The sequence below is a fragment of the Aeromonas enterica genome, assembly GCF_054052465.1.
The window spans coordinates 1-54362 of record NZ_JBSTYL010000008.1 but is presented as its reverse complement, the minus strand read 5'-3'; the positions used below and the strand labels follow the sequence as shown (position 1 = coordinate 54362).

Here is a 54362-nt window from a genome sequence, read left to right as displayed (position 1 = left end):
GGATGTGGATATGGAGAAGGTGAACCAGATCCGCCAAGCCATCAGCGACGGCAAGCTCGAACTCGATATGGATGCGCTGAGCCAAGCCATTCTGGATATGCATCGTCGATGAGCCTGGATCCCAAGCTGCGGGTCAAGCAACTGATCATCGCTATCCAGCAAGATTGTGGTCACTACGCCGAGCTGCAACAGGTTCTGCTGCGCCAACACAGCCTGCTGGCCGCTCACGATGTTGACGGGCTGGCTGAACACAATCAGCTGCAGACCCAACTGATGGTTGTGGTTCAACAACAGGCACAACAACGCTGTCAACATCTGCTCGCGTTGGGATTGAAACCGGACGAAAAAGGGATGGCGACACTGATCGCAAAACTGCCAGCCAGTTTGCAAAAAAACGTTGCCAGCCAATGGCAGCAGCTTGAACAATTGTTACAGCAATGCTTGCGCCAAAACGAACTCAATGGACGCCTGCTGGCAGGGCAGATCGAAACAATCAACACGCTATTGGGACAAGAACAGCCCTATGGCCAACTGGAACGCTTCCCGGACTAACCCCTATCCCTCTCTCAACGCGCGATGACGCAAACTGGATAACTCATCCAGCTGTCGCTGATCCCGTGTCTCCTGTTGCTGACGCAGGGTCAGGTCACGCTTATCCAGCAGCAACTCCAATCCTTTGACCCGACCAAATTGTTTAAGCACCTGGCCTTCGTGGCGCTCCAAATCCAATTTGGCCAAGGCCGACTGTTGTACCTGATGAACCAGCAGATGGCGCAGTTGTCCCTCCATCTGCTGCTTGTTCTGCCACAGCAGGGGATGAAATGTTGCCGAGCCGGGGCTCAGAGAGCTGATCACATCCTGCAACCTCAACGCCCTATGCTCTTCTCGCATGGCCTCTTCTCGCAAACGCTGGCGCTCCTTGCCCATCACCTCCAACACATCCTGCTGCAAACCAAGATAGGATTTCAACATGATGGATCCTTAAGACTTCCCGAGCACTTGCTTCAGCCCTGTCATCACCTGAGCAAAAGGCGTCTCCTCATGGATACCCTGTTGCAGGAAGGCCGCGATGGCAGGGTAACGCTGTACAGCCTCATCCATCTGGGGGTCGGCTCCCGGCTGATAACCGCCCAATGGCAACAACTCGCGCACCTGTTGATAACGCCCCCACAACTGCCGCAGCGTCACCGCCAGCGTCTGCCATTCAGCAGGGACAACCTGTGGCATGACTCGGCTTACGGAGGCACCTATGTCGATCGCGGGGTAATGTCCCTCCTCCGCCAATCGGCGCGTCAGAACAATATGACCATCCAGAATGGCGCGGGCCGCATCCACCACAGGATCCTGCTGGTCGTCCCCTTCCGCCAAGACTGTATAGAAAGCACTCAGAGAACCATCTGGGTGTGTGCCATTACCGGCCCGTTCAACCAGCTGGGTCAACATGCTGAACACCGAAGGTGGGTAGCCCCGGGTCGCGGGCGGCTCCCCTATAGCCAGTGCGATCTCCCGCTGAGCCTGGGCATAACGGGTCAAGGAATCCATGAGCAGCAGCACATCCCGTCCCTGCTCGCGGAAATACTCGGCAATACGGTGACACAATTGTGCCGCGCGCAGACGCATCAGCGGAGATTGATCAGCAGGGGCCGCCACGACGACCGCGCGCGCCAACCCTTCCGGGCCCAAGCTGTGCTCGATAAATTCGCGCACCTCTCGCCCCCGCTCACCAATCAGTCCCACCACCACTATCTGCGCGGTCGTATTGCGGGTCATCATGCCCAGCAGCATACTCTTACCGACCCCGGAACCCGCAAACAGGCCCAGGCGCTGTCCCTTGCCAACCGTCAACAGACCATTGATGGCACGAATGCCCACATCGAGCGGCTCGCGCACTGGCGTGCGCAGCAGGGGGTTGGGGGGGGAGGCAAACAGAGCAACACGCTCACCTTCGTCGCGCAACGGACGACCATCCAGGGGTTGCAACAGGCCATCGACCACCCGTCCCAGCAGATGCTCACCGACCTGTATTGTCTCTTCACCATCAATGGGAAGCACACGTGCACCGGCATAGAGCCCACTCATGGGTTGCAACGGCATCAGGTAGGAAATATCCCGGTTGAACCCGACCACTTCGGCCAGCAGCGGAGCCCCTGTCGCCGTATCAACCCGGCAACGCTGACCCATTATCAACTGGCAACCAACCACTTCCAGCGTCAACCCGGTAACCCGTACTAGCCGGCCATAACGGCGAAAACCGGGCACATCCTCAAAACTGTCCAGCGCGGAAGTGAGCGCCTGTTGCAGCGCTTCATGCATCCTGTGGCAATTCCAGCGTACTATTTAGCTGCTCGATACAAGAGGCGAGGCGCTCACCGGTATTGACTTCGATCACCGCAGCCCGCGTTTCTATGCGGGCATCACCCACACTCAGGGTGCCATCCACCTGCAATGGCCACCCCTCACAACGGGTAACGCCTTGCTCGGCCAGACGCTGGCGATCCCCCTCACTGAGATAAATCACCAGCTCTTCCGATGCCGCTGGCAGACTTGCCAAGGCCTGCTCCACCTGATTGAGTACCTGCTGGGGATTGAGGGTAAATTCAGCCTGGATCACTCGCTTCGCAACCTGCGCCACCAGCTGGGCAACCAGCTCTTTTTGTTCCTGCATACGAGAACGGGTCAAAGACTCCCATTGCGCCTGCAGCTTGGCAAAGGGAACCAGAGCCTGATCGAACGAGGCACGCCCTTCTGCCAGTCCCTGTGAAAAACCACGAGTTTGCCCCTGCTGCAGTCCCTTGGCCTCCCCGTCAACGAGACCGCTGGTCAACCCTTGCTGATAGCCGGCCTGATACCCTTCATCATGGCCTTGCTCCAGACCCTGTTGATAGCCACATTCGAACTGCTCCTGCTGGCTCTGCACCTCTGCTCCGCTTTGCCCCAACGAAGGGAAACGGTAAAGACGAGTGGCGCCCGTCGCCAACTTGCGAACATTGTGACTCATGAACGCCTCCTGTTAATTGACGGTGGGCTCTTCGAACAGCTGGAATTCGACCTCGCCCTGCTCCACCAATTCGCGGACCAGTTGCATGACCTCTTCCCTTGCCTGCTCGACCTTGCGCAAAGAGACACTGCCCTGCCCCTGAATCTGGGCATCCAGAGCCTGAGCCATCCGTTTCGGCATGGCTCCTAGCACCACTTTGCGGAAGCTGGCTTCGGTATTTTTCAGCGCCAATGCCAGCAGATCGCTTGGCAGTTCCTGTACCAGACGTTGCAGGGTTTCATCCGATTGACGACGCAAGGCCATGAAGTCGAACATGTTCTTCTCGATTTCCAGCGCCATGTCGCCATCGTGTTCCCGCAACAGGGAAAGCATCTGCTCCTTGTCGCCTTGATAACGGTTCAAGATGTCGGCTACCTGTCGTACGCCATTGACCTTGGCTCCGGACTGATCCGCCACGTAGGCGAGGCAGCGGTCCAATGTCAGACGCAGCTCTCCCAACACGTGTTCACTGACACTATTAAGGCTGGCAACTCGTACCAGCAGATCATCGTGGACGGAACCAGGCAGAGCATCCAGTACGGCAGATGCCGTCTGGGGTGGCAAGAACGCCAGCAGAACCGCCTGCATTTGCGGATGCTCGTTACGGAAGAAGCGGGCCAGCACATCGGCAGGAACCCATTGCAAACGCTGGATATCCTGGCTCATGACATCGCCATACAGGCTGTCGAGCAGACTGCGGGAGAGCCGTTGCCCTAGTGCGAGATCCAGCGTCTGTTCCAGATATTCCCGCGAAGCGCTGCCAATCCCGCTCTGCTCACGGTACTGGTTGAAGAACTGCTGCAAAGTCCACTTTGCCTCCATAGAGCTGACGCCAGACAGACCCGCCATCTTGGAGATGAGTCGCTGTACTTCGTCACGGGAGAGTTTCTGCATGACCTTGGCTGCCGCCTCTGTGCCCATGCTCAACAACAAAATCGCTGCCTTTTCCAGATTATCGATGTCGATATCGACGGCATTTTGGTTCAGATTAACGTTGTTCATTGCCACCCACCCATGCTCTGACCACTTCCGCTACCCGAGCGGTGTCCTTCTCGACCAGCAACTGCAGATGCTGAAGCTGTACTTCCAGTTCGGAACCCGGCTCTGGCAATGCCTCCAGATTCAAGGAGGAGAACTGAGGTTCCATCTGATTATCTGCACGGATCAGCCCATTATTCATCATCGGAGCCGTCAGGGCGGCATCGTCATCCCGTCGCATGGAGAGACCCACAGTTGGTTCTTGCTGCTCGTCCTGCTCTTCGGCTGGTTCCTCTTCGGGTAGCTGCTGGGTACGTACCAGATGCTTCACCAACGGACGAATCCCGAAGAACACCAGCGTCAAGCCAAGCAGGCCTCCGACCAGATAACGCAATGAATCTTGCCAATAAGGCGTTTCCCACCAACCAGATTCAGGAGGAACAATCGGCACCGCACCGGTAAAGTCGAAGACTTGCAGACTAATCTGATCGCCCCGCGCATCATCAAATCCGACCGAGCGCTCCACCATCTGGCGGATTTGCTCCAGTTGTTCTGCACTCCAGCCATTTTTGGGGGCACTTTGCTGATTTAGCAAAATGGAGACATTCATCTTCTCCAGCCGGCCCTGCTGATAGCGGGTATGCACTATGGTTCGGCTATTTTCGTACTGTTTGTTGATCTCTTGGCGCTCGGTACGAGAGTCGTTCTTCTGGGCTTCCGAGCTGGTAGCCCCCTGATTCGGAGCTGGCTGCTCACTTTTGGACGTCGTTTCGGGAGGACGATTGGACAAGGCTCCGGGGATCCCCAGCGCCAACGCGTCTATGGTTTTATCCGACTTGCTGGACTCCTTGGTGACCACGCCCTGTGGATCCAGCTGCTGCTGAGTCTCCTCCACCGCATTGAAGTTCACATCGGCAGCGATCTGCACCCTGAAATTGCCCGTGCCCAACATGGGATAGAGCATGTCGCTGGCCCGCTGGCGGATGTACTGCTCAAGCTTGCGCACATATTCCATCTGCTGCACGCTCTGCTTGCCGAAACCAGCCTTGTCACCCAGCTCGGCGCTGAGCAGCTGACCAGCCTGATCCACTATGGTCACAGCACCCGGCTTCATGCCGGAGATGCTGCCAGCAACCAGATTGGCGATCGCCTCCACCTGTCCTGGCTCCATTGCCTGACCCGGTTGCAGATCCAGCATCACAGAGGCACTGGGTTTTTCCTCATCACGACCGACAAACAGGGTCCGCTTGGGAATAGCCAGATGGACACGTGCACTGCGCACCGCATCCAGCGAGATAATGGTTCTCGCCAGCTCACCTTCCAAGGCATGCCGATAGCGGGCGCCCTCCATGAATTCGCTGGTGCCAAGGCCTGTGACATTATCCAACCCTTCCAGACCGGCAGGCATGGCCGCTCTGACCCCTCTGGCCGCCAGCGCCATGCGAACATGGGCAAGCTGACTCTCGGGGACCAGAATTTGACCCGTGCTCTTTTCCAAACGGAATGGCACTTGCTCCTTCTCCAGCATCTCCATGATGTTGGCGGTATCGTAAAGCTCCTGCTTGCCATACAGGGGCACGTAATTTTTGCTGGAGGTCCACAGGATCACGACGATCGTGCCAGCCACAATGGCCGCCAATAGTGCGATTGTCAGAATGGATTTGTTGTCTCGAGAAAGGCTACGCCAGTTGCGCAACCCTTCCTGGACTCGTGTTCTGAAGGAATCCGAAGCCCCTTGCGGGGACGTTACCAGTTCAGTCATCACTTACCTCAGAGTGGCATGCGCATAATGTCGTCAAAGCCTGTCATCAGCTTGTTTCGCACCTGCATCAGGGCGGAAAAACTGAGACCGGCTTTCTGGCTGGCCACCATGGCCCCCACCAAGTCATCGCTCTGACCCGCATCGACAGCGGTCATCAGTTTTGAGGCGGTATTTTGCTGCTCGTTGACTCGCCCGACGACATCGCGCATGGCATCGGTGAATGACACATTCGATGCATCATTTAATTCGATGGAAGGGGTTTGGTTGGCGACTCGCTGCATCTCCTGCATCTGCTGCAAGAGCGTCACCTGTGATGACATCATTTCAATCTTCACTCGGTTATCCCTTAGTTTTGAAGCTGCTGCTCAATATCTATGCCCTGCTCACGCATGGCCGCCAGCTTGTATCTCAGTGCCCGGGTCGTCATACCAAGGGCCTCTGCCGTGCGGGTCCGATGGCCGCGAAAGCGGCGCAGGGTCTCTAGTACAAATTGAAATTCGGCATACCGACGCGTCTCGCTAAGCCCTTCCGGGGCGGAAAACGCTTCCGGTAACGCATTGTCGGATTCAATGGTGTAAGTGGGCAGCATCAAATCGACTGCTTGAATATGCAATCCGCGAGCCATGATTAATGAACGCTGCATGACGTTATCCAGCTCCCGGACATTGCCAGGCCAGCCATACGCCAACAGCTGCTGACGGGCGCTTTCACTCAGACGATAGCCTTGCTGAGGAGCATGTCGCTCGATGAAATATTCGGCCAATGGCAGTATGTCATCTGGGCGCTCCCGTAGCGCTGGCCAACTCATGGGAAGCACGTCGAGACGATAAAACAGATCTTCCCGAAACTGGCCCACGGCAACAAGCGTCCGTATATCTTTGTTGCTGGCAGCAATAATCCGGACATCCAGTGCGATGGTTTGGTGACTGCCGAGCCGCTCGACTTCCTTCTCTTGCAAAACACGCAGCAGCTTGGCCTGCAGCGACAATGGCAACTCAGAAATCTCATCAAGTAGCAACGTCCCACCCTGTGCCAGCTCAAATTTCCCCGGTTGTGTACCTGTCGCCCCGGTGAATGCCCCCTTGTTATGGCCAAATAAGATAGATTCGAGCATGGATTCAGGAATTGCAGCGCAGTTGATGGCGATAAAAGGTTTGCCGGCACGGTTGGACATGTCGTGGATATAGCGAGCCAGTCGCTCCTTACCCGTTCCCGACTCACCACCAATGAGGATGGTGGCAGACGTTTTGGCTGCACGACGAGCAAGTTGCAGTACCTGCAGGCTCATGGTAGAGGTAGCGATCAGATTGGGAATGGTTTGGCGCAGACGCAACGCCCCCTTCACCGCATCGAGCATTTGTTGATAGCCAAAGGGTTTGATGATGTAGTCAATCGCCCCCGCCCGCATGGCTTCTGCCGCAAGATAAGCCTGCTGTTCATTAACCAGAATAATGCAATCGACACCGCAGAATTCATGCACTAATTGAGGACCAGCCTCGGTCATGAGATCCATATCGAGCAAGACCAGAGCAACTGAGTTATTGGCGAGAATTAATTTAGACTTATTGATCGAATCAACACAGGAAACAGCGTACCCCTGCGCCAACAACCTCCCCTCAATATCATTTCCATTTGAAAACACTGGTCTAACCAATAACAAATGAGGTGCTGACTCAATACCAATCGATCTTGAGTTTTTCTTGATAGAAATATCCGAAAGCATATGAACCCGAACCCGTGATGGTGGACAAACCAATCAACAGAACTGATGTGTCAAAAATAAAAACGCACCATACAGAAAATGGCGCCTCTAACGGGCGTCTCATTTATACAAAGAATGGTATCAAGGCAGTAACAATAGCCTTGGTAACCCCGCTATCATTAGCATTGCTGCTATAAGACCGGAGGCTTTGCGTCCTGACTTTTCAGTTCAGTTTGCCTTTATCATGCGACTGTCCATAGTGGGACAAGACAACTCCACTTCTCCAGTGATAGCTGTGTGACACATGTGAATTGTTATATTTGTTATATGCTTTTAACATCTTGTGCGTCAAAAACCGTCACATCATAGCGGCTTCCAATGACAATTCAAGTAGATATGCGGAATATAACCTTCCCATCTGTTCACAACATGGCAGTTCAGTTTCAGCCCAGAGTCCCAATAACTTCCACCCTCAGATCTTCTGGTATTTCATTATAAGAAAGCACTTTGAGACCTTTTGAAAAGGAACGAGCATATCTTGCCATCAAGGGCCTGAGCTGAGGCATGACAACCAATACCGGAGCATGACCTTGCTGTTGCAACTGCTCTTTCACCAATGGCATATTTTGCTGCAACTGCGCCAGCAGCTGAGGATCAACCGGGAAGCTGTCCAGCTGAATTTTTCCCTGTTGCTGGGATTGGGTCATTGCAGCCAACAGCGTCTGCTCAAGACGATCCTCCAAGGTAAACGCGGCTAAAATATCGCGCGACCCAATCGCCTGTCTGATAATCTGGCGTTTCAAGGCACACCGGACATCGGACGCCAGCAAGACAGGATCCTTGGTCAGCTCGCTTGCATCCAGCAAGGTGGTGGCAATGGTTCGAATATCGGTGAGGCTGATCTGCTCCTTGAGCAACTGTCGGAAAACCCTCAGTTGCTGCATTTGAGTCAGCGCCAGATTAAGTTCTTCTGCCAGACGGGGTGACTGGGTAGCCAGATATTGGCCCAACTTGCCTACTTCATCATGGCCAAATAGAGAATCAAGCTGCTCTCTCAACAATTTGCTGGCATGAGTGGCGATAACTGTTGCGGAATCGACTACGGAATAACCCAGGTTCAAGGCCTTAGCCTTGTTCTCCGGCGAGATCCAGACTGCATTCATGCCATAGGCTGGATCCTGCGTCAGCTCACCATCCAGGGCACCATATGTCTCCCCGCTGCTAATCGCCATCAGTCGCTGACAGTCGACGTTACCAGCCGCAAGTGCCACACCGGACAACTTGATCCGGTATTGATCGGGTTGCAACTGCAAGTTGTCACGCACCCGGATCTCGGGCAGCAGGAAGCCATATTGCTCGGACAGGGTTTTGCGAATACCCCGTACCCGGGCAAGCAGTTCGGCTCCCTTGTCCGCTTCTGCCAAGGGCACCAGCCGATAGCCCAGCTCAATGGCGACCGCATCGACAGGAGGCAGGTCCTGCCACTCCAGTCCCTGTGGCTCGGACTGCACCATCTGGCGCGTCAGCTCCTGGGCTGCATCGAGATCAGGATCATTGACCCGACGCTTGCTGACACTCCAACCTGCCCATGCCAGCACGGCGGCAAAGCTGAGAAAAGCCAGCATGGGCATACCTGGCACCAGACCCAGGATCAACATGATGGCAGCGGCGGTGTAGATAACCCGCGGCGATGCCAGGATCTGCTGACCCACTTGATCCGACATCTCGCCTTCATCGCTGACCCGAGTCACTATGATGGCCGCAGCGGTAGACATCAGCAAAGAAGGGATCTGGGCGACCAGACCATCACCTATGGTGAGCAGTGCATAACTCTGGAACGCTTCCGCAACCGGTAGCGAGTGCTGGAATATACCGATCGCCAAGCCACCGACCAGATTGATGATCAACACCAGCAAACCGGCGATGGCATCCCCTCGCACGAACTTGGACGCCCCGTCCATCGCACCGTAAAAATCAGCCTCTCTGGCAATCTCGTCACGCCGCGCGCGGGCCTGATACTGATCCATGGTACCGGCGTTGAGATCGGCATCAATCGCCATCTGTTTACCAGGCATCGCATCCAGAGTGAAGCGAGCAGATACCTCGGATATCCGCTCTCCACCTTTGGTGATCACCACGAAGTTAATGATCATCAGGATTACGAAGACCACCAAACCGACGACATAGTTACCGCCGATGACCACTTCCCCAAAGGCCTGAATGACCTTACCGGCAGCCTCATGCCCCTCGTGACCGTGCAACAAGACGACGCGAGTAGAGGCAACGTTGAGCGACAACCGCATCAGGGTTGCCACCAGCAACACGGTGGGGAAGACGGAGAAATCGAGCGGACGGCGGGCCGAGACAGAAACCAGCAGTACCAGAACCGCCAACACTATGTTGAACGTGAACAGGACATCCAGCAGCCAACCGGGCAGAGGCAAGATCATCATGGCCAGAATGGCCAGGAGTAGCATGGGGATCGCGGTATAGGATTGGGTCAATACACGCCAGTTCACAACTTACCTCTCAGGTTGACGTAACTCGGGCGGCACATGCAAAGGGGCAAGAGAAGTTGGTTTCTTCCCCTTGCCAGCCGCATAGGCCCGTAACTGCAATACATGGTTCAGCACATAGGCCACAGCGGTGTAAAGACCCGCTGGCACTTCCTGGTCTACCCGGGTGGAGTAATAGATGGCCCGAGTCAGATCCGGCAGACTCATGACCATCTTGTCGTGCTGCTTTGCGACCTGGCGGATCCGCTCCGCCATGCCGTCAACCCCTTTAGCAATCACGTAAGGAGCATTTGCCCGCTCAGGATCATATTTAATGGCCACCGCATAGTGGGTCGGGTTGACGATGATCACATCCGCCTGTGGTACACGCTGCTCGATGCGAGCTCGGGCAAGCATCCCTTGTACCTGGCGGATCTTGGCCTTTATCTCGGGCCGCCCTTCACTGTTTTTGTGTTCATCCTTGACCTCTTGCTTGGTCATTCGCAGTTGCTTGTTCAGGGACCAACGCTGATACGGCACGTCCAGTACGGCAATCAGCATCTGCACACTGCCAAGCAAAATAAATGCCTGAGAGAGGATCCGCAGTGCCTGCTCCATCGCAGCTTGGGGCGGCATGCGGTTCATCATCATCAGCAAGGGCCATTGGTGCTGCAGCATCAGTGCCAACGTTGAGCCAATCAGCAGGATCTTGAGCACTGACTTCAGCAGTTCCATTAGGCTGTGAGTCGAAAACATCCGCTTGAGCCCCTTGAACGGATTCAACTTCTCTGCGCTGGGCAGTAATTTCTTCCAGGTCAGCACCATGCCACCTGGCACTACGCTGAGCAGTACCAGCAACAACGCCAGAAAACCGAACAGAGGTAGCAGCACCCACAACATGCTGAGCAGTGCTTCAGCCGTCCAGTGAATCATCATTTGCGGATCACGGGCACCTTGCCAGTCAAAGCGTTGAGGACGTTTCATCAACTCGGCAAAGAAGTGGCCAAAGCTGGGCACCATCCATTGCATGGCTAAGCCCCCCAGCAGCAACAGCCCAGCGGAGCTCAACTCCTTGGAGCGCGCTATTTGTCCCTCTTCCCGAGCCTTGCGCAGTTTCTGGGAAGAAGCCTCTTCGGTTTTATCCTGGGCGCTATTCTGGCTCATGATGGGGTTAGCGCCCTGAGTTGCTCCAGCACATGCGTCACCAGATCAAGGTAGCGGGCCGGGACTCCACTGATGGAAATAGCCAGAGTCACCAACCCGAGCAACAACGTCATGGGGAAACCCAGCGAAAAAATGTTCAGGGATGGCGCAGTGCGGTTCATCACCCCGAAGGTAAGGTTAACCATCAACATGGCCACCACCGCAGGCAAGGTAAGGATCAATGCGGCACCGATACACCAGCCAAACAAACCTATGACCCCTTTCATATCCAGCAAGTCGAGCGAAGATCCGGGTGGCCAGCTACGCAGACTCTGCACCAGCACATCCAGGACGACCAGATGACCATTGAGCCCAAGAAACAAAAGTGAGCAGAAAATCAGCATCAGCTGGCTGACGATAGGTGCAGAATCCCCGTTGCTGGGATCATTCATCACTGCCATCGCAAGACCCATCTGCATGGAGAGGATCTGCCCAGCCATGGTCATGATCATGAACAACATCTGGACACAGAGCCCGAACAACAACCCGAACAACAGTTGCTCCACAGTCAGCACCAGAGCACCAGTGCTGAAAGGATCGACCACTGGCATCTCTTTTAACATGGGAGCGATCAACAGGCTGACAATGAAGGCAAGAAGCAAACGCACTTGTGGCGGGATCCGGCCATCACCAAATACCGGCATCACCCAAAATGCGGTGGCGATCCGGATGAATGGCCACCACCACTGCCCCAACCAGACCGTCAGGTCGGCAGCACTGAGGGACAGCAGGGAATTCATCCAATAAGCCCGGGTATCTTCAAAAACAGATCGTGGAACAGGGTGGTAATTTGAGAGAGCAGCCAATTTCCTGTAAAAATGAGGGTCATCAGGGTTACCAGAAAACGTGGCAAAAAGCTGAGCGTCTGCTCCTGGATCTGTGTTGCGGCCTGAAACACGCTGACAATGAGCCCGATGATGAGGCCTGGAACAATCAGCACCGATACCATTACCACGACCAGATTGACGGCACCACCAACCAGCGCAACGCTCTGCTCCGGCGTCATGTCAGCCCCCACTACCAAAGCTAGCTGCGAGGGTGCCGACCGTCATCGACCAGCCATCCACCAGCACGAACACCATCAGCTTGAACGGTAACGAGATGATCAGGGGCGAGAGCATCATCATCCCCATCGCCATCAGCACGCTGGCAACGACCAGATCTATCACCAGAAAGGGGATAAACAACATAAATCCTATCTGGAAGGCTGTATTCAGTTCACTCAGCACAAAAGCAGGCAACAAAACCCCGAACGGGACCTCGGCTTTAGTGAGGGAAGTGGGTTCACCGGAGATCCGCAGCATCTGTTCCAGATCCGGTTCGCGGGTCTGCGCCAACATAAAATGACGCAAGGGTTTTTCAGCCCGAGCAATCCCCTCCGGCAGGCTAATTTCATTCTGGTCGTAAGGGATGAATGCATGCTGATACATGTCAGTCCACACAGGGCGCATGATCACTATCGTCAGTATCAAGCTGATGCCTATCAGTACGCGGTTGGGAGGGCTCTGCTGCAAGCCCATCGCCTGGCGCAGAATCGCCAACACTATGATGATTCGGGTAAAACTGGTCATCATGAGCAAGAGCGTCGGAAGTAGCCCCAAAAGGGTCATGAAGAACAGGATCTGCAACTTGATGTTGTAGTCCTCCCCACCTTCAGCACCCGGTAAAACCGAGAACAATGTCATGTCTGCTCCCCAACTGGGTAGCGAACACAACAGCAGAGCAAACAGCAGATGGCGCATCAGTCGTCCATGCCACCCAGCAGATTGGTGTCGATCACATCCACCAAACGCAGACCATATTTACCATTGACCACAACGACTTCCCCCTTGGCCAGCAAGCGGCCATTGACCCGGACGTCAAGCGGCTCACCAGCCAATTTGTCGAGCTCGATAACAGCCCCTTCTTCTACTCGCATCAATTCCCCCAGCGAGACCTCGGTACTGGCCACTTCCAGCGTTACCTTGACCGGGATCTGGCGAAAGAAGGAGAGATCCCGCTGCTTGCTGCTACTGGTGGGAGCCATATAGTCTGCCGCACTGGGCATGCTGATATCATCACCAAACAGTTGATCCAGGCCATCCAAATCCAGCGGGTCATTCATATTGTGCTCGTTCATGATTCGATTATTCCTCTACGACCGTCGCGACCTGGTAAACCAGGCTGCCTTTATGTTCAGCGATACGTCCACTAAAGCAGGGACGGCTACCAATCAGGGCTGGCACCACTTCCGGTAAATCCAGCGAGAGCACATCGCCCACCTTGAGACACTCCAGATCGGCCAGCGTCATGGACAACTGCCCCATCACCACGCGTAAACGTGTGTGAATGTGTGTCAATGCCTGCTCCAAGGCGCCATCTTGCAGGGTGTACCCTGCCGCAGGGCTTGTTCTCTCAGCGGGTGGAACCAGCCACAACTGCCAACCATGAGAAAAGCTCCCCACCGTCAGGGTGGCGGCGGCCATCCAAAGTCGTGACACCGGGAGTGCATCACGTGTAATCAAGGTCAATTGCCATTCGAGATCACCCAGCCCCAGGCAGGAGGACCAGATATCGACCTGATATTGGCAAAGACGCAACACCAAGCGTTGCTCGGTATCCGTCAATCCTTTGCTATTAGAGACGGTTTCTCCCTGATTGCGTAAAGAGCCGCCGAAGAAGAGCACCGCCAAGCGATAGATAACTGAAGAGGATATGGAGAAATAAGCGATCCGTTGGGTATCAAGTGGACTACGGGCCTCAACCCAGATCAAGCCATCATCATGTTCCGGGGATGAAACGGCGATGAACTCCTGATAAGTCAGCTCGCAGTCAGCGCTATTGAACAACTGAGCCATGCAGCCAGCTGCCTGCAGGGAAAAAGTTCCCAACTGGGCATTTACTTGTTTGAGCCGCTCCCGGTCTGCTCGTTCGACACCCAGAAGATCATAATGAGGAAGGGTTTTTCCCCGCTCAGCACAAAGCAACCGAGAAGGTGTGAGCATTACGCCGCTTGATGACATTAAGAATCCACCTTAGCCATTTTTATCTCGCCTTACTGCCACAGAGACATCTATCAGGCCAGCCATGTGATCGGTACAAATAGTCCAGCCGACATAGAGCGGCCAGAATGGGCGAGAACTTTATTACAAAACCCGAAAAGGCGCCATGAGACTGTCTGGCAACCCAAAAATAAAAATCCCGGCACCAGAAGGTGCCGGGATTTTAAGGTGCTTGCACACCTTGAATAGGTCGGAGTCGGCCTGTAAGCCGGGTTCTGTTCCGGGTTGCCCCGGTAGCAATCATTCCTCTAGGCCAGCAATCGCTCACTGGCTCAAGCAACCTACCCGCCCCCAACGCGGGCCGCGCCAATAGGGGCCTATTTGGTCTTGCTTCGGGTGGAGTTTACCGTGCCACGAACTGTTGCCAGTCGCGCGGTGCGCTCTTACCGCACCCTTTCACCCTTACCTGATCCCTTGCGGGCCATCGGCGGTTTGCTCTCTGTTGCACTGGTCGTAGGCTCACGCCTCCCAGGCGTTACCTGGCACCCTGCCCTATGAAGCCCGGACTTTCCTCCCCTCCGCCCGTCTGTCCCGAGGGACACAACGACGAAGCAGCGATTGCCCAGCCGACTCCGGGCGCGGATTATAGCCTTGTCCAGCGCCCCGGGTAAACCTGCAATTGGCCTTTCCCCGGATTAATAGTGCTCGAGACCATATTTGTAGAGGGCATTCTTCTTGACGCCATGGATCTCGGCGGTGAGCGCTGCCGCTTTCTTCAGCGGCAATTCGGCCACCAGCAGCCCCAGGGTGCGGATCGCCTCAGCGGGCAGCTCTTCATCTACCTTGCTGGCACCGGCGACCACCAGCACGATTTCGCCACGGCAGCGGTTATCGTCCTGACCGAGCCAGGTCAGCATCTCGGAGGCAGGCAGACCATGGATCGACTCGAAAGTCTTGGTCAGCTCGCGGCATACCACCACCTGACGCTCCCCCAGGATGCGAGCGATCGCTTCTACCGTATCCTCTACCCGGCGTGGGGATTCGTAGAACACCAGCGAACGGGTGTCTTCGATGACGGCCTGCAGCCTGTCGTCACGGCCCTTGGTTTTCGCGGGCAGGAATCCTTCAAAGGCAAACCGGTCAGTCGGCAGGCCGGCTGCGCTCAACGCCGTGATGGCGGCACAGGGACCGGGCAGCGGCACCACCTTGACCCCAGCCTCACGACAGCGGGTGACCAAGTGGTAACCTGGGTCGCTGATGAGCGGGGTGCCCGCATCGGAGACCAGGGCGACGTTCTTGCCCTCCTTGATCCTGCCGATCAGCACATCGGCTTTCTGCTGCTCGTTGTGATCGTGCAGCGCGAAGGTCGGCACCGAAATTTGGTAATGGCTGAGCAGGATACCGGTATGACGCGTATCCTCGGCAGCCACCAGATCGACACTGCGTAAAATGTCCAATGCACGCTGGGTGATGTCCGCCAGATTACCGATCGGAGTGGGGACTATATACAGGGTTGGGATGTCACTCATGGGATCTCCGAGTGTCCCGACAATTGTGTCGCCATATTGGCCCGTTTACACTATGGAGAACTTCAACACTGGTCGGGGAATGAACTTGAACCGGGTTACAAAGCAGCTAAGTGTATCACGACTCTTCGGCATCCTACTCGCGGCAGTACTGCTCGCCGCCTGTGCGTCGGAGCCCAACCAACCTTCCGGACAACCAGGCATGCCGTCTGCGTTCTCCAATCTGACCAAGAATGCCCAGTGGTATCTGGAGCAGGTGGACCCGGCCAAACCGGCCGAAGCCTTCACCTGGCAGGTGATGGCGGCGCGCAGCTATTTGGCGCTCGGCCAGGCCAAACCGGCCTCGGCCCTGTACCAGCAATTGCAAAAGCAGGCCCAAAGCGCGGAGCAGAAGGCACAGCTGCAACTGTTGCAGGCACATCTGTTGCTCGCGCAGGGCAATGCCAACCAGGCGCTGATCCTGCTGGAGGGCAAGCCGGAGGTGGCGCTGGATGCCGATACCCAGAAGGACTGGTATCGCCAGCGGGTGGTGCTGCAACTGGACATCAACAACAAGTTTGGGGCCGCCAAATCGTTGATCCTGCTGGAGCCCTATCTGGCCCAGAATGAACTGGCGACCAACCATCAGCAGATCTGGTCGCTGCTCAAAAGCATGACCCCGTCCACCCTGCAGGCGCTGGAAGAGGCCCCGGCCCCCGATGTGACCACCGGCTGGCTGCGACTGGCGGCGCTGGTGAACGAGTTCGGCGCCCAGCCCAATCAGCTGGCCCGCCAACTGGCAGGCTGGAAGCAGGCCTTCCCGAACCACCCGGCCCAGAAAGACATGCCGGCGGGCCTGGGTGATCTCGCTACCAGCAACCTCAATACCCTGCAGCAGATCGCCGTGTTCCTGCCGCTCTCCGGCAACCTGGAGCCTCAAGGCGCCGCTATCCGCAACGGCATGTTGATGTCTTACAAGGAGAATCAGGGCCAATTTACCCTGAACTTCTATGACACCCAGGCCAAGGCGATGGGCGAGCTCTACAAGCAGGCCATTCAGGAAGGGGCCAACATGATCATAGGCCCGCTGCTCAAGGACAGGGTCGAGGAGCTGCTCAAGTCCAATCCGACCGTGCCCGTGCTGGCACTGAACGAGCTGGACCAGCCGATCGTCAATGACAACACCTTCTACTTCTCTCTCTCGGCTGCCGCTGATGCGACCCAGGCCGCGCAATATCTCTACGGTCAGGGTTATCGCAAGCCCTTGCTGATCGCCGCCCAGGGGCGGATCGGCTACAGCAGCATCAAGGCGTTCGAACAGGCATGGGCCACCGTGAGCCAAGACAAACCGGTCGTGGCCACCTTCGGTGCCCGCAACGAGGTACAGGGGATGGTCAAGAATGCTCTGAGCGGCCGCTCGACCGCCCGGGCCGGGGAAGTGGTGCAACTCTCAGCAGCCGCACCGCGCAGCATAGATGTGGTCTATGTGGTCGCCAACAGCCTAGAGACCCGGATGATCAAGCCCTATGTGGACATCTCGGTCAACCCCATGGGCAGCCTGCCCATCTACAGCAGCTCACGCAGCTACGACAGCGCCACCACGGAGGTTGCCTCCGAACTCAATGGCATGCACATCTCCGACATGCCGCTGCTGCTGGGTGGCTACGAGAAGCAACGGGAGCAGATCGCCCTGCTCTGGCCACAGACTCAGGGTGACCTGCTGCGTCTGTTCGCGCTCGGTTACGATGCCGTCAGCCTGGCGGAAAACCTGCAGCAGATGCGCAAGGTCAATGCCATGCAGCAACCGGGCATGAGCGGCCAGCTGAGCGTGGACGCCAGCGGCAACATAGTGCGGGTACTGGACTGGGCCACCTACCAGAACGGCAAACTGGTCAGCGACAGTGCCATGTCTCAGCTCGAAGGAGTCTCCCATGAAGGGTCTATTGGCTCGGATGAGCCAGCAGTGGCAGAACCTGTTTCCGTCACCGACGAGCAAGGGACAGCACTTTGAGCAGGTAGCGGAACGCTGGTTGCAGGCCCGCGGCCTGCAACCCGTGACCCGCAACTACCGCTGTCGGGGTGGCGAAATCGATCTCATCATGCGCCAGGGGGAAACCCTGGTGTTTGTTGAGGTACGCTACCGCGCCAACACCAGCCATGGCGGAGCAGCCAGCTCGGTCACCCGGCGCAAGCAGCACAAGATCGTGCTGGCCGCGCGCCACTATTTCAAGCAACATGCCATCAACGAGGCCAGCCAGGCCTGCCGATTCGATGTGATTGCGTTCGAGGGCGACCAGCCAGACTGGATCCAGAACGCATTTTAAGAGGACCCTATGACTGACCGCATCAAAGAGAACTACACCGAAAGCATCCAGACCAAGATTGCCGCCGCCGAGGCGCTGCCGGACGCTATCCATACTGCGGCCCAGATGCTGACCATCTGTCTGCTCAATGGCCACAAGGTGATGGCATGCGGTAACGGTCCTTCTGCGGCGCTGGCCCAGCTGTTCATCTCGGAGTTGGTCAACTGCTACGAGACAGAGCGTCCTTCCCTGCCCGGCATGGCGCTGACCCCCGACATGGCCACCATCAGCGCCATCGCCACCGACCATGGCTTCGAGGAGGTGTATGCCAAGCAAATTCGGGCGCTGGGTCAACCCGGCGACATCCTGGTGGTCATCACCACCACTGGCAACAGCCGCAGCCTGATCAAGGCAGCCGAAGCCGCGCTCTCCCGCGACATGACCATAGTGGTGCTCGGTGGCGGTGACGGCGGCGAGATCGCCGGTCTGCTCGGCCCCAACGATGTGGAGATCCGGGTGCCATCCGCCCGTCGTCCCCGCATTCTGGAAGTGAACCTGTTGACCCTGCATTGCCTGTGTGATCTCATCGACCAGACTCTTTTCCCGCAACAGGAAGATTGAAACCATGAAGAAGCAAACTCTCTTGCTCGGCCTGCTGGCCGGCACCCTGCTGCTGCAAGGCTGCGCGGCCGTGGTAGTGGGCGGTGCAGCCGGTACCGCCAAGGCTTCCGGCGATCGCCGCACCTTGGGTGCCCAGTGGGACGATCAAGCCATAGAACTGCAGGCAGCCAACCTGTTGGCCGACAACAAGCCACTGAGCGCGGCCAGCAAGATCAGTGTCTACAGCAACAACGGCCGCGTACTGCTGGTCGGTCAGACACCTTCTGACGCCTACAAACTCGAAGCGGGCAAGATAGTGGCCCGCATCGACGGTGTTCGCCACGTTTACAACGAACTGCGCCTCGGCCAGCCGGTCAGCATAGGGGTTCGCAGCAATGACTCCTGGATCACCTCCAAGGTGCGGGCAGACATGCTGGGAGCCAAGAACTTCGACAGCGCCAAGGTCAAGGTGGTCACCGAGAATGGCGAGGTATTCCTGATTGGCCTGGTCACTCGCCAGGAAGGGGATCAGGCCGTTGAGATCGCTCGCCACGTCAGCGGCGTGAAGCGCGTCATCAAGGCTTTCGAGTTCGCCCAGAACTGAGTGATGAACAAACCGCCATAAAAAAACGCAGCCAACTGGCTGCGTTTTTATTTGATGACTTTCAGCGTCGGACGACCGGTTGGACGCGGTGGTTCCGGCTCGGGCTCCGCCGGTGCTTCGGCCTGCTCCAGCCAGAGGTCGTAACCCGGCTCGGGCGGGAACAGAGTACCCACGCCATTCTCCCGGGCATGAATGGCCAGTACGGCCGCCATCGGGATATAGACCTGCTGGGAGACGCCACCGAAACGGGCACTGAAGCTGATGGCTTCATTGTCCATGTGGAACTGTCCCACCGCACGCGGTGCTATGTTCAACACAATTTGCCCATCCTGGACAAACTGCATCGGCACCATCACATGAGGGATGTTGACGTTGACCACCAGATGCGGGGTCAGCTCGTTATCCAGCAACCAGTCAAAGAACGCCCGTAACAGATACGGGCGACTGGGTGTCATTGTCGGTTCCATGCTCATACGCCAGCGCGGATCTCGCGCTCGGCTTCGGTCAGGGAAGCCTGGAAGGATTCACGCTCGAACAGACGAACCATATAGGCCTTCAGCTCCTTGGCACCACGACCGGTGAAGTCGATGCCGAGGCTCGGCAGACGCCACAGCAGCGGGGCCATGTAGCAATCCACCAGACCAAACTCTTCACTCATGAAATAGGGCATTTCACCGAAGATCGGCGCGATGGCCAGCAGGTTGTCACGCAGCTCGGCACGCGCCGCATCCACGTCGGTACCCGCCATGATCTTGTCGGCCAGGGAGTACCAGTCCAGCTCGATGCGATGCATCATCAGACGGCTGTTACCACGGGCTACCGGGTAGACCGGCATCAGGGGCGGGTGCGGGAAGCGCTCGTCCAGATACTCCATGATGATGCGTGAGGTGTACAGTGCCAGCTCACGATCGACCAACGTCGGTACAGTGTTGTACGGGTTCAGCTCGGCCAGCTCATCCGGCAGGTTGCTTGGGTCAACCTGGCAAATATCTACGCTAACACCCTTCTCCGCCAGGACAATGCGCACCTGATGGCTGAACATATCGTTGGCACCGGAAAACAGCGTCATTACCGAACGCTTATTGGCAGCTACAGCCATTGAACCCTCCCGTCATTAAAAAGCAGAAACGGCAATGAAGCATCTTGGTCTTCATTGCCGTGCATTATATTACCCGGATCTGGTCGCTTAGTGAACGTCGCGCCAGAATTCCTTCTTCAACAGCACAGTGAAGATGAAGAAGATCACGATGAATCCGAGTACCCAGAAGCCCATGCGTTCGCGCTCCTGTTGTACCGGTTCAGCCGAGTAGACCAAGAAGTTTACCAGATCCAGTACCGTCTGATCATACTCTTCGTTATTCATTTCACCGTTGCCGTCAGATTTGACACTGACAACCTGCTGGGTTTCCACCCCGTCGACCGTATGAGTGGCAAACTCGGCACGCGGCGTGCCTTGCAGTGGCTCCAGTACGTGGGGCATGCCCACGGACGGGAACACCACGTTGTTCACGCCAAACGGACGAGTCTCGTCCACATAGAAGGAGCGCAGATAGGTGTAGATCCAGTCTGCACCGCGCACCCGCGCCACCAGAGTCAGATCGGGGGGCGGCGCACCGAACCACTTGGCTGCATCCTTCTCTGAAACCGAGTTCTCCATCAGATCACCAATCTTGGCACCGTTGACGATCAGGTTGGCCGCCATCAGGTCTTCCGGAATGCCTATGTCTGCCGCAACACGGTTGTAACGCTGATACTGGGTGCTGTGGCAGCCAAAGCAGTAGTTCATGAAGGTGGTGGCACCACGCTGCAGGGACGCCTTGTCGTTCAGGTCATAGTTGGCCTTGTCCAGATGCACGGCACCGGTATTGGCAAATACCAGCGCCGGCAGCAGGGTCAGCACTGCAAAAATTATTTTTTTCATTTAAATGTCACCCTCTCCGGCAGCGGCTTGGTGCTTTCATTCTTGCTGTAGAAGAACAGCAGGACGAAGAACCCGAAATAACCCAGGGTACAGATCTGGGCAATCAGCGTCAGGGTCGGGGTCGATGGCAACACGCCGAGGACACCGAGAATGACGAAGCAGACCACGAACTGGGCGATGTTCAGCTTGTGCAGGGTGCTGCGGTAACGCACCGAGCGCACCTTGCAGCGATCCAGCCAGGGCAGCAGGAACAACACTACGATGGAGAGACCCATCATGATGACACCCAGCAGCTTGTCCGGCACCGCACGCAAAATGGCGTAGAAGGGCGTGAAGTACCACACGGGGGCTATGTGCGCCGGGGTCTTCAGACCGTTGGCCACTTCAAAGTTCGGCTTCTCAAGGAAGTAACCCCACATGTCCGGCTTGAAGAAGATGATGGCGCAGAACAGGAACAGGAAGCCTGCCACCCCGATCATGTCCTTCACGGTGAAGTAAGGGTGGAATGCCACCGCATCCAGCGGCCAGCCTTTCTCGTCCTTGTGCTTCTTGATGTCGATGCCGTCCGGGTTGTTGGAGCCCACCTCGTGCAGCGCCAGTATGTGCATGGCCACCAGCATCACCAGTACCAGCGGCAGCGCGATGACGTGCAGCGCGAAGAAGCGGTTCAGGGTCGCCCCCGAGATGACGTAGTCACCACGGATCCACAGGGTAAGATCGTCACCGATCACCGGAATGGCGCCAAACAGCGAGATGATGACCTGAGCCCCCCAGAATGACATCTGGCCCCAGGGCAGCAAATAGCCCATGAAGGCTTCGGCCATCAGGCAGAGGAAGATCAGCATGCCGAAGATCCACAGCAGCTCGCGCGGCTTCTGGTAGGAGCCGTAGATCATGCCGCGGAACATATGCAGATACACCACCACAAAGAACGCAGACGCGCCTGTGGAGTGCATATAACGCAACAGCCAGCCGTAGTCCACATCCCGCATGATGTACTCGACAGAGGCAAAGGCGCCTTCTGCGGAGGGGTTGTAGTTCATGGTCAACCAGATACCGGTGATGATCTGGTTGACCAGCACCAGCATGGCCAGCGAGCCGAAGAAATACCAGAAGTTCAGGTTCTTGGGCGCCGGGTACTTGGCCATATGGTCGTTGTACATGGCAGTGAGCGGGAAGCGATAATCGATCCAGCCCATCAGTTTGGCAAACATGGTCAAGCCTCCTTGCCGTCGGCACCGACCAGGATGGTGGTGTCGCTAAGATATTGGTACGGCGGAATGACCAGGTTCAAGGGTGCAGGCACCCCCTGGAACACTCGACCAGCCATGTCGAACTTGGAGCCATGGCACGGGCAGAAGAATCCGGAAGTTACACCCTGAACCTGTTCACCGAAGTTGTCCGGCAAATAGGAGGGAGAGCATCCCAGATGGGTGCAAATGCCGACGGCCACGAAGATTTCCGGCTTGATGGACCTGTACCCGTTGTGGGCATAGTCGGGCTGTTGGGGTTCGTCGGAGGCTGGGTCGCGCAACTTGTCATCATGGGCGGCCAGGGCATCCAGCGTCTGCTTGGTACGTTTTACCACCCAGACCGGTTTGCCTCGCCACTCCACGCGGATGAGCTGGCCTGGTTCCAACTTACTGATATCCACTTCTACCGGAGCACCCGCCGCTTTGGCTTTGGCACTCGGGTTCCATGACTTTATAAACGGCACTGCGGTAAAAGCAGCTCCTACCCCACCAACGGCGACCGTTGACCAGGTAAGAAATCTGCGGCGACCGGTATCAACTGGCGCATTGCTCATCCAAAAACTCTCCCATGTGGACTCCGCACATTCTTATTGTGTCCCTGTTCCCCTTTCTTCCGTGACAACAGCGGCGGAAGCGGAGTTACAATTGTCACAGAAAAACCGAGGGAATTTTAAAGAAAAGATAACAACTTGACAAGAAAGAGAAGCGAAGGGCAAAAACAATAAATACACAAATATTTGTCTTTTGTGACGTGGTGTTAGCATTGGCGTAGGTAATATTACCAATAAAAAAAGCCTGGCACATGGCCAGGCTTTTTTGACACTCGTGAGAGTGCGTACCAAAAGCGAATTAACGCTTGGAGTACTGCGGACGCTTACGAGCTTTGTGCAGACCGACTTTCTTACGCTCAACCTTACGGGCATCGCGAGTAACAAAGCCTGCTTTACGCAGTTCGGCACGCAGGGTTTCATCGTACTGCATCAGAGCACGAGTGATACCGTGGCGGATTGCACCAGCTTGACCGGAGATGCCGCCACCGTTAACGGTGATGTACAGATCCAGTTTCTCGGTCATCTCAACCAGTTCCAGCGGCTGACGAACTACCATGCGGGCAGTCGGACGGCCAAAGTACTGCTCCAGGGAGCGCTGGTTGATGATGATTTTACCGCTACCCGCTTTGATAAACACGCGAGCAGTGGAGCTTTTGCGACGGCCGGTACCGTAGTATTGATTTTCTGCCATGTTGCCAGTTCCCGATTAGATATCCAGTACTTGAGGTTGCTGAGCAGCATGAGCATGCTCGGCGCCTGCGTAAACTTTCAGTTTACGGAACATGGCACGGCCCAGAGGACCCTTCGGCAGCATACCTTTGACAGCAGCTTCGATTACCATTTCCGGTTTACGCTTGATCAGCTTGTCGAAGCTGATTGACTTGATACCACCCGGGAAACCGGAGTGAGCATGGTACATTTTGTCGGTAAATTTCTTACCGGTTACGTGTACCTTCTCAGCATTTACAACGATGATGTAATCACCGGTGTCAACGTGCGGAGTGTACTCAGCTTTGTGCTTACCACGCAGACGAGAAGCGATCTCGGTTGCGATACGACCCAGAGTTTTACCTTCTGCGTCCACAATGTACCAGTCACGTTTTACGGTTTCTGGCTTGGCAACGAAAGTTTTCATTAAGTTAAACCCAATTACCTGTTACAGACCCAATTGCTTATGGGGGCTCTCCCACAAACAACAAACGATGGCCTACCTGTACCCCTTCGAATACAAGTAAAGCTTAAAGTGTTGCTGTCTTATCGACAGCTGTAACGTGGGCCGGGCGATTATAAGTGAAGTTGCCTTAAATATCACCTGCTAATTTCACTGCCATGAAGCTAGCAAATGTCGCCCGGCCCTACCTGCCGCAGATGCCCATCCGACTGGCAGGCGCGGTATTGTGACTAAGGAAGGTGCACTCTGGCAAGGTATTCGTGCGATTGCATTTCCTGAAGCCGTGAAAGACAACGTTTGAATTCGAAATTCAGCAGCCCGTCCCCGTAGAGTTCTGTCATGGGGACAGCCGCCGACATGATGAGTTTCACGTGCCGTTCATAGAACTCGTCCACCATGGCGATGAAGCGGCGAGCCGCGTCATCCGTGCCCGCCCCCATCGGCTGCACATTGGCCAGCAACAGGGTGTGAAACAGTCGGGCCAGCTCTATGTAGTCGCCCTGTGAGCGAGGAGTGCAGCAAAGTTGCTCGAACTCCATGTAGAGCACCCCTTCCCCCATCCCCAGCGACGTCAATTGACGATGATTGATCTCGACACTGCCCGCCCTAGCCTCTTCCAGCCCGGTCAACTGTTGAAAATAGCGATCCAGATTCGCTTTTGCCTGCTGATCCAGCGGAGAGTGATAAATCTCGGCTTGCTCCAGGGTACGCAAGCGATAGTCGATCCCGCCATCCACGTTAAGTATCTCGCAATGGCGCTCGATCAATGCGATGGCAGGTAGAAAACGGGCGCGCTGCAGGCCATTTCGATAAAGATCCTGTGGCGGTATGTTCGAGGTGGCCACCAACACTACACCGTGACCAAACAACTCTTGAAACAAGGTCCCCAGCAGCATGGCATCCGTGATGTCGGAGACAAAAAACTCATCGAAGCAGATGACATCCATCTCGCCGGCGAGTTTGCTGGCGATGAGCTTGAGCGGATCGGCTTGACCGGTCAGCCCCTTGAGTTCGTCGTGCACCCGGTGCATGAAACGGTGGAAGTGGATACGCAGTTTTCGCGTCCCCGGCAGGCTCTCGAAAAAAGTATCCATCAGCCAGGTCTTGCCTCTGCCCACTCCGCCCCACATATATAGCCCGAGGACGGGTTCCCGGGCCTTGGGCTTTTGCAACCAGCCAAGCAGCCCTCGGGATCTGGTCGGAGTCGGGCTTTGGCATAAATCCTGATAAAGTCGCTCCAGGCGGGTCACGGCCATCGCCTGAGCCGGGTCGGCCACAAAGCCGGGGCGCTGCAAATCCTGCTGATATTTTTGCTGCGGGGTCATCCTGTCAACCGCCTCCAAGTCCCTGAATGAAGGACAAAATGGTATCACGCTCTCGGGGTGCACGGTATAGTGCCATCAAGGCGTAGCGGCCGCTCTGGCCGCATCAACACACATTGATTTAGCTGTAACAAGGAGCATCTATGAGTCTGTTAAACGGGATCCTGCTGGCTGTCGCCGCCTTGATTATTGGTATCATCATCGGGCGTTTCACTGTGCGCAGCCGCGATGCCGGACGTCTGGAACAAGAGCTCAAAAAGGCCCACAAGGAGCTTGAAAGCTACCAGGGCCAGATCAATACCCACTTCGCCGACAGCGCCGCCCTGATGGAACAACTGGCCGAGCAATATCAAACCCTTTATCGCCACATGGCAGAGCAGAGCAAATTCCTGGCCAAGGCACAGGAGCCGCTGTTCCGTGAAGCACTGCTCGACGAGAGCAACGATGCTCCGGCCAATGACGAACCGGGTATACCGCCGCGTGATTATGCCGGCGCCTCCGGCCTGCTGAAACAGTCCAATTAGTTCCCTGCGGAACTAACTGGACTGTATCGTGGTCAGACTTTGACGATTGCATTGCAACTTTTTCTGGGAGCTGTTTTTCATATGCGTAAACCTCTTTCTGTGTTCAGTGTGTTGGCCCTCAGTGTCGGTATCGCTATGTCAGCGGCCCCGGTGCAGGCTGCACTGCCTTCCCTGCTGGCGAACAATCAGGAGATGCCGAGCCTGGCGCCGGTTCTCGAACAGGTCACGCCCGCAGTGGTCAACATTTCCGTCTCTGGCAAAAAAATCACCCGCCAGCGTCTACCAGAACAATTCCGTTTCTTCTTTGGCCCCAACATGCCTGACGAGCAGGTGAGCGAGCAGCCCTTCCAGGCGCTGGGCTCCGGCGTCATCATAGATGCCAAGAAGGGCTACGTGATCACCAACGCCCACGTGGTACACGAGGCGGACGAGATCAAGGTCAACCTGAAAGATGGTCGTGAGTATGCGGCCAAGAAGATAGGTGAAGACAAGCAGTCCGACATCGCGCTGCTGCAAATCAAGGCCGAGGATCTGGTGCAGATCAAGTTTGCCGACTCCGACGAACTGCGGGTCGGTGACTATGCGCTGGCCATCGGCAACCCGTTTGGCCTGGGCCAGACAGTCACCTCAGGTATCGTCAGTGCCTTGGGCCGCAGTGGCCTCAATATCGAAAATCTGGAGAACTTCATCCAGACCGATGCGGCCATCAACTCCGGCAACTCGGGTGGCGCCCTGCTCAACCTGCGCGGTGAGCTGATCGGCATCAATACCGCCATCCTGGGCCCGAACGGTGGCAACATCGGCATCGGCTTTGCCATCCCGTCCAATATGGTGCGCGATCTGTCCGAACAGATCGTCAAGTACGGTGAAGTGCGCCGTGGCCAGCTGGGGATCACGGGGACCGAGCTGACCTCAGAGATCGCCAAGACCTTCGGCTACAACAAGAAGGATGGCGCCTTCGTCAACCAGGTCATGCCCGACTCCGCCGCCGCCAAGGCAGGCATCAAGGCAGGCGACATTATCATCAGCATAGATGGCAAGGCCATCCGCTCGTTCGGTGAGTTGCGCGCCAAAATAGCGACCATGGGGGCCGACAAGCAGGTCGCCCTGGGGCTTATCCGCGATGGCAAGGAGCAGACCGTCAAGGTCATCCTGAAGAAAGCGGATGACAGCGAGATCCTCGCCAGCGTGCTGCACCCGGCACTGGAAGGGGCCAAGCTCAGCACCACCGCCGAACCTGTTACCGGCGTGGCCGTCTCCGATATCGATCCGCGTTCCCCTGCCGCCGCTTCCGGCCTGCAGAAAGGCGACATCATCATCGGGGTCAATCGTCTGCGCATCAACTCGCTGGACGAGCTGACCAAGGCGCTCAAAAACAAACCCGAAGTGCTGGCACTGAACATACAGCGCGGAGAGTCCTCTCTCTACCTGGTGATACGTTAACTCCCTCACACCCGCGGCCCTCGCCGCGGGTGATTTTTATCCACCGATAGTGTTATTCTCTGCGCGCTGCATGTACGGATGAGAATGACATGAAAATCCCACCTTTGATCAGTTACTTGGGCAAGTCTGTCGGCTTCGGTCTAACCGTGGCGGCTCTCCTGTTGCTGCTGTTTCCCGATTTCCGGGGTGGTGCCCAGCTGCCCGGCATCATCACCAATGCTCGTGAGCTGAGCTTCTCCTATGCGGCCCACAGGGCCGGCCCTGCCGTCGTCAACATCTATACCCGCAGTTTTGCCCGCAATCAGGGCAACCAAGCCGAACTCAGGCCCCAGGGGCTGGGTTCCGGCGTCATCATGAGCCAGCGTGGCCATGTGCTGACCAATTACCATGTCATTGCCGACGCGGACCAGATCATAGTCGCGCTGCAAGATGGCCGCGTGTTCAGTGCCGAGCTGGTCGGCACCGATCAGCTGACCGATCTGGCGGTGCTCTACATAGAATCGGACAACCTGCCGGTAATCCCGCAGGATCCCGAGCGGCTGCCGGATGTGGGGGATGTGGTGCTCGCCATCGGCAACCCCTACAACGTCGGCCAGACCATCACTCAGGGCATCATCAGTGCCACCGGCCGGATCGGCCTCTCCAGCATGGGGCCGGACAGCAATGGGCGGCAGGACCTGTTGCAGACCGATGCCGCCATCAACGAGGGCAACTCGGGTGGCGCCCTGGTCAACGCCCGCGGTGACCTGGTCGGTATCAACACGGCCGCCTATCACCTCAACGGCAATCAGGAGAGCTATGGCATCAGCTTCGCCATCCCCTACAAGCTGGCCAAGCGGATCATGGACGAGCTGATCGCCAACGGCCGGGTTATCCGTGGCTACCTCGGCATTTCCAGCGTCGAGATCAATCCCATAGTGTCCCGCATGATGAACCTGGGCGATCTGCGCGGCCTGGTGGTAGAGAGCCTGGATCCCAACGGCCCGGCGGCCAAAGGCGGACTGAAACGGGGTGACGTGCTGCTCAAGATCAACGGGGAAGCCATCAGTGGCGTGCGTGCCGCCATGGACAAGATCGTCGAGAGCCGCCCCGGCACCAAGCTCACCATCTCGGTGTTTCGCGATGGCAAACCACTGGAGGTACAGGTCACCATAGAAGAAGACCTGCGCTACCAGCAAAAACAGCAGAACAAGGACAATGCCAACGCAAGTGCCGCGGCTGCCAGCTGACGCTCGGCGCTCTCCACAACAAGGGCGGTATCCCGCCCTTTGTCATCTCAGCCCCCCCTTATTTTCCTTGCCATCCGTGAGGCCACTCACAGTTTCCACCAAGTCTTATCGGGCCAACCCCGCTGGTCCAATGCGTTATCGATCACACTAAGTCGGCCCCAATAAGCCCCCTTTCCCCCTCCAACGCACAAAAACCGTCATTTTCAGCCCAAGTGCACGGGAATTTCCGCTTCAAATCGGAAAAACGCTGCCTCCTCTGTACGCCCCTGCCGGCTTAGGGTAAGGCCATCCCTTCTGCCAGCCTTGGAGAGCAGACATTGCAAACAGAGACTCATGACCAGAACCTGACCCCGGACAGCCAGGCATTGCTGCGCCAGACCGACCTGATCCTGGCGCGCATCCACCCCCTGCTCGGCGAGCAGGGCATTCGTCCCAATGAGGTGCAGAAACAGATGCTGGCCTCTCACGTCAAGGCCATGGTGTGGCGCTCCCATAGCGGCGAATCCCTGCCGGAGGTCGACCTCAGTCTGTTCGAGGAGATCTCCCCTCTCTCCTTGCGACTGGCCGAACAGGTCGTCGCCTGGCTGGACAAGCTGGCCTATGAAGAGGCGCACCTCTTGTCCGTCCATTTCGAAGTCGCCAAAGAAAACGAACTCAGCTCACTCAAAGGAGATATCTAAATGTCAGCCATCAAACTCGTAATCGGAGATCGCCTCGGCAAGGGTCAGAAAGTGGGGGCCGGGGCAGAAACCGCCGGCGCCAGCGTGACCGTGATCCCTGGCATGGCCGCCGACATGAAGCTCGGTGATGTGATGAACAAGGAACAGGCAGATCTCGGTATCTCTTTCTGCGGCAGCGGCGGCGCCGGTGCCATCACGGCCCAGACCAAGTATGGCTACAAGTGCCGTTACGGCATGCGCTCCGTCGAGGAGGGTGTCACCGCCATCAATGACGGCTGCGTGGTGCTGGGCTTCGGCTTCATGGACAAGGAAGAGCTGGGCCAGAAGCTGGTCGAAGCCTTCGCCAAGAAACACGGACGCGTCTGATGAAAGAGAACTTCACCACCCAGGTCATCGTCAACGGCAAGGGGGCGACCCGCCAGCAGGCGTTCGCCGCCGCCCTCAGCCAGGTGCAGCACAGCCTGCTCAAGGACAACCCGCGCGTGATGCTGCGGATCGAACCGGTCGAGGTGCAGGTGCTCAAGGCCGAAGAGTCGGTCCGGGTGGAGAAGTTCCTGTTCTTCTTCCTGCCGCGCCAGCGCCGCGAGTTCCGCGTCCAGCTGGAGATCACGGTCAAGGTCACCAGCCTGGACGCCGAGCAAGTGACGTTCACTCTGGTGTGACACCACCCGCTGGCACCACCTCACAAGAAGGATACTCTGGATGTTTCTAATCATATTTATCAAGTCACTCATCATCGGCGGCCTGGTGGGCGTCGGGGTGGGAGCTGGCGCGGCACGCATGTTCCACGCCCCAACCGTACAAGGCATGGGCGCCTTTCGTACCCTGGGTGAGCTCAACTCCTGCGAAGGGGATCCCGCCTCCCACTTCTCGTTCGGCCTGGGCTTTTTCTTCAACGCCTGGGCCTCGACCGTGGCGGCCGGTGCCTTCACCCAGGACGTGGATCACCGCATCATTCCGCACTGGGCCACGGCCGCACTGCTGGTCAAGAACCGGGATCTCGCCACCACCCTGCACGACCCGAAGAAGATGGCCATCGCCGGCGGCATCATAGGTGCCATCGTCGTCACTTTCCTCAACAGCACGGCCGCCGCAGTGCCGGAAGCCCTGCAGGTCACCGCCGTCAAGGTGCTGGTGCCGGCTGCAAACCTGCTGGTCAACACCGTCATGCCGGTGATCTTCTGGCTGGCGGCCATAGAGGCGGGCAAGAAATCCGGCTTCTGGGCCACCATCTTCGGCGGTCTGGCACAACTCATCATGGGCAACGCCGTGCCGGGTCTGGTGCTCGGCATCCTGATCGGTAAAGGGGTGGAAGAGAGCGGCTGGAACCATGTCACTCGCGTGATGATGGGCGCCATAGTGCTGCTGTTCGTGCTGAGCGGATTCTTCCGCGGCTTTGACATGAAATTGATTGAATCCTTCCACATGGGCATTCCCCTGTGGCTGGAGAACGTCCATAACCTGCTTAGCGGCAAATAAGGGGCCACCACATGGATGAGAAATTGAGAAACAACTTCTGGTACGCCGACTGGTCCTTCCCCATCTTCGTCGGCCTGCTCTCGGCCGGCGTCTTTGCCGGGACCCACATGTACTACTTGTACGGGGTCGGCGCCTTCAACGAGGTGGCCTTCGTCGCCATGCTGAAAGCCGGCATGGACACTGGAGCCTACGGCGCGGTGGCCGCCTTCGGTGCCAGCTTCCTGTTTGCCCGCATCATAGAGGGCTCCCTGGTGGGGATCCTGGATATCGGCGGCGCCATTCAGACCGGGGTCGGCCTGGGCGTGCCTGCCCTGCTGCTGGGTGCCGGCATCGTCTACCCGGTGGAGAACTTCGGTGCCTCGCTGGCGACCGGCATGACCATAGGGGTCGCCATCGGCGGCATCATCATCCTGGCGCGCAAGTTCACCATCAACCAGAGCAACTCCACCTACGGGGCGGATGTGATGATGGGCGCTGGCAACAGCTCGGGCCGCTTCCTGGGCCCCCTGATCATCCTCTCCGCCATGGGTGCTTCCATCCCCATTGGGCTGGGTTCCCTGCTGGGTGCACTGCTGTTCTACGTGTGGAACAAGCCCATCACAGGCGGCGCCATCCTCGGTGCCATGCTGCTCGGTACCTTCTTCCCGGTCGCTCTGGCTTAATCACAGGCCGTCTCTCGGGCGGCATTTAAGAACCTGTTTGCGCTCTGTCGCGAGAGGTCGTCAGCAAGGTGAAGAGCAGCGCAGGAACCGGAGCGTATAGATTCCGAGCAGCACATGAGCCTTGATCACGGCCTCGCAGTAAGAGCGCAAGCAGGTTCCAAGAGGGATATCAGCATGTACGACATGATCATCAGAGCGGGACGCCAGGGAAATGGCGAGCTCATCGATATCGCCATCCGGGACGGCAAGATAGCGGCCATCGGCCAGCTGCAGGCAAGGACCGAGGCGAAGCGAACCCTGGATCTGGCGGGCCGGGTGCATGTGAGCGCGGGCTGGATCGACGGTCACACCCACTGCTACCCCGCCTCGCCCATCTATCACGATGAGCCGGACAAGGTGGGCGTCGAGTCCGGCGTCACCACCGTCATCGATGCCGGCAGCACAGGCGCCGACGACGTGGACAACTTCCAGCGCCTCGCGTCGGGCTGCAAGACCCGGGTGCACGCCCTGCTCAACATCTCCCGCATCGGCCTGTTGCGCCAGAACGAACTGGCGGATAGCCGGGATCTGGACATGGCACTCACCTCGGCAGCCATTACCCGTCACCCCGGCTTTGTCGTCGGCATCAAGGCGCGCATGAGCGGCAGCGTGGTGGGCGAGAACGGCCTGCAGCCGCTGCGCATGGCCAAGGCACTGCAACAGGCCCACGGCCGGCTGCCACTGATGGTGCACGTGGGCAACACGCCACCGGATCTGGACGAGATTGTCACCCTGCTGGGGGATGGCGATCTGCTGACCCACTGCTTCAACGGCAAGCCCAACCGCATCCTGACCCCGGCCGGCGAGCTGCGCCAGGCGGTGCGTGGGGCGATGCAGCGGGGCCTCTTGCTCGACATAGGCCACGGCGGCGCCAGCTTCAGCTTCGAGGTGGCGGAGCTGGCCATTGCCCAGGGGATACTGCCCCACACCATCAGCTCCGACATCTACTGCAAGAACCGCATCAAGGGGCCGGTCTACAGCCTGGCCCACGTGATGTCGAAGTTTCTCGCCATCGGCATGATGCTGGAGCAGGTGCTCGCCTGCGTCACCGACCAGGCCGCCGATGCGCTGCGCCTAGCCGGCAAGGGACGACTCGAGGTGGGCGCAGATGCCGATATGACCCTGTTCGAACTGGCCAGCGACCCAACCCTGTTTATGGATACCGAGGCGCACTCGCGCAGCGGAGACCTGCAACTGCTTCCCCTCGCCGCCCTGGTGGGCGGTGACCTGGTTCTGACTCACTATGGGAAATCACACCATGCCTTCTGTTTATGAGAAATATCAGCTCAAACCCGTGATCAACGCCTCAGGGCGGATGACCATTCTCGGCGTCTCCACCCCGGAGCAGGAGGTGATCGATGCGGTCAACTTCGGCCTGGGCCACTACTTCGAAGTGAAGGATCTGGTCAACAAGACCGGCGCCTACCTGGCCGGCCTGCTGGGAGTGGAAGATGCGGTGGTCATTTCATGCGCCAGCGCAGGCATCGCCCAGTCGGTGGCTGCCGTGATAGTGCGCGGCGACCCCTATCGGCTCGAACATCTGCACGCCCATGCCCACGAGGTGCCGAGTGAAATCGTGCTGCCCAAGGGACACAACGTCAACTTCGGCGCGCCGGTCGGCACCATGGTCAATCTGGGGGGCGGCAAGGTGGTGGAGGCCGGCTACGCCAACGAGTGCTCAGCTACCCAGCTGGCCGCCGCCATCAATCCTAATACTGCCGCCATCCTCTACATCAAGTCCCACCATTGCGTACAGAAGAGCATTCTGTCGGTGGCCGAGGCGGCCGAGGTGGCCAAAGCCCACCAGCTGCCGCTCATCGTCGATGCGGCTGCCGAAGAGGATCTGCGTCTCTATTACAACCAGGGGGCGGATCTGGTCATCTACAGCGGCGCCAAGGCCATCGAAGGCCCCACCAGCGGGTTGGTGCTCGGCAAACGCCAGTATGTGGAGTGGGTCAAGCAGCAGGCCAACGGCATCGGCCGGGCCATGAAGGTGGGCAAGGAGGGGATCCTCGGCCTGACCCACGCCATCGAGCGCTATCTGGAAAAAGAGAAAGAGAGCGATGCCGCCATGGTCGCCAAGATGAGCCCCTTCATCGAGCGCCTCAACCAGCTGCCCGGCGTCAGCGCCAAAGTGGTGTGGGACAGCGCGGGGCGCGACATAGCCCGCACCGATATCGCCTTCGACCATGCCCGCATCGGCATGACGACTGTGCAGGTCGTCACCCGCCTGCAGCAGGGCAATCCTGCCATCTACTGCCGTGGCTACAAGGCCAACGAGGGGCATATCGAAATCGATGTGCGCAGCGTCACCGCCCCCCAGCTCGACCAGATCCATGCCGCCATTGCCAACCTCGTACAGGAGAATCGTTGATGTCCTTAACTCCCAACTACTACCGTGACCGTGTCTGCCTCAACGTACTGGCAGGTTCCAAAGATAATGCCGTTGACATCTATGAGGCGGCCGAGGGCCACGTGCTGGTCGGCGTGCTCTCCAAAAACTATCCGGATGTGCCCTCTGCGGTCGCCGATATGAAGGAGTACGCGACCCTTATCGACAACGCCCTCTCCATCGGGCTGGGGGCGGGCGATCCACGTCAGTCCGCCATGGTGACCGAGCTGGCTCGCCAGCTTCAGCCCCAGCACGTCAATCAGGTATTCACCGGGGTCGGCGCCAGCCGGGCGCTGCTGGGCCAGCCAGAGACGCTGGTCAATGGCCTTATTTCCCCCACCGGCACCCCCGGCATGGTAAAGATCTCCACCGGGCCCCTCAGTGCCCAGCAGCTCGACGGCATAGTCCCCATCGACACCGCCATCACCCTGCTCAAGGACATGGGCGGCAGCTCAGTCAAGTTCTTCCCCATGGGCGGCCTCACCTGCCGTGATGAGTATCAGGCGGTCGCTGAAGCCTGCGCCCGTCACGGCTTCTGGCTGGAACCCACAGGCGGCATCGATCTGGAGAACTTCGAGGAGATAGTCCGCATCGCGCTGGACGCCGGTGTCGAGAAGGTGATCCCCCACATCTACAGTTCCATCATCGACAGCGCGAGCGGTCAGACCCGTCCCGAGGACGTGCGTACCCTGCTCGCCACTGTGAAACGACTGTTGGCGTGACGAAAGATGGCACCGGTCCGATCACTGGCCGGTGCCTGGCTTGTTAATGACCCGCTTGTTAACATCGACCCTTTATTTCGCGACAGGAGTCCCGTCCCCTCTCATGACCAAGCTGCCCCACCCCAGACTCCATCAACTGCTGACCCAGCTCCATACCGAACCGCTGCCGCAGGAGGAGCTGGCTCGCCGCCTCAATGTCTCCACCCGCACGGTGCGCACCGATGTGGCGACCCTCAATGAGCTGATCGCCACCCACGGCGCTCACCTGATCCACCAGCGCGGCAGCGGCTACCAGCTCAAGATTTACAATCAGGGACTGTTTGACGACTTGCTGGCGGCCCAGGAGCAGGAGAGCAGCCTGCCCCGAACCAGCCGCGAGCGGGTGCTGCACCTGCAGATCCTGCTGCTGACGGCGGAACAGGGGATCAAGCTCGACGAGCTGGCAGATACCTGGTATCTGAGCCGGGCAGCACTGCAGGGGGATATGGCAGAGGTGCGGGAGAGACTCGCCCACTTCGGGCTCGCCATCGACAGCAAACCCAGACAGGGGATGCGGATCCAGGGAGGCGAGACCGCCATCCGCGCCTGCCTCACCCAATTGCTCTATCAGGAGCTGCTGCACAGCAACCCGTTGCAGAGCCTGCTGCCCAACCTCTGTCCCAGCAAGACGCTGGAGGTAGTGGGCAATCACATCCATGCCCAGCTAGGCCATCACCAGCTGCGTCTGGCCGACGAGAGCCTGCAGCAGCTCGCCATCTACTGCGCCGTCGCCCTGTTGCGCCAGGCGGCCGGCCATGAGCTGCACCAGTTTGCCAACGAGGATCTCACCGCCCCCCTGCTGGCGGTCGCCCGCGACATCTATGGCGAGTTGCCGACCCTGACCCCACCGGGAGAGAAGGAGGTCGCCTGCCTCGCCATCCAGATCCAGGCCCGCCTCACGGCCGATGCCCCCCAGCTCAGCCCGGCCATGGCAGCCGAGAGCGAACAGCTGGTCGGGCATCTGCTCGCCTATATCCACCAGCACTACCCCTATGACCTGCGCGGTGATCTGCAACTGCGGGCTGACCTGCAGACCCACATCAGCGCCATGCTGCTGCGGGTCAAATACCAGATCGGCAGCCACAATCCGCTGGCTGATCACATCAAGCAGTACTATCCCCTCGCCTACGATATTACGCTGGCGGCCATTTCTGAGTGGATCAGGCAGACCCCCTATCGGCTGACCCATCACGAGATAGGTTATCTGGTGATCCATATCGGGGTCGGGCTGGAGCGCCACTATGACATAGGTTATACCCGTCGCCCCCAGGCGCTGTTGCTGTGCGACACAGGCAACGCCACCTTCCGGGTGCTGGAGGCGCGCATCAAGCGGGAATATCCCCAACTGCAGCTGACGACACTGGAGTCGGTGCGTGATTACGAGGGATTGGCGCGGATCGAGCAGGACTTTGTCATCAGCACAGTCAAGGTGGGCGAGAAGAACGTGCCCGTGGTGCAAGTCGCCCCCTTCCCGACCCAGTATCAGCTGGAGCAGCTCGGCAAGCTGGTGCTGATCGACCGCACCCGCCCCTACCTGCTCGACAAATACTTCGATGCCGAGCACTTCATGGTGGTGAATGAGCCACTCAGCCAGAGCCAGTTGTTTGCCCGGATCTGCGATCAGCTGGAGGTAGAAGAACTGGTAGAGAACGGATTCCGAAGCTCGTTGCACGAACGGGAACGCATCGTATCCACCCTGTTGGGGGAAGGCATAGCCCTGCCCCACTCACTCGGCCTGCTGGCGCGCCGCACTCTGGTCTATACGGTGCTGGCACCGCAGGGAATCGACTGGGGCAATGGCGAGACAGCCGCCCTCATCTTCGTGCTGGCCATCAGCAAGGCGGACTACGAAGAGGCGATGGGGCTCTACGATCTGTTTCTGGCGCTGATGAACGAAAAAGCCAGCAAGAATTTGCTGGCGTGTCGGGATTTTGCCAGCTTCAAGGGACTGGCGCGCACCGGCTCTTGAACCGGCCGGGAGTAGATCACTCCTCGTTGAAGCCGGAGGTGAACAGCGCCACCACGGCGGCCAGCGCCTCCACTTCTTCGGGGCCCTCCACCTGCACTTCCACCTGCTTGCCCTGAGCAGAATCCAGCATCAGCAGGCCGATCACGCTGTCCGCATCGGCCTCAATGCCATCCTCGTTGCGCAGCAGCACGTGGGCATCGAAGCCCTGCACCAGTTCGAACAGCATCATGGCCGGTCTGGCATGCATACCCAGTTTGTTCTTCACTTCCACCGAGGCTGAGACGGTCATCTGATCTTCCTATTGGCCCATCAAAATTGCGGGGCACTCTTGTCGAGAGTGCGATGGCGGATCTGGACGTTCTTGCCAAGCAGCCGGAAGGCACCGGCCAGCTGTTCAGCGATGAACACGGATCTGTGCTGACCACCGGTACAACCTATCCCCACCGTCACATAGCTGCGATTGTTGCGCTCCAGATGGGGCAGCCAGGTAGCCAACATGTTCTCAATCTGCAGGATGAACTGCATCACGTCAGGCTGGCTGGAGAGATAGCGGGCCACTGGCTCATCCTTGCCGGTGAAGGGCTTGAGCTCGGGGATCCAGTGCGGGTTGGGCAGAAAGCGGGCATCGAACACGAAGTCGGCGTCCTTGGGGATGCCGTACTTGAAGCCGAACGACTCGAACACCAGCACCAGCTCGTTCTCCTTCTTGCCGAGCACACGGGTCTTGATGAGCTCGCTCAGGTCATGAATGCTGAGGTTGGTGGTGTCGATGCGCAGGTCGGCGGTCGAGGAGAGCGGCGCCAGCAGGTGGGTCTCTTCCCGGATCGCCTCATCCAGCGACAGCTGTTTGCGCGACAGGGGATGCAGCCGGCGACTCTCGCCATAACGCTTGAGTAAAGTGGAATTTTCCGCATCGAAGAAGAAGCTGGAAAATTCGACCCGCCCCTCATTGCGCACCTGGGCCAGCAGGGTCTCCAGCTGGTCCGGGCTCACTGGCAGGTTACGCACGTCGATGCTGACCGCCAGCTTGTCATACTGGCGCTCAACCGACACGATCAACTGGGGCAGCAGGTTGACTGGCAGGTTATCCACACAGTAATAACCCAGATCCTCCAGCACACGCAGGGCAACTGTCTTGCCCGAGCCGGAGCGCCCACTTACCACTATTAATTGCATCTTGTTCCCTCACCGCTTGGGGTCATGACGAGGCCTGCATATCAGGCCGAGGTCATGATCTGATAGAGATCTTCATCGCTGGTTGCCTGGCGCAACTGGCGACAAACCGCCTTGTCACCCAGTTTGGATGCCATCAGGGAAAGGGTCTTGAGGTGCTGCTTGCACTCGCTTTCCGGCACCAGCAGGGCAAAGAGCAGGTCAACCGGTTGATTGTCGATGGAGTCGAAGGGGATAGGCTCTGCGAAGGTCATCAGGATGGCGGTCGGCGGAAACTCGTCTCCGATCCGGCCGTGGGGAATGGCGATACCGGCACCGATCCCGGTACTGCCCATCTTTTCTCGGGCCAGCAGACACTCAAAAAGCACCTGACGGGAGGTTCCCAAGCGCTCAGCAGCTAATTCACTGATGATCTCAAGGGCGCGTTTCTTGCTGGTACAAGGGACCGCACTTTTGGTGCAGTCCCGACTCAGTATGTGTTCAAGTTGCATAGTTATTTTTGATTTAACTTATCTTTGTGCTTGATGATCTGCCGATCCAGCTTGTCCAGCAGGGTATCAATCGCAGCATACATGTCGGCATGCTGTGAATTGGCGAACACCTCGCCACCGCTGACATGCAGCTTGGCTTCGGCGATCTGGTTCAGTTTTTCTACGCTCAACACCACATGAACATTGTTGATGTGGTCAAAGTGACGCTCGAGTTTGGCAAATTTATTATTCACATAATCACGCAGAGCTTCGGTGATCTCGACATGGTGTCCGGTCAGGTTAATTTGCATAACGTCTTCCTTTTGTTTTGCCTAAACCAGGCGTTTGCGCTGATTGGATGGCGGGATCAACAAGGATTCACGGTACTTTGCGATCGTGCGTCTCGCCACCATAATACCCTGTTCGGCCAGCAAATCCGCGATCTTGCTATCACTTAGCGGCTTGGCGGGATTCTCTGCCGTCACCAGCTTCTTGATCAGTGCGCGAATTGCGGTCGATGAGCACTCTCCTCCCCCTTCGGTGTTTACATGACTGGAGAAAAAAAACTTCAGTTCGAAAATGCCGCGAGGTGTATGCATGTATTTCTGGGTCGTTACCCGGGAAATGGTCGACTCATGCATCTCCACCGCTTCGGCGATGTCATTGAGCACCATGGGTTTCATGGCCTCTTCACCATACTCGAAAAAGCCCTGCTGCTGCTCGACAATACAGCTGGCCACCTTGAGCAGGGTGTCGTTGCGACTCTCCAGACTCTTGATGAACCACTTGGCCTCTTGCAGATGGGAACGGATGAACTGGGTATCAGTGCTGGTGCGTGCCTGGCGAGCCATGGCGGCATAGGTTTCATTGACACGGATGCGCGGAGCGGAATCGGGATTGAGCTCAACCACCCATTTGGCGCCCTTCTTGACCACGGTCACATCCGGAATCACATACTGGGAGTCGCTCTGGATGATGCCATTGCCCGGTCTCGGCTCCAGCTGCTGGATGAGATCCAGCACCTCCTTGAGGTCGCTCTCCTTGAGCCGGGTCTTGCGCGCCAAGGTGCGATAATCGCGATTGCCGAGCAAGTCCATGTGCTCGTTGATCACCTCTCTGGCCTCATTGAGCCAGGGCAGTTCGGGGGCGTATTGGCCGAGCTGGATCAACAGGCACTCCTGCACTGAGCGGGCGGCTATACCGACCGGATCGAAATGCTGCACCCGTTTGAGCACGGCCTCGACCTCGTCGAGCTCTACTTCGACATCCTCGCTGCTCACCGCCGCCTGTATATCTTCGAGGGAGACAGTCAGATAACCGGAATCGTCGATGGCATCTATGATGGCAAGGGCGATGGCGGCATCCAGATCGCTGAACGGTGTGAGCCGCATCTGCCACAGCAGATAGTCCTGCAGGTTCTCGGTGGTTTCCCCCTGATAGACGCTGTCTTCCCCATCGTGGATGGGGCCTGCGCTCTGGGCCGTGCCGGCCGAGTAGACATCTTCCCAGGTGGTGTCCACCGGCAACTCGTCCGGCATCTGATCCTGGGCCATGGCATCGCTGGAGTCGAGCTGACTGGCGTCGACCGGCTCTTCCGGGCTGGTCTCCTGCACCTCATTCTCCTCTTGCTCCAGCAAGGGGTTGTTATCGAGCGCTTGCTGAATTTCCTGCTGGAGTTCCAGAGTGGAGAGCTGGAGCAGACGAATCGCTTGTTGTAATTGCGGCGTCATGGTCAGGGACTGGCCGAGACGCAACTGTAATGTCGGCTTCATCTACGTCGGGATATCCTTATGTTCAGCGAGGCAGTCGTCAAAGGAAATGAAGAGATGCCTCCTTACTATAGACTGAATTGATCGCCCAAATAGACGCGCTTGACCTGTTCATCGGCGAGTATCTCGGCCGGTGCACCTTCGGCAATCATCTTGCCGTGGCTGACGATATAAGCCTTCTCGCATACATCCAGAGTCTCTCTGACGTTGTGGTCGGTGATCAAGACACCCAAGCCTCTATCTTTCAGATGCTGGATGATCTTCTTGATGTCTATCACAGAAATGGGATCGACCCCTGCAAATGGCTCATCCAGCAGAATAAAGCGCGGCTCGGCCGCCAGCGCTCGGGCGATCTCGACCCGCCGCCGCTCCCCCCCGGACAGGCTCTGACCCAGGTTGTCGCGAATGTGGGTGATATTGAACTCTTCCAGCAACTGTTCGACCTTGTCTTCCCGCTCTTCACGGCTCAGCCCCTTGCGGGTCTGCATAACCCCCATCAGGTTGTCGAACACCGACAGACGGCGGAAAATGGAAGCCTCCTGCGGCAGGTAGCCGATACCGTTGCGGGCACGGATATGCATAGGCTGCAGGCTGATGTCCTGATCGTCTATGGTGATAAGACCGGCGTCGCTCTGCACCAGCCCCACTATCATGTAGAAGGAGGTGGTCTTTCCGGCCCCGTTCGGACCTAACAATCCGACGATCTGGCCAGTCCCCACTTCCAGGCTCACATCACTGACCACCATGCGGCGCTTGTAACTTTTTTGCAGGCCGGCTGCTTTCAACACTGCCATGGCTTATTTTCCCTGCTTCTTCTGATCGGCGGGCTTGTCGAAGTTCTCTACCTGATCCGGCAGGAACACCGTCTTGACGCGCTGGGTCGGGCCCTTGCTCTCGGCGATCATCTTCTGTTTGACGATGTCGTAGCGGATCAGATCGCCGTTGACCTGGCTGTCTTCCTGCTTGAGCTGGCCATTGCCCGTGATGGTCACCAACCGGTTCTTCAGCTCGTAGCGGATGCTGTTGCCATGGGCGTTGACCGGCTTGCCGTTGTCCAGGATCTGGAAGAAGGTGGCGGGGTTGCCATAGGCCGTCATCACCTCGGCCCCTTTCTCGCCGGAGCGGATCACCACTACCTTGTCGGCCTTAATCTTGATGGTGCCCTGAGTGATGATGACATCGTCACTGAAGGTGATGCGGTTGTCCTGCAGCTCAGCCACCTGTTTGACCGCATCCACATAGACCTTCTCGGCAAAGTCGGACTCTTTGGCACTCACGGTGCCGCACAGCAGCAGGGCCGCGAGGGCCAGATTAACGTTTTTCATTGAAATAGATGGCATGGCCCTGGTCCAGTAATTCAAAATATTTGCGTTCCAGATGACCCTTCAGGCCAATGCCCTCGGTCTGGAAATCCTTACCCACTATGCTGACTTGCTGATTGCTTCTCACGTTCTGGGTCACCAGATCCAGCTCCAGATAGGGGGTATCCAGCGTGGAGATGAAGGAGGTGGGCAGCAGGCCATCCAGATGCACCTTGTCCCGCAGGATCACGTTGTCATCTGTGTTGAGCACGCCGGTATCGGCCGTGACTTTCCACTCGGCCTCGCCCTGCTTGTCGAACATGTAGACCACCGGCTTGTTGAAGGTGGCCTGTTCGAGGAGCTGGTAATACTCGGCATACTCGGACTCCAGCCGCTCGGTGCGCCGCCCATCGGCGTCAAAGCGGGTGGTGACCAGATTCTTGGCGGTGAAGTCCGGCTGATAGTTCTCGACCTTGGTGGTCGGCTCCGGCACCAGTTCGATATCGCCGAGCTGCCAGGCGGCCAGCGCCACCAGAAACAGCAAGGCGAACAGCAGCGTCTGTCTGCTCATACCGAGGCCTCTGGCTGATAGTCACCCAGTCCTTGAGCCTGCAGAATGAGGTCGCACACCTCGCGCACCGCACCCAGTCCACCGGCCAGTCGGGTCACCATGTCGGCCCGGGCCAGCACCAGTGGATGGGCATCGGCCACGGCGATGCCGAGGCCACAGGCCTGCATCACCGGCAGATCTATGGTGTCATCACCCATGTAGGCGGCCTGCTCCGGCGTCAGCCCCAGCTTGGCCAGCAGTGCCTCGAAGTGGGGCAGCTTCTGATCTGCCCCCTGCACCAGATGCTGTACACCCAGGCTCTTCATCCGATCGCTGACGATGCGGGAGTTGCGCCCCGTGATGATGGCGATCTCTATCCCGGCGTTGAGCAGGGCGCGCATGCCGGCGCCATCGCGGGTACAGAAGGTCTTCAGCTCTTCACCGTCATTGCCCATATAGATGAGGCCATTGGAGAGGACTCCATCCACATCGCACACCAGCAGGCGGACCTGCGCCGCGCTGTCATATTGGCTGCGCGTCACCGGACCATAGAGGGTCGGTACGTTTTGCATCAAATTACTCCGGCTTTCAGCAGGTCGTGCATGTTGAAGGCACCCAGCGGACGTTTGTTCTCATCCACCACCAGCAATCCGTTGATCTTTCTGGTTTCCATCAGTTTGACAGCTTCTGCCGCCATCATCTCGGGTCCTACGGTAACACAGTTGGCCGTCATCACCTTGGCGATCGGGGTGTGATGGATATCCACCTGTAGATCCAAAATGCGGCGCAGGTCACCATCGGTAAAGAGCCCGGCCAGCCGGCCATCGGCGTCGACGACCGCCGTCATCCCCAGCCCCTTTCGACTCACCTCCAGCAGCGCCTGGCTGATGGTGGCATCTATCCCCACCCGGGGCAACAACTCGCCACTGTGCATCAGGTCACCAACCCGCAGCAGCAACCGCTTGCCCAGCGAACCACCCGGGTGAGAAAGGGCGAAGTCATCGGCGGTAAAACCGCGTGCTTCCAATAGGGCAACCGCCAGTGCATCTCCCATCACCAGAGTGGCCGTGGTGCTGGAGGTGGGCGCCAGCCCGAGCGGGCACGCCTCCTTCTCGACTCGCACGCACAGATGCACGTTCGCTTCCTTGGCCATGGTGGAGGCAGGGTTGCCGGTCATGCAGATCAACTGGATGCCACGGCGTTTGAGCACTGGCAGCAGGGCCAGGATCTCGTCACTCTCGCCCGAATTGGAGATGGCGATGATGAGATCGCCGCTGGAGATCATCCCCAGATCACCGTGACTGGCTTCGCCAGGGTGAAGGAAGAAGGCGGGGGTACCGGTGCTGGCCAAGGTAGCTGCAATCTTGCTCCCGACATGGCCTGACTTGCCCATGCCGGTGACGACTATCTTGCCACTGCAGCGCAGCACCAGGTTGCATGCCTGATCGAAGGCATCATTCAGGTACTGATAGAGTCCATCAATCGCTTGTTTTTCAATGTCCAGCACGGTACGGGCGCTGCGACGAAAATCGAACAGTTCAGACACTTTTTCAGGCTTTACAGACATAAAGGCACAGCTCCGGGCCGAAATTTGCTGCGGGATTATAAAAAAGTCTGTCGAGATAAGCGAATCGGATACTTCTCGGTCCTAAAAGAGAGACAATTGGTTACACAAAACTGTCGCGCTTTAGGGAAGGTAGGCTGTTCAATAGTTGTTCCTTGCTGTTGCTTAGACCTAGACTAGCCCATAAAATTCGCTCTTCATTTACACCGGATGGACAATTGTTTGAACAATGACCTGATCACCATCTCCGACCTGACCTTCAGTCACGGAGATCGGCTGTTATACGACGGGATCAACCTGACCATTCCCCGTGGCAAGGTCACTGCGGTCATGGGCCCCAGCGGCATAGGCAAGACCACCCTGCTGCGGCTGATCGGTGGCCAGCTCAAGCCTGAGTCCGGTCATATCATGTTTGACGGGGAAGATATCCCCACCCTCTCCCGCTCGCGCCTGTACGAGGTGCGCAAGCGGATGAGCATGCTGTTCCAGAGCGGCGCCCTGTTTACCGGCATGACGGTCTACGACAACGTGGCCTTCCCGCTGCGCGAACACTCCGGCTTGCCGGAGGAGCTGATCCACACCATCGTCATGATGAAGTTGCAGGCGGTCGGTCTGCGTGGCGCGGCAAAACTGATGCCGTCCGAGCTTTCTGGCGGCATGGCCCGCCGCGCGGCACTGGCCAGATCCATCGCGCTGGATCCGGACCTCATCATGTATGACGAGCCCTTCGTCGGCCAGGACCCCATCACAATGGCGGTGCTGGTCAAGCTGATCAAGGAGCTGAACGGTGCCCTCGGTATCACCTCCGTCATCGTCACCCACGACGTGAAAGAGGTGCTGAGCATAGCCGACTACGCCTACATCATTGCCAATCGCAAGGTGGTGGCACACGGCACGCCGGATCAGCTGCGCGAGGAGCACAATCCCGAAGTCGAGCAGTTCCTGAAAGGATTGCCCGACGGTCCTGTTCCGTTCCATTTTCCGGCAGACGACCTGCTACAGGATCTGTGATGTTGATAAGCCAAGTAAGCAAGCTGGGCCGGGTCGGAGTGCGTTTCATCAGCTCCATCGGCCGCGCCACCATCATGCTGTTTCATGCGCTGGCGGGCAAACCCGAGCCGCGCAAACACTTCCCCCTGCTGCTTCAGCAGCTGTATGTGGTGGGTGTTCAGTCCGTTGCCATCATACTGGTGTCAGGTCTCTTCATCGGCATGGTGCTCTCGTTGCAGGGTTACAACGTATTGAAGGACTTCGGCGCCGAGCAGAGCCTGGGCCCGCTGGTCTCCCTATCCCTGTTGCGGGAGCTGGGTCCTGTCGTGACGGCGCTGCTGTTTGCCGGCCGCGCCGGTTCGGCCCTCACCGCCGAGATCGGCCTGATGAAAGCCACCGAGCAGCTCTCCAGCCTGGAGATGATGGCGGTGGATCCGCTGCGCCGGGTAGTGGCTCCCCGTTTCTGGGCCGGGGTCATCAGCATGCCGCTGCTGGCCTTTATGTTCAGCCTGATCGGCATCTTCGGCGGCAAGCTGGTCGGTGTGGATTGGCTGGGGGTGGACGAAGGGGGCTTCTGGTCCGCCATGCAGGCCTCTGTCGACTGGCAGGATGACATCATGCAGGGGGCGATCAAGAGTGTGATCTTCGCACTGGTTGTCACCTGGATTGCGCTCTTTAACGGTTATGATGCCAAGCCGACCTCGGCCGGGATCAGTCAGGCCACGACCCGTACCGTGGTCCACTCCTCCCTGGCCGTGCTCGGCCTGGATTTTATACTCACCGCAGTCATGTTTGGATAAGGTAAAGATGAAGTTCAGCAAAGTAGAATTCCTGGTTGGCGCCTTCATGCTGGCCGGCATCGGTGCCATTCTGGCGTTGGCACTGCAAGTGGCAGGTTTGAGTTTCAAACCGGAAGGAGAAACCTATACCCTGCGCGCCCATTTCGATAATATCGGCGGCCTGAAAGTACGTTCACCGGTCAAGGTCGGTGGCGTTGTCGTCGGTCGGGTCAGCGACATCACCCTGGATGCCAAGAGCCAGGTGCCAGTCGTCTCCCTGCAGATGCAGAAGAGTGCCGGCGAGTTTTCCGAAACCAGTAGCCTCTCCATCCTGACGTCGGGGCTGCTCGGTGAGCAGTACATAGGACTGATGCCCGGTTTCACCGATGAGGCGATGGGGACCAGTATGCTCAAGGATGGCGACATGATTGAAGACACCAAATCCGCCATTGTGCTGGAAGACCTGATTGGCAAGTTCCTCTACAGCCAATCTTCCGACACCAAGTCAGACAGCAAGTAAGGAGTAACCATGTTCAAGAAGATCGCCCTGCTGCTGGGCCTGATGACCAGCATGTTGTTTTCCCTGGTCGCTCACGCCACCGATGCCACCGATCCCTATGCCCTGGTGGACGCAGCGGCCAAGCAGACCTTTGCCCGCCTGAAGGCGGACAAGTCCCAGGTGAAGAGCAACCCGGATCATCTGCGGGTGATCATACGCGAAGAGCTGCTGCCCTACGTGGACAACCGCTTCGCCGCCTACAAGGTGCTCGGCAACCAGATCAAGCAGACCACTCCGGCCCAGCGTGACGCCTTCGTCGAAGTGTTCACCGAATACATGGTGAGCTCCTACGCCGATGCGCTGGCGCACTTCGACAAGCAGACCGTCAAGGTCGAGCCGGGCAAGGCGCCAGGTGACAGCAACATCACGGCCGTCAACGTCAGCGTGAAAGAGACCGGCAAACCGGACATCTTCCTTGAATTCAAGCTGCGCAAGAACAACAAGACCGGCGAATGGAAAGCCTTCGACATGGTCGCCGAAGGGATCAGCCTGCTCTCTGCCAAGCAGAACGAGCTGGGTGGCCTCATTCGCCAGAACGGCATAGATGCGGTGATCGCCCAACTGCGCGCCCACAATGCCAAGCCGCTGGTCATCAAGTCATGAGACTGAGCGGCGAGCTGCAGGCACCCCAGGTCGTTGAGCTGTGGCAACGCCGCGCCGACTGGTGGCAGGAAGATCGGCTCGAACTGGGCGAGGTCACCACCCTGGACTCCGCCGGGCTGGCCCTGTTGGTCAAATGGGCCAAGGCCACACTGGCACGAGGCGCCACACCGCAACTGGTGGGCGCCTCCACTGATTTTTATACCCTGGCCAACCTGTACGGGGTGGCCGGGCTGTTTCAGTCAACCCCGCTCACAACTGAGGACGCATAATGCAAGTCTCTGAAATTGAAGCGATACTCCTCGAGGCTCTGCCATTGTCCGAAGTCCATGTCAAAGGGGACGGTAGTCACTACCAAGTGATCGCCGTCGGTGACATGTTTGACGGTATGAGCCGGGTCAAGAAGCAGCAGGCCATCTATGCCCCGCTGATGGACAAGATCGCCAGCAACGCCATTCACGCCCTCTCCATCAAGGCCTTTACCGATGCCGAGTGGAAGCGCGAACGTAAATTCCTACTGCCCTCCTGATTTGGTATCTAAGTAAATGGACAAATTTAAAATTGATGGTCGTTGTACTCTCAACGGCGAAGTGACCATCTCTGGCGCCAAAAACGCCGCCCTGCCTATCCTGTTCGCCACCCTGCTGTGTGATGAGGAGATCCACCTCTCCAACGTACCGCGCCTGAAAGACGTGGGTACCACCATCAAGCTGCTGGAGATGCTGGGCGCCACCACCAAGGTCAACGGCAACGTGACCGTGCTGACCGGTGCGGTGAACAACCACGTCGCCCCCTACGAGCTGGTGAAGACCATGCGCGCCTCCATCCTGGCGCTGGGCCCGCTGGCCGCCCGTTTCGGTGCTGCCGACGTCTCCCTGCCCGGTGGCTGCGCCATCGGCGCCCGTCCGGTGAACCTGCACGTCCACGGCCTGGAGCTGATGGGTGCAAAAATCACCATCGAGGATGGCTACATCAAGGCCCGCGTCGACGGTCGTCTGAAAGGTGCCCACATCCTGATGGACATGGTTTCCGTCACCGGTACCGAAAACCTGATGATGGCCGCTACCCTGGCCGACGGTCGTACCGTGATCGAAAACGCCGCGCGCGAGCCGGAAGTGGTCGATCTGGCCCACTTCCTCAATGCGCTGGGTGCCAAGATCCAGGGCGCGGGCACCGACACCCTGATTATCGACGGTGTCGAACGTCTGCACGGGGGCAGCTACAGCGTGCAACCTGACCGCATCGAAACCGGTACCTTCCTGGTGGGCGCAGCGGTTACCGGCGGCAAGATCACCTGCCGCAAGACAGATCCCTCCCTGCTGGAAGCCGTCTTGGTCAAGCTGGAAGAGGCGGGTGCACTGATCGAGAAGGGTGCTGACTGGATCAGCCTCGACATGACGGGTCGTACCCTCAAGCCGGTCACCATCAAGACGGCCCCTTACCCGGCCTTCCCGACCGACATGCAGGCCCAGTTCACCGTGCTGAACGCCGTCGCCAAGGGCACTGGCATGGTCACAGAGACCATCTTCGAGAATCGCTTCATGCACGTACCGGAACTGGTACGGATGGGCGCAGATATCGAACTGCAGGGCAATGTGGCCATCTGCCGTGACACCGAGCAACTCAAGGGTGCCCAGGTAATGGCGACCGACCTGCGCGCCTCCGCCAGCCTAGTGTTGGCCGGCTTCGTGGCCGAAGGCTCCACCATCGTCGATCGTATCTATCACATCGACCGTGGCTACGAAGACATAGAGCACAAACTGCAGGCCCTGGGTGGCCGCATCGAGCGCATCAAGGGCTGATAGCCCCTGATCGCAGGCTGATAAAAAGGCCCCCTCGCGTTGGCGAGGGGGCCTTTTCATTGCATCATTTCAGCGCGAGCCAAGAGGGGATCAATGGCCTGCCAGCTTCATGTTTTCGACCAGCACAGAGCCGGTTTTGAGGCTGGAGCGTTCATCTTCGTCGCTACCCACCGCCACTATATGACTGAACATCTCGGTCAGATTGCCAGCTATGGTGATCTCTTCGACCGGGTAGGCTATTTCGCCGTTCTCGACCCAGAAGCCGGCGGCGCCGCGGGAGTAGTCACCATTGACGATGTTGACCCCCTGCCCCATCAGCTCGGTCACCAGCAGACCGGTACCCATCTCCTTGAGCATCTCCTGGAAATTCTGACCCGTGCTGGAGACCTGCCAGTTATGGATGCCACCGGCATGACCCGTGGTGGTCAGTCCCAGCTTGCGGGCCGAATAGGAGGTGAGCAGCCAGCTCATCAGCTCGCCGTTGCGCACTATGTCCATGTCACGGGTACGCACCCCTTCCCCATCGAACGGGGTGCTGGCCAGCCCGCCCAGCAGGTGGGGGAACTCCTGAATGGTGAGCCACTCGGGCAGGATCTGCTTGCCCAGCTTGTCCAGCAGAAAGCTCGACTTGCGATAGAGGTTGCCACCGCTGATGGCCATCACCAGATGACCCCACAGGCCGGCAGCCGTGTCTGGGTGAAACAGCACGGGAGCATGGCGGGTGGAGATCTTGCGGGCGCCGAGGCGGGAGACGGTGCGTTCCACCGCCTCGTCAGCGATGCGTTGCGGGCTCCAGAGCCCGGCCAGATCGCGGCTGGAGGAGTAGCCGTAATCCCGCTGCATGTCGCCATCCAGCTCACCGATCAGCACGCAGCTCAGAGAGTTGCGTGACGCCACATAGCCTTTGACGAAGCCGTGGCTGTTGCCATAGACCTTGATGCCGAGGTGGCTGGAAAAACCAGCCCCGTCGGAATGCTTGATGCGGGCATCACGACCGAGCGCCAGTCGCTCACACTCGATGGCCAGTTCGATACCGCGCTGGGGATCCAGTTCGATAGGATGGCACAGTTGCAGATCGGGGGCATCCCAGGCCAGCAGGTCGGCATCAGCCAGACCTGCACAGTCATCGGGCGAGGTGTGGCGGGCTATCTCCATGGCCGCTTCGACGGCGGCGCGGATGGCAGGCTTGCCCAGATCGGTAGTCGAGGAGGATCCCTTGCAACCATCGCGATAAACGGCGATGCCAAGGGCACCATCCTTGTTGAATTCGATACTTTCCAGTTCACAACCACGGGTGTTGACCGACAACCCGGTCTGCTTGCTGATGGAGACTTCGGCCAGCGAGGCGCCCAGTCCCTTGGCTATCTCCAGTGCCTCGGCAACGACGGCCTCAAGATGGGCTTGATCCTGGCGAATTTGGTCTTGCTGATCCATAACTCACATCTGTATGAAGGAAGGAAAGGGGGCTAAGCATATCAGACCCCTGCGCCCAGCGGGAGAAGCTGGTAACATATCCACCAACGTGAATGACAGGAATCAAGAGACCGATGAGTCAATATCAAGACGACAACGAGTTGGAAGACTGGGGCCCCAGCAAGACCCAGCTCAAGCGCGATGCGGAAGTGCTGCAGAAGCTGGGCGCGGAGATAGTCTCCCTGAGCCACAGCGAGCTGGAAAAAATCCCGCTGGATGAAGAGCTCGCAGATGCCGTCGAACTGGGTCGCAAGCTCAAGCCCAAGAAGGATGAGTCCTTCCGTCGCCATTTGCAGTTCATCGGCCGCCTGATGCGCAGCCGTGATATCGAACCGATTGAAGAAGCGCTCTCCATCATCAAGAACCGCCACTCCACCGTGAATGCCCGTCTGCATCGCCTGGAGCAGTGGCGGGAGCGCCTGATCACCGAAGGTGACAGCGCCTTGAACGAGCTGATGTCCCAGTTCCACGAGCTGGATCGCCAGAAGTTGCGCCAGCTGATCCGTTCCGCCAACAAGGAGCGGGAGCTGAACAAGCCGCCGGTCGCCTATCGCGAAATGTACCAGTACCTGCGCGGCGAAATCGAAAACCTGCTGTAAGTGATGACTCACGCAGCATGGCGAACAGCAATCGACGCAGCGTAAAACGGGGCCATATTGGCCCCGTTTTTTATGCAGTTCTGCGCGTCAGTTGCCCGCCATGCATTGGGTATGGGTGCCAGGTTGCAGATAAGGCATCAGCAGCGGCGCCATCCCCTTGAGCACTTGCACTGGCAAGGCCGAGGTGAAACGGAACTTGTCAGACTGGCTACCCGGTACATAGGCGGTCAAAGTACCGAAGTGATCCTCGCCCAGATAGAAGACGAAGGTCGCAGTCCGGTTGCGTGCCAGCGAACTGGTCACGTTGCCATAGCGTCCGACCGTCTCAATCCGATTGTCACCCGTGCCGGTCTTGCCGCCCATCTGCAATACAGTACCATCCGGCAAGGCAAAGGCGCCGGCGATGCGCCTTGCCGTGCCCCCTTCCACTACTTTCGACAGTGCATTGCGCAGCGCGGTGGCCACCTCAACCGGCAATACTCGTGTCCCCTCGGCCTGGGCTGGCTTGAACTCGGTCTCAAATGGTGTGCCCTTGGCGAACGACAGATGCTCAATACGCAGGGTTGGCGCACGTATGCCACCGTTCTGGATGATCCCCATCAGTTCAGCCAAGGCTGCGGGTCTGTCCCCCGAACTACCCAGCGCGGTTGCCAGTGATGGCACCAGATGATCAAATGGATAGCCCAGTCTGGCCCAGCGTTGGTGAATATCGAGGAAGGCCTCGACTTCCAGCATGGTGCGGATACGGCTGTCTCGCGCACTGCGGTGACGGGTCTTGAACAGCCAGCTGTAGACCTCCTGCCGTTCGTCCCGGCTCGCCTCGACGGCATCGGCGAAGGTCGCCTGGTCAAACTTCTTCAGGTAGGAGAGCAACCACAGCTCCAGCGGGTGCACCCGAGCGATATAGCCCTGATCCGGCAATGAATATTTGCCGGGGCCATAGCTGGTGTAGAGCTGCTCAATTCGCCTGTCGCTCAGCTTCTCCCTTGGCAGACGCTTGGCCAGAAAGGCTGCGAACACCTCCTGCGACGCATCCGGCATCAGATAGCGATGCACGGCGGCGAGGCGTACTGCACTCGGCTTCAGGCCATCAAGGAAGGTGTCCAGTTGCTCGTCTGCAGTCTTGCCGCGGTATTTGCGCCAGAAGCGCAGCAGATAGGTCTGGCCCTCTTTATCGGCAAATTTGGCCAGATACTCGGTACGGCGTGGATCCCGATCATCCTTGAGCAGCTGGGCACGGTTGCCCTCCCGATACAGACTGTAACGCACGATATCGCGCATCAGCCGCACGAACGGCAGGTTGATGGACTCGCGCAGCGCATCGCGGATCGCCGGAATGCGACCGTTATCCTCACGGCGGAAGTTGTTGAAGGTGTGCATCCCCCCCCCGGTAAAGAAGCCTTCGCTCGGGCTGGCGGAATACTTGCGATCCAGTGCGGCTTCCAGCATCAGGGGCAGGCTCTTGTCCTTCGCTGTCATCAGATAAGAGACGGCCCAGCGACTGATGTTATCCTGCTCCGATACCTCACTTTTGCGCAGACTCTCTGCAGACCTGTCCGCATAGCTGTCGTGCAGCTCGGACACAATCTCCAAGTAGGTAGTCAGCACCCGCAGCTTGGCGGTGGAGCCCAGCTCCAGCTTGCTCCCCTCATTGATGTCGAACGGCTGATCCGTGTTGTCAGTCTGCACCCGCACCTTGAAGCCCTCTGGCGATTTCTCAAACAGGGTGAAGCTGTAACGTACATCCCCCGTCTTCTCCGGCGAGAGCAGGCGCTCACCAAACAAGCCTACTTGAGCGGCAAACGTCGGATCGGCCAGCTGCTGCAAATAACGCGAGACCTCGTTTTGCAACGGCATGTTGAGACTGGTATCAGCGGTCAAATCCAGTCGGTCCAGATCATAGAGCTGCACCCCGAGCTGGCGACTAAGGCGCGTGCGGGCGACCTGCAACCCCTTGTTGTTGTTGACCTTGGTCACCGCAGGAGACTGCAGGAAATCGCGGAACGCGATCTTGGCCTTCAGTGCAGCCTCCATCAAAGGCGGCGTAATCATCCCCTCCTGCACGAACAGGCGCAGATAACTGTCGGTCAAGGTCGCCAAAGCATCGCGCCCCTGTGCCAGATAGTAGGAAGGGCGACGGTGGGCAATCATCAGCGAAACCACCTGACGCAAGGCCAACCCTTGCTCTGCAAGTGACGCATCCTGGTTGCGAGCTGGATCCAGCAGACGATTCACCTCGTCCACATTGGCACCAAACCAAACCCAGAGACCATCACCCAAGCCATGCACCTCACCATAACCGGGGGCGGCGGAGAGCGGAACCGAGTTGAGATAGGCCCAGGCGACCAGCTTGCGCGCCTCCAGCGTCTTGGGGCCCAGCCGATAGGCGCGCACGCTGGCCGAGGCCATCTGGCGGATCTTCTCGGTAGGAGACAGAGTCAGACCGTCCGGTGAGTGGCGATACTTCTCGACCTGAGTGGCCAGAGTACTACCGCCGGCGGACTGATCCTGCATATCCAGCGCCTTGCCGACTTGGGACATGGCCGCCTTGGCAAAACGGGGCCAGTCCACCGCAGGGTTCGCCAGTGGTTGCTCGTTGCTCAGCAGATCGCGGTTCTCAATGAACAGCAACGACTGTATGACCAGCGGCGGGATGGAGGCAAAATCCGGGTAATAGTGGGTCGGATACTTGAACTGATAGAAGGGTTCTGCCCGACAGTCATGCAGCGTCAGCCCGGCCTGCACCTTCTCGGTATAGGGAACAAAGAAGCCACGACTGGCGTAGTCATAGAGTGCATCGGAAAAATGTACCTGCTCGCTGACCTGGTAACCCCGTTGCAGCAAGCGCTCCTGCATCATGGGCAGCAGCACGTAGCCGAGCCGCTTGTCGAAGGGGCCATCATCGGGGAAGGCTATCTGTTTGCTGGGGCCCGGCTCGACCTGATAAGTCAGCTTGGCAGCATAACGGGAGATCTCCTGTGACTGCAGCCTGGATGTCTGCATCTCATAGCCAACCAGGGCGATCGCCGCTGCCAGGCACAGCAAAAAGAGAAAACAGAACAACCAGCGCCACCAGGGACGACGTTTGCGCTTGTACTTGCCGTCCGCGCGTGGGACGGATGAATCCTGAGATGCCACTTTGTTCAAATCCGTCTGTTCTGATGCGCCCATATCAGCCCCACCATGGTTGCGCAATTTATTGTGTTTCACTCAAGCTTAGTCTTTTCAAGTCAATGGCTTGAAAACTATTGACCGCTTTGCAGTGATGGTAACAGGGCGATTATAAAAAGGGGAGCCGATTGTTGCAGCGCACGAAGAGATCCGAGCTGATTGCGGAAAACAAAACACCGGCCAAAAGCCGGTGTTTTCAGATAGCAGCGAAGCTGGCCTACTTGCTGGAGCTCATGGCTTTGAGCTTGGAGCTCAGATCTTTGCGCTCTTTGGACAGTTCGGCATTCTTGATGATGTGATCGTCGACACGCTCTTCATAGTCGGTACGCATGTTGGCGATGATGGCCTGAACCTCATCTATACTCATGCCCGGCTTGATGTAGTCGCTCAAGTTGTCGAGCAGCAGTACCCGCTTCTGGTTATCACGGATCTTCTTCTCGTTATCGGCGATCTCGCGCTTGAGTTTGTTCTGGCGACGGGACATACGCACATATTCCAATACATCGCTGAAGGTGGACTTGTTTACTTGTTCCATATCGATACCACTGGCTTAAGGTTGATAAAAGCAGGCCAAGTTACGCCCGTACCAGAGAGAAAAGAAAAAGAGGGTACAGGCAAACTCAAGATGCCCTTTACTCTACCGAGTTATGAACCAGATACAACCCTAATTGCAGGCTTGGCGCCGGGTTTCGGTGGCGGAGAGTCGAGTGGAGAACCAAATGAAAAGGCCACAATGAGATAGCAATTATCACGTCAGCAAGCAATGTACCGAAGGCACCTTACTGGTTGAGCTGAGGTGATATTAAACGGCTGGTTATGGGGTAATAAGAGACAAAGCATGGCCAGAATTACGCAAAATGGCGGCTGAGATGCGAATTTCAAGCAATAAAAAAAGCCCGCTCAGATGAGCGGGCTTTCAATGTTGGGTGCCTGGCAGTGTCCTACTCTCGCATGGCGAATGCCACACTACCATCGGCGCTACCGCGTTTCACTTCT

General features: G+C 58.0%; 62 protein-coding genes, 1 other RNA gene and 1 riboswitch (1 of these 64 running past the window's edge). Of the genes, 26 read left to right on the top strand and 37 right to left on the bottom strand.

Going from position 1 to position 54362, the window contains the following annotated elements; all coding sequences use genetic code 11:
- Both flgM and lfgN read left to right on the top strand, forming a co-directional pair.
- On the top strand, positions 1–112 hold the 3' portion of the coding sequence (flgM, locus tag ACW5XD_RS10830) for a flagellar biosynthesis anti-sigma factor FlgM (RefSeq protein ID WP_456494894.1). It extends 164 nt beyond the left edge of the window; the window shows 112 of its 276 coding nt (coding positions 165–276); its start codon lies off the left edge, out of view; the stop codon is at positions 110–112.
- A complete protein-coding gene (lfgN, locus tag ACW5XD_RS10825; RefSeq protein WP_456494893.1) occupies positions 109–552 on the top strand; it encodes a lateral flagellar protein LfgN in 444 nt (147 codons plus the stop codon). The genes flgM and lfgN overlap by 4 nt, the downstream gene beginning before the upstream one ends.
- A gap of 3 nt (positions 553–555) precedes the next feature.
- On the opposite strand, the gene lfiJ is transcribed toward lfgN, so the two are convergent.
- From lfiJ to rsmI, 16 genes are all read right to left on the bottom strand, one after another.
- Positions 556–972 carry a lateral flagellar protein LfiJ gene (lfiJ, locus tag ACW5XD_RS10820; protein WP_456494892.1) on the bottom strand — a complete coding sequence of 139 codons (417 nt, stop codon included), beginning with the start codon at positions 970–972 and terminating at the stop codon, positions 556–558.
- 9 nt (positions 973–981) lie between these two features.
- Complete coding sequence (gene lfiI / locus ACW5XD_RS10815) at positions 982–2313, bottom strand: lateral flagellar FliI-like assembly ATPase LfiI (protein ID WP_456494891.1); 1332 nt, start codon at positions 2311–2313, stop codon at positions 982–984.
- The gene (lfiH, locus tag ACW5XD_RS10810) at positions 2306–2998 is read right to left on the bottom strand and encodes a lateral flagellar assembly protein FliH (protein WP_456494890.1); all 693 of its coding nucleotides are present in this window, start codon (positions 2996–2998) and stop codon (positions 2306–2308) included. The genes lfiI and lfiH overlap by 8 nt, the downstream gene beginning before the upstream one ends.
- Before the next feature lie 12 nt (positions 2999–3010).
- The gene (fliGL, locus tag ACW5XD_RS10805) at positions 3011–4039 is read right to left on the bottom strand and encodes a lateral flagellar motor switch protein FliGL (RefSeq protein WP_059112792.1); all 1029 of its coding nucleotides are present in this window, start codon (positions 4037–4039) and stop codon (positions 3011–3013) included.
- Positions 4026–5768, bottom strand: a complete 1743-nt coding sequence (gene fliFL, locus ACW5XD_RS10800) for a lateral flagellar M-ring protein FliFL (RefSeq protein ID WP_456494991.1) — start codon at positions 5766–5768, stop codon at positions 4026–4028. Before fliFL ends, fliGL begins: the two co-directional genes overlap by 14 nt.
- Before the next feature lie 17 nt (positions 5769–5785).
- Positions 5786–6112 (bottom strand): lateral flagellar hook-basal body complex protein LfiE, encoded by a 327-nt coding sequence (gene lfiE / locus ACW5XD_RS10795; protein ID WP_081097860.1) that lies wholly within the window; start codon positions 6110–6112, stop codon positions 5786–5788.
- Positions 6113–6123: 11 nt separating this feature from the next.
- A complete protein-coding gene (gene lafK, locus ACW5XD_RS10790) occupies positions 6124–7500 on the bottom strand; it encodes a lateral flagellar response regulator transcription factor LafK (RefSeq protein WP_456494889.1) in 1377 nt (458 codons plus the stop codon).
- Between the two features lie 139 nt (positions 7501–7639).
- Positions 7640–7727, bottom strand: a riboswitch (cyclic di-GMP riboswitch).
- Positions 7728–7922: 195 nt separating this feature from the next.
- A complete protein-coding gene (gene lfhA / locus ACW5XD_RS10785) occupies positions 7923–9998 on the bottom strand; it encodes a lateral flagellar biosynthesis protein LfhA (protein ID WP_456494888.1) in 2076 nt (691 codons plus the stop codon).
- Positions 9999–10001: 3 nt separating this feature from the next.
- A complete protein-coding gene (gene flhB, locus ACW5XD_RS10780; RefSeq protein ID WP_456494887.1) occupies positions 10002–11138 on the bottom strand; it encodes a flagellar biosynthesis protein FlhB in 1137 nt (378 codons plus the stop codon).
- Positions 11135–11917 carry a lateral flagellar biosynthetic protein LfiR gene (gene lfiR / locus ACW5XD_RS10775; protein WP_456494886.1) on the bottom strand — a complete coding sequence of 261 codons (783 nt, stop codon included), beginning with the start codon at positions 11915–11917 and terminating at the stop codon, positions 11135–11137. The genes flhB and lfiR overlap by 4 nt, the downstream gene beginning before the upstream one ends.
- On the bottom strand, positions 11914–12183 hold the full coding sequence (lfiQ, locus tag ACW5XD_RS10770) for a lateral flagellar biosynthetic protein LfiQ (RefSeq protein WP_005305849.1): 270 nt from the start codon (positions 12181–12183) through the stop codon (positions 11914–11916). Before lfiQ ends, lfiR begins: the two co-directional genes overlap by 4 nt.
- 1 nt (position 12184) lies before the next feature.
- The gene (gene fliP, locus ACW5XD_RS10765) at positions 12185–12919 is read right to left on the bottom strand and encodes a flagellar type III secretion system pore protein FliP (RefSeq protein WP_456494885.1); all 735 of its coding nucleotides are present in this window, start codon (positions 12917–12919) and stop codon (positions 12185–12187) included.
- Positions 12919–13296 (bottom strand): lateral flagellar motor switch protein LfiN, encoded by a 378-nt coding sequence (lfiN, locus tag ACW5XD_RS10760; protein WP_103472057.1) that lies wholly within the window; start codon positions 13294–13296, stop codon positions 12919–12921. Before lfiN ends, fliP begins: the two co-directional genes overlap by 1 nt.
- Before the next feature lie 7 nt (positions 13297–13303).
- Positions 13304–14179 (bottom strand): lateral flagellar motor switch protein LfiM, encoded by an 876-nt coding sequence (gene lfiM, locus ACW5XD_RS10755; RefSeq protein ID WP_456494884.1) that lies wholly within the window; start codon positions 14177–14179, stop codon positions 13304–13306.
- A 227-nt stretch (positions 14180–14406) separates the two neighbouring features.
- An RNA gene (gene rnpB / locus ACW5XD_RS10750) (RNase P RNA component class A) lies at positions 14407–14792 on the bottom strand.
- A 61-nt stretch (positions 14793–14853) separates the two neighbouring features.
- Positions 14854–15687 carry a 16S rRNA (cytidine(1402)-2'-O)-methyltransferase gene (rsmI, locus tag ACW5XD_RS10745; protein ID WP_456494883.1) on the bottom strand — a complete coding sequence of 278 codons (834 nt, stop codon included), beginning with the start codon at positions 15685–15687 and terminating at the stop codon, positions 14854–14856.
- 199 nt (positions 15688–15886) lie between these two features.
- On the opposite strand from rsmI, the gene ACW5XD_RS10740 reads away from it, so the two are divergent.
- The 4 genes from ACW5XD_RS10740 to dolP are packed head-to-tail and all read left to right on the top strand — an operon-like array spanning position 15887 to position 19170.
- Positions 15887–17674, top strand: a complete 1788-nt coding sequence (locus ACW5XD_RS10740) for a penicillin-binding protein activator (protein WP_456494882.1) — start codon at positions 15887–15889, stop codon at positions 17672–17674.
- The gene (locus ACW5XD_RS10735; RefSeq protein WP_098981849.1) at positions 17595–17987 is read left to right on the top strand and encodes a YraN family protein; all 393 of its coding nucleotides are present in this window, start codon (positions 17595–17597) and stop codon (positions 17985–17987) included. Before ACW5XD_RS10740 ends, ACW5XD_RS10735 begins: the two co-directional genes overlap by 80 nt.
- A gap of 9 nt (positions 17988–17996) precedes the next feature.
- Positions 17997–18587 carry a D-sedoheptulose-7-phosphate isomerase gene (locus tag ACW5XD_RS10730; protein ID WP_005305871.1) on the top strand — a complete coding sequence of 197 codons (591 nt, stop codon included), beginning with the start codon at positions 17997–17999 and terminating at the stop codon, positions 18585–18587.
- A gap of 4 nt (positions 18588–18591) precedes the next feature.
- Positions 18592–19170: a division/outer membrane stress-associated lipid-binding lipoprotein gene (gene dolP / locus ACW5XD_RS10725; RefSeq protein ID WP_456494881.1), complete on the top strand. Its 579-nt coding sequence runs from the start codon at positions 18592–18594 to the stop codon at positions 19168–19170.
- A gap of 47 nt (positions 19171–19217) precedes the next feature.
- Here the strand turns inward: dolP and ACW5XD_RS10720 are convergent, their stop codons facing one another.
- The 8 genes from ACW5XD_RS10720 to zapE all read right to left on the bottom strand — a co-directional run bounded on the left by ACW5XD_RS10720 (position 19218) and on the right by zapE (position 25391).
- Positions 19218–19643 (bottom strand): ClpXP protease specificity-enhancing factor, encoded by a 426-nt coding sequence (locus ACW5XD_RS10720; RefSeq protein WP_042039067.1) that lies wholly within the window; start codon positions 19641–19643, stop codon positions 19218–19220.
- Positions 19640–20269 (bottom strand): stringent starvation protein SspA, encoded by a 630-nt coding sequence (gene sspA / locus ACW5XD_RS10715; RefSeq protein ID WP_011707594.1) that lies wholly within the window; start codon positions 20267–20269, stop codon positions 19640–19642. Before sspA ends, ACW5XD_RS10720 begins: the two co-directional genes overlap by 4 nt.
- Before the next feature lie 87 nt (positions 20270–20356).
- Entirely contained in the window at positions 20357–21091 is a 735-nt protein-coding gene (locus ACW5XD_RS10710; protein ID WP_456494880.1) for a cytochrome c1, read from the bottom strand.
- Entirely contained in the window at positions 21088–22305 is a 1218-nt protein-coding gene (locus ACW5XD_RS10705; protein ID WP_042867879.1) for a cytochrome b, read from the bottom strand. The genes ACW5XD_RS10710 and ACW5XD_RS10705 overlap by 4 nt, the downstream gene beginning before the upstream one ends.
- A gap of 2 nt (positions 22306–22307) precedes the next feature.
- A complete protein-coding gene (gene petA, locus ACW5XD_RS10700) occupies positions 22308–22898 on the bottom strand; it encodes a ubiquinol-cytochrome c reductase iron-sulfur subunit (RefSeq protein ID WP_005305890.1) in 591 nt (196 codons plus the stop codon).
- Positions 22899–23193: 295 nt separating this feature from the next.
- On the bottom strand, positions 23194–23586 hold the full coding sequence (gene rpsI, locus ACW5XD_RS10695) for a 30S ribosomal protein S9 (protein WP_042019610.1): 393 nt from the start codon (positions 23584–23586) through the stop codon (positions 23194–23196).
- A 15-nt stretch (positions 23587–23601) separates the two neighbouring features.
- The gene (rplM, locus tag ACW5XD_RS10690) at positions 23602–24030 is read right to left on the bottom strand and encodes a 50S ribosomal protein L13 (RefSeq protein ID WP_042039071.1); all 429 of its coding nucleotides are present in this window, start codon (positions 24028–24030) and stop codon (positions 23602–23604) included.
- A gap of 266 nt (positions 24031–24296) precedes the next feature.
- Positions 24297–25391, bottom strand: a complete 1095-nt coding sequence (gene zapE, locus ACW5XD_RS10685; RefSeq protein ID WP_456494879.1) for a cell division protein ZapE — start codon at positions 25389–25391, stop codon at positions 24297–24299.
- A 140-nt stretch (positions 25392–25531) separates the two neighbouring features.
- Here zapE and ACW5XD_RS10680 point away from each other — a divergent pair, with 140 nt between their 5' ends.
- The 12 genes from ACW5XD_RS10680 to ACW5XD_RS10625 all read left to right on the top strand — a co-directional run bounded on the left by ACW5XD_RS10680 (position 25532) and on the right by ACW5XD_RS10625 (position 36566).
- A complete protein-coding gene (locus ACW5XD_RS10680) occupies positions 25532–25912 on the top strand; it encodes a YhcB family protein (protein ID WP_456494878.1) in 381 nt (126 codons plus the stop codon).
- A gap of 81 nt (positions 25913–25993) precedes the next feature.
- Positions 25994–27355 (top strand): Do family serine endopeptidase, encoded by a 1362-nt coding sequence (locus ACW5XD_RS10675; RefSeq protein WP_042867873.1) that lies wholly within the window; start codon positions 25994–25996, stop codon positions 27353–27355.
- An 89-nt stretch (positions 27356–27444) separates the two neighbouring features.
- The gene (degS, locus tag ACW5XD_RS10670; protein ID WP_456494877.1) at positions 27445–28584 is read left to right on the top strand and encodes an outer membrane-stress sensor serine endopeptidase DegS; all 1140 of its coding nucleotides are present in this window, start codon (positions 27445–27447) and stop codon (positions 28582–28584) included.
- A gap of 317 nt (positions 28585–28901) precedes the next feature.
- On the top strand, positions 28902–29264 hold the full coding sequence (locus tag ACW5XD_RS10665; RefSeq protein WP_456494876.1) for a transcriptional regulator: 363 nt from the start codon (positions 28902–28904) through the stop codon (positions 29262–29264).
- Positions 29265–29630: a glycine-rich SFCGS family protein gene (locus tag ACW5XD_RS10660; RefSeq protein WP_042039079.1), complete on the top strand. Its 366-nt coding sequence runs from the start codon at positions 29265–29267 to the stop codon at positions 29628–29630.
- The gene (locus tag ACW5XD_RS10655) at positions 29630–29926 is read left to right on the top strand and encodes a DUF4312 family protein (RefSeq protein WP_042867865.1); all 297 of its coding nucleotides are present in this window, start codon (positions 29630–29632) and stop codon (positions 29924–29926) included. The genes ACW5XD_RS10660 and ACW5XD_RS10655 overlap by 1 nt, the downstream gene beginning before the upstream one ends.
- Positions 29927–29966: 40 nt before the next feature.
- On the top strand, positions 29967–30743 hold the full coding sequence (locus ACW5XD_RS10650) for a DUF4311 domain-containing protein (RefSeq protein ID WP_456494875.1): 777 nt from the start codon (positions 29967–29969) through the stop codon (positions 30741–30743).
- An 11-nt stretch (positions 30744–30754) separates the two neighbouring features.
- Positions 30755–31405, top strand: coding sequence for a DUF4310 family protein (locus ACW5XD_RS10645; protein ID WP_456494874.1), 651 nt, complete (start codon positions 30755–30757; stop codon positions 31403–31405).
- A gap of 174 nt (positions 31406–31579) precedes the next feature.
- On the top strand, positions 31580–32719 hold the full coding sequence (locus ACW5XD_RS10640) for an amidohydrolase/deacetylase family metallohydrolase (RefSeq protein ID WP_456494873.1): 1140 nt from the start codon (positions 31580–31582) through the stop codon (positions 32717–32719).
- A complete protein-coding gene (locus tag ACW5XD_RS10635) occupies positions 32703–33818 on the top strand; it encodes a DgaE family pyridoxal phosphate-dependent ammonia lyase (RefSeq protein ID WP_456494872.1) in 1116 nt (371 codons plus the stop codon). Before ACW5XD_RS10640 ends, ACW5XD_RS10635 begins: the two co-directional genes overlap by 17 nt.
- Positions 33818–34558, top strand: a complete 741-nt coding sequence (gene dagF, locus ACW5XD_RS10630; protein ID WP_456494871.1) for a 2-dehydro-3-deoxy-phosphogluconate aldolase — start codon at positions 33818–33820, stop codon at positions 34556–34558. The genes ACW5XD_RS10635 and dagF overlap by 1 nt, the downstream gene beginning before the upstream one ends.
- A gap of 103 nt (positions 34559–34661) precedes the next feature.
- Positions 34662–36566 (top strand): BglG family transcription antiterminator, encoded by a 1905-nt coding sequence (locus tag ACW5XD_RS10625; RefSeq protein WP_456494870.1) that lies wholly within the window; start codon positions 34662–34664, stop codon positions 36564–36566.
- Between the two features lie 16 nt (positions 36567–36582).
- On the opposite strand, the gene npr is transcribed toward ACW5XD_RS10625, so the two are convergent.
- From npr to ACW5XD_RS10575, 10 genes are all read right to left on the bottom strand, one after another.
- The gene (gene npr, locus ACW5XD_RS10620; protein WP_005314403.1) at positions 36583–36855 is read right to left on the bottom strand and encodes a PTS phosphocarrier protein NPr; all 273 of its coding nucleotides are present in this window, start codon (positions 36853–36855) and stop codon (positions 36583–36585) included.
- A gap of 20 nt (positions 36856–36875) precedes the next feature.
- The gene (gene rapZ / locus ACW5XD_RS10615) at positions 36876–37742 is read right to left on the bottom strand and encodes an RNase adapter RapZ (protein WP_456494869.1); all 867 of its coding nucleotides are present in this window, start codon (positions 37740–37742) and stop codon (positions 36876–36878) included.
- A 41-nt stretch (positions 37743–37783) separates the two neighbouring features.
- Positions 37784–38230 carry a PTS IIA-like nitrogen regulatory protein PtsN gene (gene ptsN / locus ACW5XD_RS10610; protein ID WP_456494868.1) on the bottom strand — a complete coding sequence of 149 codons (447 nt, stop codon included), beginning with the start codon at positions 38228–38230 and terminating at the stop codon, positions 37784–37786.
- A gap of 2 nt (positions 38231–38232) precedes the next feature.
- Positions 38233–38520: a ribosome hibernation promoting factor gene (hpf, locus tag ACW5XD_RS10605; protein ID WP_005305957.1), complete on the bottom strand. Its 288-nt coding sequence runs from the start codon at positions 38518–38520 to the stop codon at positions 38233–38235.
- A gap of 21 nt (positions 38521–38541) precedes the next feature.
- Positions 38542–39981, bottom strand: a complete 1440-nt coding sequence (locus ACW5XD_RS10600; protein WP_456494867.1) for an RNA polymerase factor sigma-54 — start codon at positions 39979–39981, stop codon at positions 38542–38544.
- Positions 39982–40046: 65 nt separating this feature from the next.
- Positions 40047–40772, bottom strand: coding sequence for an LPS export ABC transporter ATP-binding protein (gene lptB / locus ACW5XD_RS10595; protein ID WP_125597214.1), 726 nt, complete (start codon positions 40770–40772; stop codon positions 40047–40049).
- A 3-nt stretch (positions 40773–40775) separates the two neighbouring features.
- Positions 40776–41303, bottom strand: coding sequence for a lipopolysaccharide transport periplasmic protein LptA (gene lptA / locus ACW5XD_RS10590; RefSeq protein WP_456494866.1), 528 nt, complete (start codon positions 41301–41303; stop codon positions 40776–40778).
- A complete protein-coding gene (gene lptC / locus ACW5XD_RS10585; RefSeq protein ID WP_456494865.1) occupies positions 41290–41850 on the bottom strand; it encodes an LPS export ABC transporter periplasmic protein LptC in 561 nt (186 codons plus the stop codon). The genes lptA and lptC overlap by 14 nt, the downstream gene beginning before the upstream one ends.
- Positions 41847–42401 carry a 3-deoxy-manno-octulosonate-8-phosphatase KdsC gene (gene kdsC, locus ACW5XD_RS10580; RefSeq protein ID WP_456494864.1) on the bottom strand — a complete coding sequence of 185 codons (555 nt, stop codon included), beginning with the start codon at positions 42399–42401 and terminating at the stop codon, positions 41847–41849. Before kdsC ends, lptC begins: the two co-directional genes overlap by 4 nt.
- Positions 42401–43396 carry a KpsF/GutQ family sugar-phosphate isomerase gene (locus ACW5XD_RS10575; RefSeq protein ID WP_456494863.1) on the bottom strand — a complete coding sequence of 332 codons (996 nt, stop codon included), beginning with the start codon at positions 43394–43396 and terminating at the stop codon, positions 42401–42403. The genes kdsC and ACW5XD_RS10575 overlap by 1 nt, the downstream gene beginning before the upstream one ends.
- A gap of 207 nt (positions 43397–43603) precedes the next feature.
- Here ACW5XD_RS10575 and mlaF point away from each other — a divergent pair, with 207 nt between their 5' ends.
- Genes mlaF through murA form a run of 7 tightly spaced genes read left to right on the top strand, consistent with a single transcriptional unit; the run spans position 43604 to position 48123 of the window.
- Positions 43604–44404 (top strand): phospholipid ABC transporter ATP-binding protein MlaF, encoded by an 801-nt coding sequence (gene mlaF / locus ACW5XD_RS10570; protein ID WP_456494862.1) that lies wholly within the window; start codon positions 43604–43606, stop codon positions 44402–44404.
- The gene (gene mlaE, locus ACW5XD_RS10565; protein WP_042868353.1) at positions 44404–45183 is read left to right on the top strand and encodes a lipid asymmetry maintenance ABC transporter permease subunit MlaE; all 780 of its coding nucleotides are present in this window, start codon (positions 44404–44406) and stop codon (positions 45181–45183) included. Before mlaF ends, mlaE begins: the two co-directional genes overlap by 1 nt.
- A 7-nt stretch (positions 45184–45190) precedes the next feature.
- Complete coding sequence (gene mlaD / locus ACW5XD_RS10560; protein ID WP_456494861.1) at positions 45191–45682, top strand: outer membrane lipid asymmetry maintenance protein MlaD; 492 nt, start codon at positions 45191–45193, stop codon at positions 45680–45682.
- Between the two features lie 9 nt (positions 45683–45691).
- Positions 45692–46324, top strand: coding sequence for a phospholipid-binding protein MlaC (mlaC, locus tag ACW5XD_RS10555; protein WP_456494860.1), 633 nt, complete (start codon positions 45692–45694; stop codon positions 46322–46324).
- Positions 46321–46593 (top strand): STAS domain-containing protein, encoded by a 273-nt coding sequence (locus ACW5XD_RS10550; protein WP_456494859.1) that lies wholly within the window; start codon positions 46321–46323, stop codon positions 46591–46593. The genes mlaC and ACW5XD_RS10550 overlap by 4 nt, the downstream gene beginning before the upstream one ends.
- On the top strand, positions 46593–46850 hold the full coding sequence (gene ibaG, locus ACW5XD_RS10545) for a BolA family iron metabolism protein IbaG (protein WP_005306001.1): 258 nt from the start codon (positions 46593–46595) through the stop codon (positions 46848–46850). The genes ACW5XD_RS10550 and ibaG overlap by 1 nt, the downstream gene beginning before the upstream one ends.
- A gap of 16 nt (positions 46851–46866) precedes the next feature.
- Positions 46867–48123 (top strand): UDP-N-acetylglucosamine 1-carboxyvinyltransferase, encoded by a 1257-nt coding sequence (gene murA / locus ACW5XD_RS10540; RefSeq protein ID WP_456494858.1) that lies wholly within the window; start codon positions 46867–46869, stop codon positions 48121–48123.
- Between the two features lie 90 nt (positions 48124–48213).
- Here the strand turns inward: murA and pmbA are convergent, their stop codons facing one another.
- The gene (pmbA, locus tag ACW5XD_RS10535; RefSeq protein WP_456494857.1) at positions 48214–49557 is read right to left on the bottom strand and encodes a metalloprotease PmbA; all 1344 of its coding nucleotides are present in this window, start codon (positions 49555–49557) and stop codon (positions 48214–48216) included.
- A 113-nt stretch (positions 49558–49670) separates the two neighbouring features.
- Here pmbA and yjgA point away from each other — a divergent pair, with 113 nt between their 5' ends.
- Complete coding sequence (gene yjgA / locus ACW5XD_RS10530) at positions 49671–50195, top strand: ribosome biogenesis factor YjgA (protein ID WP_042868365.1); 525 nt, start codon at positions 49671–49673, stop codon at positions 50193–50195.
- Positions 50196–50282: 87 nt separating this feature from the next.
- On the opposite strand, the gene ACW5XD_RS10525 is transcribed toward yjgA, so the two are convergent.
- Positions 50283–53366, bottom strand: coding sequence for a transglycosylase domain-containing protein (locus tag ACW5XD_RS10525; protein WP_456494856.1), 3084 nt, complete (start codon positions 53364–53366; stop codon positions 50283–50285).
- A gap of 217 nt (positions 53367–53583) precedes the next feature.
- The gene (gene tmaR, locus ACW5XD_RS10520) at positions 53584–53901 is read right to left on the bottom strand and encodes a PTS system regulator TmaR (protein WP_042868369.1); all 318 of its coding nucleotides are present in this window, start codon (positions 53899–53901) and stop codon (positions 53584–53586) included.
- Positions 53902–54362 lie beyond the last annotated feature (461 nt).

What these genes read in the sequence shown, in the direction of transcription:
- ACW5XD_RS10720 (WP_042039067.1), bottom strand. Translation starts at nt 19,643, where the DNA reads ATGAGCATGGAACCGACAATGACACCCAGTCGCCCGTATCTGTTACGG.
- hpf (WP_005305957.1), bottom strand. Translation starts at nt 38,520, where the DNA reads ATGCAAATTAACCTGACCGGACACCATGTCGAGATCACCGAAGCTCTG.
- lfiJ (WP_456494892.1), bottom strand. Translation starts at nt 972, where the DNA reads ATGTTGAAATCCTATCTTGGTTTGCAGCAGGATGTGTTGGAGGTGATG.
- degS (WP_456494877.1), top strand. Translation starts at nt 27,445, where the DNA reads ATGAAAATCCCACCTTTGATCAGTTACTTGGGCAAGTCTGTCGGCTTC.
- tmaR (WP_042868369.1), bottom strand. Translation starts at nt 53,901, where the DNA reads ATGGAACAAGTAAACAAGTCCACCTTCAGCGATGTATTGGAATATGTG.
- fliGL (WP_059112792.1), bottom strand. Translation starts at nt 4,039, where the DNA reads ATGAACAACGTTAATCTGAACCAAAATGCCGTCGATATCGACATCGAT.
- ACW5XD_RS10740 (WP_456494882.1), top strand. Translation starts at nt 15,887, where the DNA reads ATGCCGTCTGCGTTCTCCAATCTGACCAAGAATGCCCAGTGGTATCTG.
- lfiQ (WP_005305849.1), bottom strand. Translation starts at nt 12,183, where the DNA reads ATGACGCCGGAGCAGAGCGTTGCGCTGGTTGGTGGTGCCGTCAATCTG.
- lfiR (WP_456494886.1), bottom strand. Translation starts at nt 11,917, where the DNA reads ATGAATTCCCTGCTGTCCCTCAGTGCTGCCGACCTGACGGTCTGGTTG.
- ACW5XD_RS10675 (WP_042867873.1), top strand. Translation starts at nt 25,994, where the DNA reads ATGCGTAAACCTCTTTCTGTGTTCAGTGTGTTGGCCCTCAGTGTCGGT.
- lfiM (WP_456494884.1), bottom strand. Translation starts at nt 14,179, where the DNA reads ATGTCATCAAGCGGCGTAATGCTCACACCTTCTCGGTTGCTTTGTGCT.
- fliP (WP_456494885.1), bottom strand. Translation starts at nt 12,919, where the DNA reads ATGCGCCATCTGCTGTTTGCTCTGCTGTTGTGTTCGCTACCCAGTTGG.
- lafK (WP_456494889.1), bottom strand. Translation starts at nt 7,500, where the DNA reads ATGCTTTCGGATATTTCTATCAAGAAAAACTCAAGATCGATTGGTATT.
- ibaG (WP_005306001.1), top strand. Translation starts at nt 46,593, where the DNA reads ATGCAAGTCTCTGAAATTGAAGCGATACTCCTCGAGGCTCTGCCATTG.
- lfiI (WP_456494891.1), bottom strand. Translation starts at nt 2,313, where the DNA reads ATGCATGAAGCGCTGCAACAGGCGCTCACTTCCGCGCTGGACAGTTTT.
- ACW5XD_RS10525 (WP_456494856.1), bottom strand. Translation starts at nt 53,366, where the DNA reads ATGGGCGCATCAGAACAGACGGATTTGAACAAAGTGGCATCTCAGGAT.
- lptB (WP_125597214.1), bottom strand. Translation starts at nt 40,772, where the DNA reads ATGGCAGTGTTGAAAGCAGCCGGCCTGCAAAAAAGTTACAAGCGCCGC.
- rapZ (WP_456494869.1), bottom strand. Translation starts at nt 37,742, where the DNA reads ATGCAATTAATAGTGGTAAGTGGGCGCTCCGGCTCGGGCAAGACAGTT.
- rpsI (WP_042019610.1), bottom strand. Translation starts at nt 23,586, where the DNA reads ATGGCAGAAAATCAATACTACGGTACCGGCCGTCGCAAAAGCTCCACT.
- ACW5XD_RS10600 (WP_456494867.1), bottom strand. Translation starts at nt 39,981, where the DNA reads ATGAAGCCGACATTACAGTTGCGTCTCGGCCAGTCCCTGACCATGACG.
- ACW5XD_RS10575 (WP_456494863.1), bottom strand. Translation starts at nt 43,396, where the DNA reads ATGTCTGTAAAGCCTGAAAAAGTGTCTGAACTGTTCGATTTTCGTCGC.
- ACW5XD_RS10550 (WP_456494859.1), top strand. Translation starts at nt 46,321, where the DNA reads ATGAGACTGAGCGGCGAGCTGCAGGCACCCCAGGTCGTTGAGCTGTGG.
- ACW5XD_RS10735 (WP_098981849.1), top strand. Translation starts at nt 17,595, where the DNA reads ATGAAGGGTCTATTGGCTCGGATGAGCCAGCAGTGGCAGAACCTGTTT.
- ACW5XD_RS10710 (WP_456494880.1), bottom strand. Translation starts at nt 21,091, where the DNA reads ATGAAAAAAATAATTTTTGCAGTGCTGACCCTGCTGCCGGCGCTGGTA.
- lptA (WP_456494866.1), bottom strand. Translation starts at nt 41,303, where the DNA reads ATGAAAAACGTTAATCTGGCCCTCGCGGCCCTGCTGCTGTGCGGCACC.
- kdsC (WP_456494864.1), bottom strand. Translation starts at nt 42,401, where the DNA reads ATGCAAAACGTACCGACCCTCTATGGTCCGGTGACGCGCAGCCAATAT.
- lfiH (WP_456494890.1), bottom strand. Translation starts at nt 2,998, where the DNA reads ATGAGTCACAATGTTCGCAAGTTGGCGACGGGCGCCACTCGTCTTTAC.
- lfgN (WP_456494893.1), top strand. Translation starts at nt 109, where the DNA reads ATGAGCCTGGATCCCAAGCTGCGGGTCAAGCAACTGATCATCGCTATC.
- rsmI (WP_456494883.1), bottom strand. Translation starts at nt 15,687, where the DNA reads ATGAGTGACATCCCAACCCTGTATATAGTCCCCACTCCGATCGGTAAT.
- pmbA (WP_456494857.1), bottom strand. Translation starts at nt 49,557, where the DNA reads ATGGATCAGCAAGACCAAATTCGCCAGGATCAAGCCCATCTTGAGGCC.
- zapE (WP_456494879.1), bottom strand. Translation starts at nt 25,391, where the DNA reads ATGACCCCGCAGCAAAAATATCAGCAGGATTTGCAGCGCCCCGGCTTT.
- rplM (WP_042039071.1), bottom strand. Translation starts at nt 24,030, where the DNA reads ATGAAAACTTTCGTTGCCAAGCCAGAAACCGTAAAACGTGACTGGTAC.
- ACW5XD_RS10650 (WP_456494875.1), top strand. Translation starts at nt 29,967, where the DNA reads ATGTTTCTAATCATATTTATCAAGTCACTCATCATCGGCGGCCTGGTG.
- petA (WP_005305890.1), bottom strand. Translation starts at nt 22,898, where the DNA reads ATGAGCAATGCGCCAGTTGATACCGGTCGCCGCAGATTTCTTACCTGG.
- npr (WP_005314403.1), bottom strand. Translation starts at nt 36,855, where the DNA reads ATGACCGTCTCAGCCTCGGTGGAAGTGAAGAACAAACTGGGTATGCAT.
- mlaD (WP_456494861.1), top strand. Translation starts at nt 45,191, where the DNA reads ATGAAGTTCAGCAAAGTAGAATTCCTGGTTGGCGCCTTCATGCTGGCC.
- ACW5XD_RS10680 (WP_456494878.1), top strand. Translation starts at nt 25,532, where the DNA reads ATGAGTCTGTTAAACGGGATCCTGCTGGCTGTCGCCGCCTTGATTATT.
- ACW5XD_RS10645 (WP_456494874.1), top strand. Translation starts at nt 30,755, where the DNA reads ATGGATGAGAAATTGAGAAACAACTTCTGGTACGCCGACTGGTCCTTC.
- dolP (WP_456494881.1), top strand. Translation starts at nt 18,592, where the DNA reads ATGAAGAAGCAAACTCTCTTGCTCGGCCTGCTGGCCGGCACCCTGCTG.
- ptsN (WP_456494868.1), bottom strand. Translation starts at nt 38,230, where the DNA reads ATGCAACTTGAACACATACTGAGTCGGGACTGCACCAAAAGTGCGGTC.
- lfiN (WP_103472057.1), bottom strand. Translation starts at nt 13,296, where the DNA reads ATGAACGAGCACAATATGAATGACCCGCTGGATTTGGATGGCCTGGAT.
- ACW5XD_RS10640 (WP_456494873.1), top strand. Translation starts at nt 31,580, where the DNA reads ATGTACGACATGATCATCAGAGCGGGACGCCAGGGAAATGGCGAGCTC.
- mlaC (WP_456494860.1), top strand. Translation starts at nt 45,692, where the DNA reads ATGTTCAAGAAGATCGCCCTGCTGCTGGGCCTGATGACCAGCATGTTG.
- ACW5XD_RS10655 (WP_042867865.1), top strand. Translation starts at nt 29,630, where the DNA reads ATGAAAGAGAACTTCACCACCCAGGTCATCGTCAACGGCAAGGGGGCG.
- sspA (WP_011707594.1), bottom strand. Translation starts at nt 20,269, where the DNA reads ATGGCTGTAGCTGCCAATAAGCGTTCGGTAATGACGCTGTTTTCCGGT.
- yjgA (WP_042868365.1), top strand. Translation starts at nt 49,671, where the DNA reads ATGAGTCAATATCAAGACGACAACGAGTTGGAAGACTGGGGCCCCAGC.
- mlaE (WP_042868353.1), top strand. Translation starts at nt 44,404, where the DNA reads ATGTTGATAAGCCAAGTAAGCAAGCTGGGCCGGGTCGGAGTGCGTTTC.
- ACW5XD_RS10705 (WP_042867879.1), bottom strand. Translation starts at nt 22,305, where the DNA reads ATGTTTGCCAAACTGATGGGCTGGATCGATTATCGCTTCCCGCTCACT.
- ACW5XD_RS10730 (WP_005305871.1), top strand. Translation starts at nt 17,997, where the DNA reads ATGACTGACCGCATCAAAGAGAACTACACCGAAAGCATCCAGACCAAG.
- mlaF (WP_456494862.1), top strand. Translation starts at nt 43,604, where the DNA reads ATGGACAATTGTTTGAACAATGACCTGATCACCATCTCCGACCTGACC.
- lptC (WP_456494865.1), bottom strand. Translation starts at nt 41,850, where the DNA reads ATGAGCAGACAGACGCTGCTGTTCGCCTTGCTGTTTCTGGTGGCGCTG.
- murA (WP_456494858.1), top strand. Translation starts at nt 46,867, where the DNA reads ATGGACAAATTTAAAATTGATGGTCGTTGTACTCTCAACGGCGAAGTG.
- ACW5XD_RS10635 (WP_456494872.1), top strand. Translation starts at nt 32,703, where the DNA reads ATGCCTTCTGTTTATGAGAAATATCAGCTCAAACCCGTGATCAACGCC.
- dagF (WP_456494871.1), top strand. Translation starts at nt 33,818, where the DNA reads ATGTCCTTAACTCCCAACTACTACCGTGACCGTGTCTGCCTCAACGTA.
- ACW5XD_RS10625 (WP_456494870.1), top strand. Translation starts at nt 34,662, where the DNA reads ATGACCAAGCTGCCCCACCCCAGACTCCATCAACTGCTGACCCAGCTC.
- ACW5XD_RS10660 (WP_042039079.1), top strand. Translation starts at nt 29,265, where the DNA reads ATGTCAGCCATCAAACTCGTAATCGGAGATCGCCTCGGCAAGGGTCAG.
- flhB (WP_456494887.1), bottom strand. Translation starts at nt 11,138, where the DNA reads ATGAGCCAGAATAGCGCCCAGGATAAAACCGAAGAGGCTTCTTCCCAG.